Annotated in this window: 40 protein-coding genes and 1 pseudogene (1 of these 41 running past the window's edge); 23 read left to right on the top strand and 18 right to left on the bottom strand. The window is 44.6% G+C overall.

From position 1 onward, the window contains the following. Positions 1-375 precede the first annotated feature (375 nt). Together QUB61_RS11245 and QUB61_RS11250 are read right to left on the bottom strand one after the other, a co-directional pair. Positions 376-912, bottom strand: coding sequence for a GNAT family N-acetyltransferase (locus QUB61_RS11245; RefSeq protein WP_333133401.1), 537 nt, complete (start codon positions 910-912; stop codon positions 376-378). Between the two features lie 4 nt (positions 913-916). Continuing rightward, positions 917-1120: a hypothetical protein gene (locus tag QUB61_RS11250; RefSeq protein WP_333133402.1), complete on the bottom strand. Its 204-nt coding sequence runs from the start codon at positions 1118-1120 to the stop codon at positions 917-919. Between the two features lie 133 nt (positions 1121-1253). Between QUB61_RS11250 and QUB61_RS11255 the strand changes: the two genes are divergently transcribed. Next, the gene (locus QUB61_RS11255; RefSeq protein WP_333133403.1) at positions 1254-2615 is read left to right on the top strand and encodes a calcium-binding protein; all 1362 of its coding nucleotides are present in this window, start codon (positions 1254-1256) and stop codon (positions 2613-2615) included. 213 nt (positions 2616-2828) lie between these two features. After that, complete coding sequence (locus QUB61_RS11260) at positions 2829-4187, top strand: Mbeg1-like protein (RefSeq protein ID WP_333133404.1); 1359 nt, start codon at positions 2829-2831, stop codon at positions 4185-4187. Between the two features lie 342 nt (positions 4188-4529). Here QUB61_RS11260 and QUB61_RS11265 read toward each other — a convergent pair whose 3' ends face one another. Both QUB61_RS11265 and QUB61_RS11270 read right to left on the bottom strand, forming a co-directional pair. Further along, positions 4530-5894 carry an MFS transporter gene (locus QUB61_RS11265; protein WP_333133405.1) on the bottom strand — a complete coding sequence of 455 codons (1365 nt, stop codon included), beginning with the start codon at positions 5892-5894 and terminating at the stop codon, positions 4530-4532. Between the two features lie 134 nt (positions 5895-6028). Next, the gene (locus tag QUB61_RS11270) at positions 6029-8092 is read right to left on the bottom strand and encodes an Eco57I restriction-modification methylase domain-containing protein (RefSeq protein ID WP_333133406.1); all 2064 of its coding nucleotides are present in this window, start codon (positions 8090-8092) and stop codon (positions 6029-6031) included. A gap of 223 nt (positions 8093-8315) precedes the next feature. Here QUB61_RS11270 and QUB61_RS11275 point away from each other — a divergent pair, with 223 nt between their 5' ends. From QUB61_RS11275 to QUB61_RS11285, 3 genes are all read left to right on the top strand, one after another. After that, positions 8316-8456 (top strand): hypothetical protein, encoded by a 141-nt coding sequence (locus QUB61_RS11275; protein WP_333133407.1) that lies wholly within the window; start codon positions 8316-8318, stop codon positions 8454-8456. 245 nt (positions 8457-8701) lie between these two features. Then, positions 8702-10339: a family 10 glycosylhydrolase gene (locus QUB61_RS11280; RefSeq protein WP_333133408.1), complete on the top strand. Its 1638-nt coding sequence runs from the start codon at positions 8702-8704 to the stop codon at positions 10337-10339. 167 nt (positions 10340-10506) lie between these two features. Continuing rightward, positions 10507-11091, top strand: a complete 585-nt coding sequence (locus QUB61_RS11285) for a Uma2 family endonuclease (RefSeq protein WP_333133409.1) — start codon at positions 10507-10509, stop codon at positions 11089-11091. 155 nt (positions 11092-11246) lie between these two features. On the opposite strand, the gene argF is transcribed toward QUB61_RS11285, so the two are convergent. Both argF and dusB read right to left on the bottom strand, forming a co-directional pair. Continuing rightward, complete coding sequence (gene argF / locus QUB61_RS11290) at positions 11247-12167, bottom strand: ornithine carbamoyltransferase (protein ID WP_333133410.1); 921 nt, start codon at positions 12165-12167, stop codon at positions 11247-11249. A gap of 196 nt (positions 12168-12363) precedes the next feature. Next, on the bottom strand, positions 12364-13377 hold the full coding sequence (gene dusB, locus QUB61_RS11295) for a tRNA dihydrouridine synthase DusB (protein ID WP_333133411.1): 1014 nt from the start codon (positions 13375-13377) through the stop codon (positions 12364-12366). Between the two features lie 475 nt (positions 13378-13852). Between dusB and QUB61_RS11300 the strand changes: the two genes are divergently transcribed. From QUB61_RS11300 to QUB61_RS11310, 3 genes are all read left to right on the top strand, one after another. After that, complete coding sequence (locus QUB61_RS11300) at positions 13853-15445, top strand: glucose-6-phosphate isomerase (protein WP_333133412.1); 1593 nt, start codon at positions 13853-13855, stop codon at positions 15443-15445. 72 nt (positions 15446-15517) lie between these two features. Further along, a complete protein-coding gene (locus QUB61_RS11305) occupies positions 15518-16252 on the top strand; it encodes a response regulator transcription factor (RefSeq protein WP_333133413.1) in 735 nt (244 codons plus the stop codon). 313 nt (positions 16253-16565) lie between these two features. Then, positions 16566-17456 (top strand): RRXRR domain-containing protein, encoded by an 891-nt coding sequence (locus QUB61_RS11310; RefSeq protein WP_333133414.1) that lies wholly within the window; start codon positions 16566-16568, stop codon positions 17454-17456. Between the two features lie 697 nt (positions 17457-18153). On the opposite strand, the gene QUB61_RS11315 is transcribed toward QUB61_RS11310, so the two are convergent. The 5 genes from QUB61_RS11315 to murC form a co-directional block, all read right to left on the bottom strand. Next, entirely contained in the window at positions 18154-18345 is a 192-nt protein-coding gene (locus QUB61_RS11315) for a hypothetical protein (RefSeq protein ID WP_333130409.1), read from the bottom strand. Positions 18346-18445: 100 nt separating this feature from the next. Beyond that, the gene (locus tag QUB61_RS11320) at positions 18446-18949 is read right to left on the bottom strand and encodes a low molecular weight protein-tyrosine-phosphatase (protein WP_333130406.1); all 504 of its coding nucleotides are present in this window, start codon (positions 18947-18949) and stop codon (positions 18446-18448) included. A gap of 200 nt (positions 18950-19149) precedes the next feature. Then, positions 19150-19500 (bottom strand): YbaB/EbfC family nucleoid-associated protein, encoded by a 351-nt coding sequence (locus tag QUB61_RS11325; RefSeq protein WP_333130404.1) that lies wholly within the window; start codon positions 19498-19500, stop codon positions 19150-19152. Positions 19501-19562: 62 nt separating this feature from the next. After that, entirely contained in the window at positions 19563-20519 is a 957-nt protein-coding gene (murB, locus tag QUB61_RS11330) for a UDP-N-acetylmuramate dehydrogenase (RefSeq protein ID WP_333130401.1), read from the bottom strand. Between the two features lie 157 nt (positions 20520-20676). Next, positions 20677-22233, bottom strand: a complete 1557-nt coding sequence (murC, locus tag QUB61_RS11335) for a UDP-N-acetylmuramate--L-alanine ligase (RefSeq protein WP_333130399.1) — start codon at positions 22231-22233, stop codon at positions 20677-20679. 1386 nt (positions 22234-23619) lie between these two features. Between murC and nadD the strand changes: the two genes are divergently transcribed. The 4 genes from nadD to QUB61_RS11355 all read left to right on the top strand — a co-directional run bounded on the left by nadD (position 23620) and on the right by QUB61_RS11355 (position 34517). Beyond that, the gene (nadD, locus tag QUB61_RS11340; RefSeq protein ID WP_333130395.1) at positions 23620-24333 is read left to right on the top strand and encodes a nicotinate (nicotinamide) nucleotide adenylyltransferase; all 714 of its coding nucleotides are present in this window, start codon (positions 23620-23622) and stop codon (positions 24331-24333) included. A 192-nt stretch (positions 24334-24525) separates the two neighbouring features. Next, entirely contained in the window at positions 24526-25545 is a 1020-nt protein-coding gene (locus QUB61_RS11345; RefSeq protein ID WP_333130393.1) for a type I glyceraldehyde-3-phosphate dehydrogenase, read from the top strand. Positions 25546-25975: 430 nt separating this feature from the next. After that, positions 25976-26929 carry a GDP-mannose 4,6-dehydratase gene (locus tag QUB61_RS11350; RefSeq protein ID WP_333130391.1) on the top strand — a complete coding sequence of 318 codons (954 nt, stop codon included), beginning with the start codon at positions 25976-25978 and terminating at the stop codon, positions 26927-26929. Positions 26930-27395: 466 nt separating this feature from the next. Beyond that, positions 27396-34517: an FkbM family methyltransferase gene (locus tag QUB61_RS11355; RefSeq protein WP_333130389.1), complete on the top strand. Its 7122-nt coding sequence runs from the start codon at positions 27396-27398 to the stop codon at positions 34515-34517. Between the two features lie 28 nt (positions 34518-34545). On the opposite strand, the gene QUB61_RS11360 is transcribed toward QUB61_RS11355, so the two are convergent. Beyond that, complete coding sequence (locus tag QUB61_RS11360; RefSeq protein WP_333130387.1) at positions 34546-35541, bottom strand: methyltransferase domain-containing protein; 996 nt, start codon at positions 35539-35541, stop codon at positions 34546-34548. A 125-nt stretch (positions 35542-35666) separates the two neighbouring features. After that, entirely contained in the window at positions 35667-36362 is a 696-nt protein-coding gene (locus tag QUB61_RS11365; protein WP_333130385.1) for a methyltransferase domain-containing protein, read from the bottom strand. A gap of 466 nt (positions 36363-36828) precedes the next feature. Here QUB61_RS11365 and rfbF point away from each other — a divergent pair, with 466 nt between their 5' ends. The 11 genes and pseudogenes from rfbF to QUB61_RS11420 all read left to right on the top strand — a co-directional run bounded on the left by rfbF (position 36829) and on the right by QUB61_RS11420 (position 48106). Next, complete coding sequence (gene rfbF / locus QUB61_RS11370; protein WP_333130382.1) at positions 36829-37605, top strand: glucose-1-phosphate cytidylyltransferase; 777 nt, start codon at positions 36829-36831, stop codon at positions 37603-37605. After that, positions 37602-38600 (top strand): annotated as a pseudogene (locus QUB61_RS11375) (GDP-mannose 4,6-dehydratase). Before rfbF ends, QUB61_RS11375 begins: the two are co-directional and overlap by 4 nt. A gap of 70 nt (positions 38601-38670) precedes the next feature. After that, on the top strand, positions 38671-39903 hold the full coding sequence (locus QUB61_RS11380; RefSeq protein ID WP_333130380.1) for a class I SAM-dependent methyltransferase: 1233 nt from the start codon (positions 38671-38673) through the stop codon (positions 39901-39903). Then, a complete protein-coding gene (gene rfbC, locus QUB61_RS11385; RefSeq protein WP_333130377.1) occupies positions 39900-40433 on the top strand; it encodes a dTDP-4-dehydrorhamnose 3,5-epimerase in 534 nt (177 codons plus the stop codon). Before QUB61_RS11380 ends, rfbC begins: the two co-directional genes overlap by 4 nt. Continuing rightward, entirely contained in the window at positions 40430-41341 is a 912-nt protein-coding gene (locus QUB61_RS11390) for an NAD(P)-dependent oxidoreductase (RefSeq protein ID WP_333130374.1), read from the top strand. Before rfbC ends, QUB61_RS11390 begins: the two co-directional genes overlap by 4 nt. Positions 41342-41394: 53 nt before the next feature. Continuing rightward, on the top strand, positions 41395-42159 hold the full coding sequence (locus QUB61_RS11395; protein ID WP_333130371.1) for a CmcI family methyltransferase: 765 nt from the start codon (positions 41395-41397) through the stop codon (positions 42157-42159). Between the two features lie 225 nt (positions 42160-42384). Then, the gene (locus QUB61_RS11400) at positions 42385-42585 is read left to right on the top strand and encodes a hypothetical protein (protein WP_333130369.1); all 201 of its coding nucleotides are present in this window, start codon (positions 42385-42387) and stop codon (positions 42583-42585) included. A gap of 451 nt (positions 42586-43036) precedes the next feature. Then, positions 43037-44032, top strand: a complete 996-nt coding sequence (locus tag QUB61_RS11405; protein ID WP_333130366.1) for a tetratricopeptide repeat protein — start codon at positions 43037-43039, stop codon at positions 44030-44032. A 58-nt stretch (positions 44033-44090) separates the two neighbouring features. Then, positions 44091-46247: a hypothetical protein gene (locus QUB61_RS11410; RefSeq protein ID WP_333130363.1), complete on the top strand. Its 2157-nt coding sequence runs from the start codon at positions 44091-44093 to the stop codon at positions 46245-46247. A 23-nt stretch (positions 46248-46270) separates the two neighbouring features. Next, positions 46271-46657: a hypothetical protein gene (locus tag QUB61_RS11415; protein ID WP_333130360.1), complete on the top strand. Its 387-nt coding sequence runs from the start codon at positions 46271-46273 to the stop codon at positions 46655-46657. Between the two features lie 75 nt (positions 46658-46732). Continuing rightward, positions 46733-48106: a glycosyltransferase gene (locus QUB61_RS11420; protein WP_333130358.1), complete on the top strand. Its 1374-nt coding sequence runs from the start codon at positions 46733-46735 to the stop codon at positions 48104-48106. A gap of 117 nt (positions 48107-48223) precedes the next feature. On the opposite strand, the gene QUB61_RS11425 is transcribed toward QUB61_RS11420, so the two are convergent. From QUB61_RS11425 to QUB61_RS11445, 5 genes are all read right to left on the bottom strand, one after another. Continuing rightward, complete coding sequence (locus QUB61_RS11425; protein ID WP_333130355.1) at positions 48224-50656, bottom strand: glycosyltransferase; 2433 nt, start codon at positions 50654-50656, stop codon at positions 48224-48226. Positions 50657-50670: 14 nt separating this feature from the next. Next, positions 50671-52383 carry a DUF4214 domain-containing protein gene (locus tag QUB61_RS11430; RefSeq protein ID WP_333130352.1) on the bottom strand — a complete coding sequence of 571 codons (1713 nt, stop codon included), beginning with the start codon at positions 52381-52383 and terminating at the stop codon, positions 50671-50673. A 30-nt stretch (positions 52384-52413) separates the two neighbouring features. Beyond that, positions 52414-53934, bottom strand: coding sequence for a methyltransferase domain-containing protein (locus QUB61_RS11435; protein ID WP_333130349.1), 1521 nt, complete (start codon positions 53932-53934; stop codon positions 52414-52416). A 129-nt stretch (positions 53935-54063) separates the two neighbouring features. Next, positions 54064-55710, bottom strand: coding sequence for a tetratricopeptide repeat protein (locus tag QUB61_RS11440; RefSeq protein ID WP_333130346.1), 1647 nt, complete (start codon positions 55708-55710; stop codon positions 54064-54066). 251 nt (positions 55711-55961) lie between these two features. Continuing rightward, a protein-coding gene (locus QUB61_RS11445) for a tetratricopeptide repeat protein (protein WP_333130343.1) crosses the window boundary here: on the bottom strand, positions 55962-57671 show its 3' portion. The gene runs 2910 nt beyond the window's last position; only the last 1710 of its 4620 coding nucleotides appear in the window; the start codon falls outside the window, past its right edge — the gene reads right to left on this strand; it ends in the stop codon at positions 55962-55964.

Consider the following 57671-nt stretch of genomic DNA (forward strand, 5'->3'; position numbering starts at 1 on the left):
TTCCACAAAAGATAAATTTTCTTGTGGAACAGGCATCTTGCCTGTTCATAAAAGGTTAATTGACAATGGTGCAACATATGAGGTTAAAGGAACTGTGTTAAGCCCCTAGCTGTTTAGTTTTCGCCGCTATGAGTCCCCCGTTTACGCGCCAAAGTGTGTCGTTAACTGTTTTTATGCACTCCGGGCGCAGGAGTTTAACCTTGACTACTCTAGTATACTAGCAATTTCCTGACTTTTAGTCAGGGATTTAAGAAATTAAAGCCGTCCTAGAAGGACAGGGTTTTAGACCCAATTTCCTTGATAAAGCCACGAATTTTTCAGCTTCTTTCTGTATCAGGACTCTTCCTCCTTACTACAAACAGTACCTTTTATTTTTCAAAGAAACTTGAGCATCGAGAGGGAATGACTTTGATAGCCTAATTTTTGATAGAGATTCACCGCAGGCTGATTGCTGAGAAATACTTGCAAACCAATTTGCCGATCGCCCCTTTCCCGCGCCCAATTTTCAGCATGAATAACTAAAGCTGCACCGACTCCTTGACGGCGATGTTCCGGTGCTACGTACAGCAAAAAAATGTGAGCGTAACGTTCTCCGGTGGTTTGGTCGATCGCATTTCCCAACCACAAACATCCGACAACCGATTGGAGATTTTGGACTTGAGATTGGGGATTGAGATACTGCGAGGGAAGCACCGGCAAAATTTCTGCCTCTTCCTGGCTGTTTTTCTGGCACTCTACCCACCAAACCGGCGTCTGGTTAGAAAAATACTGCTCGACAGTTTGAGCCAAATGTCCCAATTCCCCATCCGGGTAAAGCTCTCGGTATGTCCGGTGCATAAACTTTACCAGTTTTGCTCGATCGAGTCCCGATCCCGAGCGCAGCCCGTAGCCCGGTATTAGTTGAGCAGACATCAGATCACCGGACACTGAGAGCCCAATAATTTAGCCCCAAGAAAATTGGATTCACTACTGCCGCTTGCTTTTGGGGGATCGCTTCCTCAATCGGTGCCGGGGCAGCCATGTCAGCCGGCAAAAAGATGCGAGCGCTGACTGCTACCAGAGCCGCAAAAAATACTAATATCGCTATGAATGGAGCAATGTATTGACGAAGGATAGCCATAACCGCAAAAACTTGATTCTTGAGTTGATATTATCAAGTGTACCATACAAATCTTGTCAGCTATAATGGCTGATTGGACACTTAGCTCAAGCTTGAGCGATCGCCAATACCAACATACACAAAATATAATATTATGAGTGCCTCGCCTGCTGTTTATGAAGCTCTGGCTAAGTCAATTGTTTTTTTGAATCAAAAACCGAACGCGCAAAATGAAGTTGCGCGTTTCCTGGAGACTAATGCCTACTATATCGATCGCATATTCGACGACCCAGAAACCGGCTTTTATGCGATCGGCTTCGGTTCATCCGACCCCCAAAAACCGCCAGTCCTCGTATTCCGAGGTACAGATTTCATCGACGGCGAAGCTATATTTTCCGACTCCCGGGACATTGGTTTACCCGAATTTGAAAAGAACAAAGATAACATCCAAAACTGGCTGACACAAATCGGTCAAGATACTGGTAAAAACCCCAGCAAGTTATTGCCCGATGTCATCGGTCACAGTTGGGGCGGAGCTGTCGCTCAAATTGTAGCGACCGAATACACATCTATTACCGGCGATATCTTTACTTTCAACTCTCCGGGAGTGTCAGCGAGTACCTTCAACACTTTTCGGAGAAATCTCACCAGAGTCGGCAACAAAAATGTCAATCACTACATTGTCAGCGGAGATTTCGTCACCTTGTTTGGCGAAGCATTTCTGCCGGGAAAAGTATTTCTCCAAAGTTTTACAGACCCTAGTATTAATCCCTTAACTGTTTTGGCAAAACATCGAACTGAAAATTTGTTAACTAATCCGCCAGCGGATTTTTTCCAGAGGCAAATTTCTGTAGAACAATTAAACAGTCCCGAGTTTGCTTATAACAACGACTCAGATTTTAACGAGTTTATCGCTGCGATGAATTTTGCCCTGCCCAATGTGTCAATACCCATCAGAACCAGAGCGGGTGCAGAGAGTTTGAGAACAGCACCCGAATTTTCTTTTGTGCAGTTAATCAGACAAATGCAATTCGGTTTAGCTCCCTTGCAACCGAATTATTTATCAGGCGACGCTCGCAACAATACTGCTACCGGGGGCCCTGGAGAGGATACAGTTATCGGCAACGGCGGTAACGATACTCTCAGAGGCAATCGAGGTAATGACAGCATCACCGGTGGTGATGGCGACGACTTCTTGTACGGCGGCAGAGATAACGATTATTTCGAGGGCGGCAACGGAAACGATTTGATTTCCGGCGAGTTTGGCAACGATTTTTTAATTGGCGGCGCGGGGCGCGATCGCTTTGTATTGGAATCCGGCGGCGGAGCAGATGTGATTGTAGATTTTCAAGATAGTGAAGATTTAATTGCACTGTCGCGGGGTCTAACTTTTCCTCAAATTAGAGTAACCCAAGGTGTTGACGGAGCTTTAATTACTATCCCGATTACTGGGGAAATTCTGGCTACTCTCAGAGGCGTAGTGGCAAGCAATATTACGCGGGTAGATATTGTATAGCTTTAGTGCGAGAAAAGTTTCTAGTTTGGGTGGCGCGAAACCGAGGCGGGTTTGGTACCGAGATTGTTTTTCCTCAAATTTTTTTGGCTAAATTTCTCCCTAAAAAGCAACGGAATATGACCAATTAATATGGTTAATAAACGTAGTTTACAGTAAACTTAATTAAGTAGCTTAAACACTAATTCCCAATCTAACGACAGGAAATAAAAAAATATGCCCTCCTCCCCCGCCGCTTACGAAAATATAGCCAAACAAGCTGTTTACGTAGATAACAACCCCCTGTTTCAAACTTTAGTTCAAACGGGTTTGAGCGCTGCTGGCTACCTAATCGATCGCACCTTTGACGATCCCGGGACTGGATTTCACGCGATCGGCTTAATTTCCACCACCCCAGACAAACCGCCCGTTTTAGTATTTCGCGGCACCGACTCGCTCATAGACGAAGTTGGCAACGCAGACAAGCGCGGCGTCGGTTTCAACCAATTTGAAGCCAACAAACAGGCATTAGGAAATTGGCTGACACAAATCAGTCAAGATACAGCAAAAAACCCCCGCCGCTTGCCCCCCGATCTTCTCGGACACAGCTTGGGCGGTGCTTTAACGCAACTAGCCGCCACCGAATTTACCTCTACTATCGGAGATATTGTCACCTTCAATTCTCCCGGAGTTGCTCAAAGCACAGTCAATACATTTAAGCAGAAAGCCGGCGCCGGAAAAAATGTAACTCACTACATAGTTAGCGGCGATTTTGTTAGTTTGGGAGGAGAAGCTTTTCTCCCCGGAAAAGTAGTTCTTCAAACATATACAAACCCGATTATTAACCCGCTACTTGTCTTGGAAAAGCACGTCCAAAGCGGTTTTTTAACTGCTCCTCCTCCCGGTTTGACTCAGACAGAAATCTCTGTAGACCAGTTGAACCGCCCTGATTTCACTTTCACAGATTCTGATTATTTAGAGCTGTTAGGTGGCTTAGACTTTGCACTGTCGGCCTTGGGAACATCGCTGCGATCGCGCAGCAGTTTAGAGCAATTCAGAACCGCTCCGGGAAGCTCCTTTTTAGGAACCGTTGGTGCAATAACAACTGCTCTCGATCCATCGCAAGCTAACCAATTACTAGGCGACGATGCCAACAATACAGCCTCAGGTTTTGCAGGGGAGGATATTATCATTGGTAATGGGGGAAACGACACTCTCACCGGCAATAAAAACAACGATATTATCAGCGGTGGTGTCGGCAACGACCAGCTATTCGGTGGCAAAGGGGATGATAATTTGAGCGGTGGAGAAGGAGACGATACGCTCGTTGGCGGAGTGGGTGCGGATCTCTTAATTAGTGGCGCTGGACGCGACGTGTTGGTGTTAGGAGTAGGCGCCGGTACAGATACATTTATAGACTTTCAAAAGGGTCAAGATTTAATCGGTTTGAGCGGAGGTTTGAGGTACAACCAACTGAAAGTTACTCCAGGCGATTTTATAACGACGATTGAAATTGCCAGTAACGGCGAAGTTCTTGCCAGTATTACTGGCATTCCAAGTAGTCCGCTAACAGGTAGTGATTTTATTGCGATTTAGTTGGCGGCTGGCAATACAGATATTCGGTAGGGACATAACAATGTTGTGTCCTGATTTTATCTTAGGAACGCCACACAGAATTTATACTCATTCGATGATTAAAAACATCAATATTCCTGCTGGGGCGGGTTCACCGAAATCTAGGAAAAGTAGTGCAGACATTGGTAAACCGGCGTTGCATAATTGCGGGATGATTTTGATTGTTTTGTGGGATGGGCGTCCCGCCCGAAGGCGTGTATTTTCACAGCAGGCGGGACACCCCACAAGAATCATCCTCAAATTGTGCAGCGCGGGTAAACCCGCCCCACCCGGATCTTATAATTATAGCGACCGGACTTGATATTAATCGAAATCGTCCAGTCCAGGCCTGGGCATGGATGCTAATTTTTTCTCATCTTCTAGGGGCAGAAAGAAAATGGTCAGCATACCGGGAATCACTGCCAGCGCGCTCATCAAAAAATAATTTTGATAGCCGAGATCCGCCTGCAAGTAGCCGCTAAAAACGCCCGGAATCAGCACTCCTGCGGCCATAAAAGCCGTTGTAATTGCATAGTGAGATGCTTCGTATTCAGGGCGGACAGTCCGCATCAAGAACACTGTATAGGCAGCTACGCCAAGTCCGTAAGTAAATTGCTCGATCGAATTTACGGCATAAGCCCATTCAATCCCCGGTTGATTGATTGCCAACAGCCAATACAGCACGTTAGTTGAATTTTGCAGAATTGCCGTCGGCCACATCCATTTTTTCAATCCTTGTTTTGCAATTAAATAGCCGCCCAGCAAACCTCCAATTAACAGAAACATTACCCCGATCGTACCCGATAACAGACCCATGTCCGATGTGGAAACTGCTAATCCTCCTTTCTCCACTTTATCCATTAAAAATGGCGGAGCCATTTTAAAAGTCAAGGCATCGCCTAACCTAAAAATCAAGACATAAGTAACAATCCAACCAATTTTATCTTGCTGAAAATAAGTTTTAAAGGCTTCGATAAAGCTTGTTGTTTGTTGGGGGGTGTCGGATTCCAGATCGTAATTTCGAGGATAGGGAAGATACCACCGCTGAAAGAGATATATCAGCACAAATATAATCGCACAAATGCCAAAGGCTGTCGCCCATCCGTAGTTAAGCGCAGACACGCTAAAATCCGAACCGAAAAGTGACAGCGGAATGTCTTGATATATTTTGGTGTCGCCTGTATTTCCGGTGACTAAATGCTGTTCGGCCAGTTTCCCGGCTAAGAACACCAATACACCGCTACCTGCAATGACAGCACCTCTATAAGCCGTGTTGCGAACCCCGACAAACAAGGCTTGCTGGTCTTTATTGAGAGTGTTTAAATAAAATCCGTCAATGGCGATGTCGTGAGTAGCTGACACAAAGGCGATCGCCGTAAAGATAACAAGCGATATAATAATCGGTGCCGGCGTTAATACGCCAAAAGCTAGGAAAGCAAACAGAAAAGCACAAATGATTTCGGTTGCTAAAATCCATTTGCGTTTGGTGGAATACAAATCAACAACTGGCCCCCACAAACCTTTTAATACCCAGGGAAAAGACAAAAGACTTGTCAAGCCGATGAGCTCGTTGCTGGTTCCCATACCTTTCAAAAAAATCACCGACATTAAATTAACGACGGTGTAAGGGAGACCTTGAGCGAAATACAATACTGATACCCACAATCCAGCGTTATGCTTTTTTTTCATTGCAAAGATATTTTGGCGAGTTATTTATCTAATTTACTGAGTGCGATCGACAATTCCGGTCAACTAAACCGCTTGCATCACAGTATATGTCATTCCGATGCCAGCGGCAGCCATATAAATAGTGTATTTTAGCATCATTCAGACTCACAAATATTTGAATTTTTGGAATAAGCCTGCAATAATTTTTCTCCGTTAAAATGAACGAGGTAAGCGCGAACATTCTTTTCCCAGTCAGAAGTGTCATAAGTTCGCAGCAGTTCCAAAGCACTTTCTTGTATCTGATATGCAGTTTTTGGACTATTCACCGGACGTTCGGGACTGTCAGGATTAACAACAATTAAACCTGCATCTAGAAACTGATGCACAGTCTGGCGGCGCACAGTTTCCCGCGTATGTGGCGCATACTTTTTACCGTATTGCTGCTCCATAAATTCCATAATTGGTGTGATTCCCCGAAGTGGAGATTTCGCCGATTCCCAAGCATCCTTTGGCTTGAGGTCAAGCAAAGCCAGAAGGGTTAAGGCGGAACGTTCGTTAAGCTGACCTTTTGGAAAACCCAGCGCTGCAAGTATTTCTAGAGATTCATCAATACGGTTCTTGATTGTCATCGGGCTATTTTCTAACGGATTGGTCGCGTTAAGCAGTTGTCTCTCGACAAGTCGATCGATCTCCCGCTGTGTAGGAAATATGTCTCCAATTTCACTACCAAGTAAAAGTAATTGCTCTACATTAGGATACTTCAAATTGCGTAAATCCGTAGCATTAACTTGAGTGTGTCCGTTGAACAGTCGGAAAAACGCATCTACCAAACTCGAATTTAGATAAACTGCCAATCCCCGCGCCAGGGTGAGGTCTAACCCGCGTCCCTGTTGGTGAAAGTAATTCAAATGGTTCTCAAAACCCACGCTACAACTATTAATTTTATTGGCATCCCAGACAACTGCAACAATTCGCTTTTTCTCTTCCTTTGACGAGAAGCGCTTGCTCAAAACATAATGTTCGTTAGGTACGAGGAGTGCAGCAGTTTTTTCCGTGACAGCTAAAGCTTGATGCTTTCTCGTTGCTGTGGGATATTCAACACCGCCAGCCGAGAAGTGTGCGGGATAAATCAGCGGAACTGTACCGTTCTCAGGTTTTAGTCGCAAGTCAGAGCGAACACGAAAATCTACCACTTTTCCGGTAGAAACTGTTAAGCTTAATTCCTCTAGGGTGCAAGTAAATTGAGCTATTTGCTCGACTACTTTCTGGCTGACAGAATCCGGTAAAATCCGAATAAATTGCTCGGAATCTTTGGGATTAATTAAGGCGGTATAGGGCAGTTGGTGAGACAAAACCAGGTCGTCGCCCGCGCTGCTGCTTGAGGTAATTAGTACAGTATCTGGCTGTTCTATTTGTTTGGTGGCGCGCACAATAATAGTTTCTTGCAGCACCGCATCATCGCGAAATGGCAACTGTCGGGATTCAAAGATGTGTACTTGGCGCAAAGCCATCATTTGAAGGAATACTTTGCGGAAATCTCGAAAGTATAAACCGTTGCAAAAGCTGCGGGGAGTAATCGATACTAATTCACCGTTTGGTTTGAGCAGGTGAGCGGCAGCAACTGTGAAGCCAGCGTAGAGATTGCTGGTTTCTAGTCCTATAGAACGCAGCAAGGTTCGGGCTTGGGATTTAGCGTCTATCTTGGCATAGGGAGGATTGATAATTGCATGGGTAAATTCCCGTTTTACTGGTTTTGTGAATAGATTGGGCTGCAACATATCGGCGCTGTCTTGAATAAAATCTATTTCGCGAACCTCACAGTTAAAAGATAGCCCAAAATGCTGACATTCAATACTGCACAATTCTAAAGTTTGCTTGAGGTATTCAATCAAAATAAGGTCGATTTCATAAGCTGTAACGTGCAGGCTACGCGGTCTGTTTGGGCGCTGACAAAGCTCGCAAACAACTGCTGCTAACAGGGAACCAATTCCTGCACCGGCATCTAAAAGCGATATATCGGGACAGTTAAATTCAAACATTGCCGCCATCAAACTTGCGACTGAGGAAGGTGTTAAAAATTGTCCCTTTTCTCCTCTCTGGCTTTGCTGCAACTTTCGGGTTGCTTCTTGGCGCCAGCCATCTACTCGATCGAGTAAATTGCTTGCAGTTGAGTAGCTGTTACCCGCAAGGGCTAGCGTTTGAAAGTGCGGTACTATCATTTGTTCAAAAAGTGCGTTAGCGAAGCCCTCGAAGAGGATCGCGAGTTCAGTTTATTTTCGCGAAAATAGGAATCTATACGCTATCATAGTACCAGTTTACTCTCTTCCCATAACAGAAAAGGGCAGCCATGAGTCAAGAAAGTTTTACATTTCTCCTTGATGGCGAAAAAAAGAGGCGCTGAAGGCGATCGCTACTGTCACCGATCGCAATTTAACTTATGTTTTGAACGAAGCGATCGCTTTTTACCTGGATATCTATCAAGGGCTGCTTGATGAGATTAATAAAGGGGTCGCCGAGGCGGAAGCTGGAGAATTTGCCAGCGATGATGAAGTTCAAGCAGTTTTTGTTAAATTGACTAAATAGGGTTAGTATTATTGAACCGCGAAGACGCGAAGGACACGAAGGAAGAAGAAAGAAGAAGAAGGAAGAAGATAATTTTATACCGAGAAGGGTGTAAGAGGCCCGATCGACTTTTTCTGCAAGCGTGTGTTTTGCAATACCTATTTTACTTATTTGCCCACTTAATGTACCATTGTGCGAAAATGTCAAGCGGACGCTCAAACCAAAAGTCTGTAAAGGACTGTTAAACGCTCTCTCACACATTTCTGATGCGAAATACCAAAACATTCTTTTTGTCAAGCTTGTTCCTGATTGGCTTAACAATTAGTTTTCTGCTGACTCCTGGTTGGTTCTCCAACTTCCCATCCCGCGCTAGCGCAACTATGCCCCCGCAAACCCAAACCGCCGAATTTCGCGCCTTCTGGGTGGACGCCTTCAACCCCGGCTTCAAAACCCCTCAAGAAGTCACAAAATTGATCGCAGACGCGCAGCGGGCAAATGCCAACGCGATCGTCGCCCAAGTCCGCCGCCGCGGCGATGCTTTTTACACGAGTGCGATCGAACCCCGCACCCTCGATCCTAACGTTCCGGCGGGTTTCGATCCCCTGCAAGATTTGATTGACAAAGCCCACGCCGCAGGCATTGAAGTACACGCTTGGATGGTGACGCTGCCGGTGGTTTCGGGCAGCAAACTTCCCGCCGGTCACGTTTGGCAGCAACACGGGCCTTCTGCCCCAGGAAACGACAATTGGGCGATGCTGACTTACGGGGGGGAAGCACCCGGTTTCCTCGATCCCGGCCATCCAGACGCCCTAGATTATACTGTTTCCGTCTATTTGGACTTGCTGAAGCGCTACGATGTGGACGGCGTACAGTTGGATTATGTGCGCTACGGCGGGCCGACTTGGGGCTACAATCCGACTGCGATCGCCCGTTTCAATCAGCAAACAGGTCGATCGGGCAAACCCTCACCCACGGATCCCGCGTGGATGCAGTGGCGGCGCGAACAGGTGACAAATTTAGTCCGGAAGCTTTATGTAGAAAGCCTTGCGATTAAACCGCGCGTTAAAATTACCGCCGCCACGATCGCCTGGGGAGACGGCCCCACAAATGATGCAGGGTGGTATCAAACGCAGCCTTACAAAGAAGTATTGCAAGATTGGCGCGCTTGGCTGGAAGAAGGGATCGTAGACATGGCGATGCCGATGACTTACCAGCGCGAGTACAAACGATCGCAAAAACTCGCTTATGACCGCTGGATCGAGTACGCCAAAGACCACCAGTACAACCGCCAAATTGCGATCGGCCCCGGCAATTACCTCAACTACATCGAAGACACCCTAGCGCAGGTTCGCCGCGCCGAAGATCCCTCTGCAAAAGGAAATCACGTAGCCGGTACGGTGCTGTATTCCTACGCTAGCAGCAACGTCTACACGAATGTGGAACTGCGATCGGGCGGTAGCGGTGATTTGCCCCGCCAGCCTTGGAAATACGTTCCCCAAAGCAACGATTTGTTTTACAGGGCGCTTTCTGTGCCGAGTCAATACGTTGATGCTGCGACGGGCAAAACCTATGAAACTCAGCCTGTGTGGGCGACAGCAGCAGCGGTTCCCGATATGCCTTGGAAGTCGCGGCCGACTACAGGTGCGATCGCCGGAAATTTGCAGCGGTGCGATTCCCTACGGGATAGCTTCGCCGCGCGTACTTGCGACGGTGCCAGCTTGACATTGCAGTCGATCGATGCTGCTGCCAAGGTGCGTCAACTGCGCGCCGATGGTAAAGGATGGTTTGGGGCGATCGAGCTTTCTCCGGGAACTTATCAGTTGAAAGTTGACGGAAGTCAAATTCAACAAACAGTTAATGTTGTCGCCGGTGAAGTCACCAAAATCAATCTCGGAGCATCTTAACCGGTCTACTCGTTACCAGGCTCTACCTGGTAACGCATATCCGGAGGCTCTGCCTCCAATTTCGATAAAAGCTTGCGAGGCAGAGCCTCTAGATATCGGTTCCCAGGCTCTGCCTGGAAACCAGTTAAAATCATCCCACATCAAATTATAAATTTATCAATCGAGATATGCTAACAACTGAAGCCCCTTTCACGCTCCGTAAATGGACAGTTAAAGAGTATCACAAGCTGGGAGAAATCGGAATTTTTAATCCAGAAGAACGACTCGAATTAATTGAAGGAAATATTATAAAAATAAGTTCAAAAGGAACTGTTCACGCTTCCGCCACTAGACGCACTGCTAACCTGCTGAACAATCTTTTGGGAAATCAGGCTGCTGTTTATACCCAAGATCCGATCGCACTCGATGACAATTCTGAACCCGAACCAGATATCGCCGCAGTCAGAATCGATCCGTTTGACTGTGCGACTCACCATCCCACTCCCTCAGAAGTATATCTCATTATCGAACTGGCAGACAGCAGCTTAACTTTCGATCGCGAAATTAAAGCCAAAGCTTACGCGCGATCGGGAATTGCCGATTATTGGGTGCTAAATGTGAATGAGCGACAACTGCACGTTTTTCGAGAACCTACTGAAAATGGGTATCAAAGCGAAGTAATTCTTGCGGAAACTGCGAGCATTTCACCGATCGAATTTCCCGCTTTCTCTATCGCCATTCAGGCAATGTTGCCCCCTCTGGTATCAAATTGAAAACGGCTGTATCAATTCTCTTCATTTGTGAATTATGTTTTTTTTGTTAACCGCAGAGGGCGCAGAGGGCGCAGAGAAAGAGAATAGAAGAGATAGAGAGAATGGCTTTTCTCTTGTTCTTCAGTCGGGCGATTCTTCTCTTCCCTTCTCTATTCCTAATCGCTTTCTAGAATGCTTGCGAGCAAAGCTTGCTGAGCGTGCATCCGATTTTCTGCCTGATCCCAAACGCGCGATTGACTGCCTTCCATCACTGCATCGGTAATCTCTTCATCCCGGTGTGCGGGCAAACAGTGCAGTACAATTGCATTCTTATCTGCTAACTTCAGCAATTGTTCATTTACCTGATAGGGTTCAAACAAAGGAATCCTGATTTTTGCTTCCTCTTCCTGTCCCATACTCGCCCAAACATCAGTATAAATCACTTGAGAATTCTTAGCAGCCGCTTCCGCATCAGCAGTTACAGTAACTTCTGTTTTTCCCTGAGCAATTGCCTTAGCTTTTTCCACAATCTCAATATTCGGGCCGAAATCTTCAGGACAAGCAATTCTGACATTTATCCCGGTCATTGCACAGCCCAACATCAGCGAATTTGCCATGTTGTTACCGTCGCCAAAATAAGTCAGGGTCAATCCTTCTAGCTTGCCAAAACACTCTTTTACTGTCATTAAATCCGCCAGCACTTGACATGGGTGTTCGTCATCTGTCAGCGCATTAATCACAGGAATTTTCGCATAATTGGCAAAAGTTGCTAAGTCCTTTTGCTCGAAAGTCCGAATCGCCAAAATGTCTAAATATCTGTCTAAAACCCTGGCTGTATCTACCAAAGGTTCGCCGCGGCTGACTTGTGTAACGTTGGGATTGAGGTCAATCACTTGCCCTCCCAATTTATACATTGCTACCGTAAAACTTACCCGCGTTCGCGTTGAAGCTTTGGAAAATAACAAGCCGAGAACTTTATTGCGTTTCAGCTTGACCATTCCGGATTTTAAACTGGCTGCTAGATCCAGCAAATAATTTAATTCGTCAATGCTTAAATCTGCCAGACTTAATAAATCTCGCCCTTTTAATGAGTCCATGCTTTCCCCCACACACAAATTTTTAACTTTGTCTTAAATCTTAGCCCCCAGAGGTGGGTTTTGTTTATTTTAGCTTGCACCATTCTCAAGAACAGGCAAGATGCCTGTTCCACAAAGATTAGATTTTATTGTGGGGTGGGCAGGAGAGCCCGCCCGTGAAAGGCTTATTAACAATGGTGCAATATCTAAGTTTATTTCAACTTGCGGGCAATTGCTCGATCGCGCGATCGATCGAATCGCAACCTTGTTCAACCGTTTCTACCACAGCCAACACGCCCCGCAATTCCCCAGCGCCCGGGAAACCCTTAGCATACCAGGTTAAGTGCTTGCGCGCTTGGCAGACACCGCTTTCACCTTTATATTCCCACAAAGCTCGCAAATGTTCCTTAGCACATTCGAGGCGTTCAATTGGTGTCGGAGCTATCTTTTCTTCACCTGTTTTCAAGAAATAATCAACTTCTCCCACCAAAAAAGGATAGCCCAAAGTTCCCCGCGAACACATTACTCCATCCGCGCCGGTTTCTTCCAGACATCGCATCGCTGCTTCCACAGAAAAAATATCCCCGTTAGCAATAACTGGAATCGATAAAACTTCTTTCACTCGGCGAATCCACTCCCATTTTGCCGGGCCGGTGTAACCTTGCGATCGAGTGCGGCCGTGCACGGTAATCATTTTTGCTCCCGCATCTTCCATCCGCTTCGCAAATTCCAAAATATTAATTTCTTTGTCAGTCCAACCAATCCTAGTTTTAACAGTGACAGGAACATCTACCGCTTCCACAACAGCCCGCACAATTGCCTCGGCCGTTTTCGGGTCGCGCAGCAGGGAAGAACCGCCGCCGTTTTTAGTAATTTTGTTAACCGGACAGCCCATATTAATATCAACAGTATCCGCTCCTTCTGCCACTGCTTTCTGGGCCGCTTCTGCCAAGAAATCCGGCCGGCAGTCAAACAATTGAATGCTAATCGGGCGCTCGTTCGGGTCAACTTCCATAATTCTCGGCAGTTGCTTCACGTAGTGCAAACCCGTAGCGTTTACCATTTCCGTGTACATCATCGAATCCGGCGCGTAGCGGCGCACCAGGCGGCGAAATACCAAATCGGTAACGCCGGATAAGGGCGATTGCAGGACGCGGCTTTTAACTTCAAAATCGCCGATTTTGAGCGGAGTTGCTAACCTTTCTTTTAATTCGGGAGATAGAGCAAGCATAGTCGATCGCACTTTAATTCTAATATCTGTATATTATACTACACTTCAGATAGTTGACCGTTGTTAACTATATTTTTAGCCGATTATTGAGTGACAGCTAAAAGTATATTTAACCTGACTGCAATGCCTATTTTACAGATCCCGATCGCCCGAATTTGAATATTGTTAAACCAGGGCCCAAAGCCCAACCTCGACCACATTTAAAACTCTGTGCCGCTGCTGCTTGACTTTCGATCTATCTATGGGGTGTTGCCATCAATCGGGGATCTACCTAGCAAGAGTGTTGCCCAAGTCATATTTTTCTTGTTTAATTCTGCCGAATGGTTTGGCTGCCTTCGGCTCCGGCTGCCTTCAGACGACTAATGCTTAAATTTATTGGGATTCTGCAAAAGCCGTACATCAGATCGTTTTAAACTACAATTGGTGGATTCCTGACGACCCCGATCGAACATTAAAAAAATTGTAGAGAATTCCTATGGACGCCGCAGCACTCTGGCAACGCTATCAAGACTGGCTTTACTATCACGAGGGATTGGGACTTTACCTCGATATCAGCCGCATGGGATTCGACGACGCTTTCGCAGCAGCACTGAAGCCCAAATTTGACAAAGCTTTCAAAGACATGGCAGCTTTGGAAGCAGGTGCGATCGCCAATCCCGACGAAAACCGCATGGTGGGCCACTACTGGCTGCGAAACCCCGATTTAGCTCCCACTCCAGAATTAAAACAAGAAATAGTCGAAGGTATATCACAAGTCGAAACATTTGTCAAAAAAGTTCAAAACCGCGATATTAAACCGCCCTTTGCTCCGCAATTTACCGACATAATTTCGATCGGCATCGGTGGTTCCGCCCTAGGCCCCCAATTTGTCGCCGAAGCTTTATCCCCAGACATTCCGCCCCTAGCAATTCATTTTATCGACAACACTGACCCAGCCGGGATCGATCGAATTCTCAACAAAATCAAAGACAAACTCGCCAGCACCCTAGTAATTACAATCTCCAAATCCGGCGGCACCCCCGAACCCCGCAACGGCATGATAGAAGTTCAAAAAGCCTTCGCCGCCCAAAAACTCGACTTCGCCAAACAGGCAGTTGCCATCACTGGATGTGACAGCAAACTAGACAAATTAGCCAAATCCGAAGGCTGGATTGGCAGCTTCCCGATGGCCGACTGGGTGGGAGGGCGCACTTCGGAACTGTCAGCAGTAGGACTTTTGCCCGCAGCTTTGCAAGGCATCGACATTCAGGCGATGCTCGACGGCGCTAAAGTGATGGACGAAGCTACAAGAATTCCCGACATTAAAAACAATCCTGCCGCCCTGTTAGCCATGAGTTGGTATTTTGCTTGCAACGGACGCGGCGAAAAAGACATGGTAGTTTTGCCTTACAAAGACTCCCTGCTATTGTTCAGCCGATATTTGCAGCAATTAGTCATGGAATCTCTAGGCAAACAGCAAGATTTAGACGGCAACACAGTTCATCAAGGAATCGCAGTTTACGGCAACAAAGGCAGCACAGACCAACACGCCTACGTCCAGCAACTGCGAGACGGCGTGCCGAATTTCTTCCTAACATTTATCGAAGTTTTGCAAGACAGGCAAGGCATTTCCCCAGAAGTAGAAACCGGCGTCACTTCGGGAGATTATTTGTCTGGTTTGTTGCAGGGAACTCGACAAGCTTTGTACGAAAATCACCGAGATTCGATTACTGTCACAATTCCCCAAGTCAACCCTCGGGAAGTAGGAGCATTAATCGCCCTCTACGAAAGAGCCGTAGGTTTTTACGGTTCCTTGGTGAATGTCAATGCCTATCACCAACCGGGCGTCGAAGCAGGCAAAAAAGCGGCCGCGGCTGTATTGGACTTGCAGCAACGGGTACTGCAAGTGCTCAAAGACGCCCAAAAACCTCTGTCTGTCTCAGAAATAGCCAAAAAAGCAGGAAAGCCAGAGCAAATCGAGACAATTTACAAAACTCTGCGGCATTTGGCAGCAAACGGGCGCGGCGTAGCTTTGGAGGGAACATTAGGGCAGCCTGCTACTTTAACAGCAAGTTATAAACAGAATTAAACAGTAGAATTAAAAATTAAAAGTGAAATTAGTCACTTTTAATTTTTAAGGTTTAATTTTTAAATTCCCCTCATGCCCTTGACGATTCTGGTTGCTGACGACGATTTCGCGACTCGCTTGTCGATTACCGATTATCTGGAAATTACCGGATACTCTGTAATCCCTGCTGAGAATGGCAAAGAAGCTTTAGGTTTGGTAGAGGAATTTCAGCCCCACTTGATTGTTACCGACATTACAATGCCCGAGATGGATGGCTACGAATTCGTGCGGCGAGTTCGGACTCGTCCCGCTTTCCGCTTGCTGCCGGTGATTTTTTTGACGGAACGCACGAGCACGCAGGAACGGATTCGCGGCTATCAGATGGGGTGCGACAATTATCTGGCTAAGCCTTTTGAACTCCAAGAATTGGGGGCGGTAATTCGCTCTTTGCTCGATCGCTACGCTCTAATCGCTCAGGCACCGTCTCATTCCCCAAAACCAGAACCGACGCCAACAGAGGCACGCAGCAGAGCCCACGGCCAGCCAGAATCGGATTTTTTTACTCAAAAGTCAGAAACCGACGATTCCCTACGGGATAGCTCCGCTTCACGCGCATACACAAGCCAAAATGCTCCGAGTTTGACTCAGCGAGAGCGAGAAGTGCTAGATTTGCTGACAGAAGGTCTTTCTAATATTCAAATAGGCGATCGGCTCCACCTCAGCCCTCGAACTGTCGAAAAGCACGTCAGCAGCTTGTTCAGAAAAACCGAAAGCAACAACCGAGCAGAACTCGTTCGCTTTGCGATGGAACACCATTTAGTCAGATAACCGCAAACGCTTGCTCGCCCAATAAAATCACCAGCAATTGTCACACAAACGTCACTAACCCCACCCTAAAGGGATGGGGCTTGTAAGGAAGCCAAGCCATAGGTGGAAAACAAGCGCAAGTAGGACTAGACAACGGTTGAGAAACCAATTTGAACTAACTCTTATGTGGCACTTTCATTGGACGTTACAGGCGCTCGAACTAACCCGTAACCACGACCTTAGTCAAAGTCGAAGGAAATTAAACAGTTAGGCTTACCGCTAAACCAACCCCATCCAATATGTTCCCGTAGTCGATCGAGCTCAGCGTCCTTTAATGCCAACAACACCCGCAAGAGCAGAGCGTTGGATTAAATCTAAAAAAGCAACACCGTTTTTCCGTAAAGGGATATTTTGTGTTCGCTTAAACGTTGAACCTTCAAATCGTCATACTCAACCCGTAGCAGTTGGAATCGATCCGGGTTCTAAACGTGAGGGTTACACAGTCAAATCAAAAGCTCACACCTACTTAAATCAGCAATTTCATGCTGTTGATTGGGTCAAGGAGTCTGAAGAGACAAGTACAAATGCCAGACGTGCGAGGCGCTATCGTAAAACACCTTGCCGCAAACCCCGTCAAAACCGCAAGCGGGGCCCGATTCCTCCCAGCACTAAAGCTCGCTGGCAGTTCAAAATCCGAGTAGTTAAAGTCTTTGATGCCTTATTTCCTATCTCAAACATTGGAATTGAGGATATAAAAGCAGTAGCCAAAAAAGGTTCTCGTAAATGGAACAAGTCATTTTCGACCTTAGAAGTCGGCAAAAATTGGTGTTATTCCCAATTAGAAAGAATTGCACCCGTCACCAAGTTTGATAGCTATACCGACACTTACTCAACTCGTCAAAAATGGGGTTTGAAAAAATCCAAAGCAAAGTTGTCTAATGGTTTTGACGCCCATTGTGTCGATTCCTGGGTACTAGCTTACTTGTTGGTAGGTGGTCATACATCACCAGAAAACACATTGGTAATGGAATGTAAGCCCATCCGCATTTATCGCAGGCAATTACACGTCTTCAATCCTGGGAAAAACGGATATCGCCGTCCTTATGGTGGCTCCATGTCACAAGGATTAAAGCGTGGGGGAATTGTCAAGCATCCGAAATACGGCAAGTGTTATGTAGGTGGCGAAGATATTCAGAAATCTCGCTGTCTTCCTGCACAACCTTGATACAGGAAAACGCCTGTGCCAAAACGCAAAGCCCACGGATTGTAAGTTTTTGGCTTACAACTCTTGGCGAACCGTAAAGCCGTCCTAAAAGGACGGGGTTTCCACCCTCCGCTACGCTCCGCCCATTTTTTTGATGAATAACAGCATAATCAACAATTACTTAAAAAATCATAAAATTCTATATGCGGCCGCACTAAGCTGTGTTGCATCTAGATTGCCTATGGTATTAGAGAGGGAGAGGGGGTGAAGGGGAGAGGGGGAGAGGATTTGACGATTTTTGATCGGGACTCGAAATATACAATTTAAATGCACAACAGCTTAGCAGCTTCCCTGGTTTACTGTATTGCTATGACATCAATGCGAATCACCAAGTTTTACAGAGCGTTTTATATCAATTCCGGCCGGACTGCCGGAATGATATCAAATCCGCGCTTCGAAAGTCGGGCGTAAAGTAGAATCCCGAGGGCAACAAATAATTCGCGCAATTTTCATTTTTTTGACTCACAGTCAACAGTCAACAATCATTCACTCAATGCTTACTGGATTTGGCGATTACTCAAAAATTCCGACACAGCCTGAACACAATGGCATATTTAGTCAATCCCATGGTATTGAACGAGCACATAGTTAATGCTCACCTTGACGTTTTGCTGGCTAATACATTGATTGTTTTAATAGGATGTCTTTATTCCGACCGCTATGTTTGCTGCCTTTTAGCAATTTGGGTAGGATTTCTAGTAACAACCTTACCTATTATTTGGCTGCCTTTAGTTTTCGCTTTCCTATTCAATCCGCGCCGGGGGAGAGATTTAGCAGCAGGATTCCTACTTTCTTTATTAAGAATCACAGTCATAACTTCTAAATTTTTACCAACAGTTGCAGCTTGCAAAAGTTTGTTAAATCCCCGAGTAGTCTTGGGTACAGCACAAGAGAGAAAATATAGTGTCCCATCGCATCGAGAGTTTACAGTAGCTGTCGATCGCAATTTTCTAACTTTCCTTCTGGCCACCAACCCTTAAGCCTTCCTGACTGACAACGTACTCCAACAAACCCTCGCAGGCATCTAACAGTAAATCAATTACTCGATCGAATCCCTCCGGCCCACCATAATAAGGATCTGGCACTTCTTTCAGGTCATATTTATGGCAAAAGTCGCACATCAACCGCACTTTTTTTTTATATCTTCCAGGATTATCAAGAGCAAGAATATTCCCATAATTTTCCCGATCCATCGCCAGAATCAAATCAAAATTCTCGAAATCTTGCCTTTTAAATTGGCGGGCTTCGCCTAACAATTCAATTTCTCGCTTCCTCGCCGCCAATGCCATCCGCCTGTCAGGGGGGCTGCCAATGTGATAGCTAGCAGTTCCGGCAGAATCGCACGTGATACGATCGCTCAAACCAGCTTGTTCAATTAAGTGATTCATAATATTTTCTGCTGAGGGCGATCTGCAGATATTTCCGAGACAGACAAACAATAATTTATAAGACATTAAATTAGTAATTGGTATTGAGTAATTGGTAATTGGTAATTAGTAATTGGAAGGAAGAGGAAAGAAGATTTTTCCTTCCAATTACCAATGTTTCCTGCTTCATACCAATCAACCAGTCATTAGCTATCAAGCCGTTATTAAACATCCATCACCAATGACTAATGACTAATGACTGATGACTAATGACTGATGACTAATGACTAACCAAAACCGGGGAGATTCAGTCCGCCAGTGAGTTCTTCCATTTTCTCGCGCATCGTCATCGTAGACTTAGCGTAAGCATCCTGCATCGCCACCGTGACGAGTTCAGAAACCACATCAGCACCTTCACCGAGGGCATCCGGCGAAATTTCCACGCGGCGGGGTTCTTGGTTGCCGCTGAGAAAAACCTTGACCAAGCCGCCGCCTGCTGTTCCCTCAATTTCCATGACATCCAACTCTTCTTGGAGCTTTTTAGCTCCTTCTTGAACCTGCTGAGCTTTTTTGAAAGCTTCAGTCAGTTCTTTCATTTTGCCCAAGCCGAAGCCAAATCCCGATCCTGATTTTGTCATAACTACTTTTTGATTGTGTGTAGGCTGGCAGTCTGCCGTTTCCGTATTACTTCAATGATGCCTTAGAAGGGAAACTCTCCCAGTATTCTAACTTCTGGCTCCAACAACAGCGACCACCGCTGCTCGACTTGCTGTTGAACGTGGCGGATCACTTGAAAAATATCATTGGCCGTTGCCGACCCGCAGTTAAGAATAAAATTAGCATGGCGCTGAGCTACTTGCGCCCCGCCGATCTGGTATCCCTTCAGTCCCGATTGTTCGATGAACCAACCTGCCGTCTTGGGGCCGGGGTTGCGGAAGACTGAGCCACAGCTCGGTAAGTGGTAAGGTTGAGTTGTCCGCCGCTGGCTGAAATGGCTATTAGTTTCTGCCATTACTTGCGATCGTTCGAATCCCGGCTGCAACTGGAAAGTCGCTTCTGTTACTAGCCGATCGCCCCCTTGCAGCACCGAAGTCCGGTAGCGGTACTCCAACTCTTGGGGAGTCAGAATTTCCACCTTGCCACCAGGAGATAGGACGCGAGCGTTGACCAGAATATCAGCAGTACAGCCTCTGTGAGCGCCTGCATTCATCACCACAGCCCCTCCCACGGTGCCCGGTATGCCGACTGCCCATTCGAGACCTTTCCAGCCGCGTTTAGCCGCCAACCAAGCAAGGCGGGGAATTGACTCCCCCGCCCCGGCTGTAAGTTGACCTATTTCTGGATTAAAATTCACCTGTTTGAGGTAGCGAGTGGCGACGACCAAACCGGACAAACCCCGATCGCTCACCAACAAATTAGAACCCGCACCCAGCAGAGTCACCGGCACTCCTTCATCGTGTGCCCAGGCAAAACTCGCTTGCAAAGCCTCCATACTGCGGGGAGCAACGTACCACTCGGCAGGGCCGCCGACTCGGAACGAAGTCAGGCCCGCCAGCGAAACTTGGGAGTTAATCTTGCAATCAGTTCCCCGCAAAGAAATAGGAGAATACACTCGCCGATTGTCCTTAACAGAGGAGTCATTCGAGATAGTCACCATCTTGAAAATCCTTAAAAATACCTGCTTCGAGAAGACGTGGTTGAAAATTCCTTTACGTAACTTATGCCGCCCTTTTGAGCGAGCCGTTCTTTCAGCAGTGTCGGTACAACCTGCACCGCAGAGGCTGTCGATCGACTCGAAGGGGCCGGCGATCGAGCTAATCCGGGCGATCGGCTTGTTGATAAAAAGCCATAACCTCTGGAATAATCTGATTCAGATTGCCAGCACCCAAAAACAGAGCCAAATCCCCCGGTTGCAGATTTTCGGTTAAAAACTTACTTACCGACTCCAGGGAAGACTGAAACTCAACCTCTCGGCCTTCTTTAGCAATCAAATCAGCAACCTGCTGCCCGCTAATCTCTCCTAAATTCGCTTCTCCAGCACTATAAATATCGCAAGCCACAACCAAATCAGCATCCCCAAAAGATTGAGCAAATTCTGGCAAAAAAGTCAGAGTCCGGCTGTAACGGTGGGGTTGAAAAATGGCAACCACTCTTCGGGATTTGGGATTCTTTTCGCTACCTTCAATGCGCAAGCGAGCCGCCGCCAAGGTGACACGAATTTCGCTGGGGTGGTGGGCGTAGTCGTCCACAAACAGGATGTCATTGTGAAAACCCCGCACCTCAAAACGGCGGCGAGCGCCTTCAAACCCGGCAATCGCTGTGGCAATCGCCGAAAACTCTAACCCCAACAATCGACCCACTGCTACCGCAGCTAGTGCATTGCTGAGATTGTGTGTGCCTAGCAACTTCAACTCCATTTCCCCTAGCAAAGCTCCTCGCTCCCAAATGCGGGCCTTGGTGCTTTCGGCTCCGTACTCAACGCCCGAAGCCGTGTAGTCAGCACCGCTTTCCGGCTGCAAGCTATAACTGACATGAGGCCCAAGGCAGTCTTTGACGATTTGGTCGTCTATGCAGCCCACCAAGGTTTGACAGTTTTGGGCAAACACCTTAAATGTGTCTATTACCTGGTCGAGGGTCTCGTAATGGTCTGGATGATCCAGTTCCACATTCGTCACTATGCCAATTTTGGCTACCAGCTTGACGAGAGAACCGTCGGATTCATCAGCCTCGGCAACTAAGTAGGGGCCTTCCCCCAAACGGGCATTGCCTTCCCAAGCATTTACCTCGCCTCCTACCACGATCGTCGGGTCTAGACCCGCAGCCATCAGCATGAAGCCGATTAAGCTGCTAGTAGTAGTTTTGCCGTGAGTCCCCGCTACGGCTATGCTTTGGTAATCTTGAATTAACGCTGCCAACACATCCGAGCGATGAAAAATCGGACAGCCCAAATCTAAAGCAGCTCGATATTCGGCATTTGCCGGGTGAATTGCCGTCGAACATACTACTTGAGGTAATCCCGGAATTGCTTGGGCGCTTGAACCGTTGCCGTTCAATTGCAGAGCTTCGGCTGTCGCGACAGAAGCCCCTACCGTACCAGCGACTGCCGAGAATACGGCCCTTTCCTGTGGCCCGCGGTCGGGACTGCTACCGTTAAGGGCCGTTTGAAATAATTCAAAATTGTTGGCGTCTTGACTCCAAAAAATATGAGCTCCCATTCCTTGCAAGCGCTCGGTTATGTGACTCGATTTAATGTCGGAGCCGTACACAGGCAACTTGCGTTTAGCTAGAATGTAGGCAAGGGCTGACATCCCAATCCCACCAATGCCGATAAAATGAAATGGTCTACCGCTGAAATCAACAGAACTCGGCATCTTCGCTCCTCACACACCACACCACGCCAATAACACGCGATATCATATCAAGAATTGTTTTTTCAGGATACAGTTCGCTAGAGATTTTGTACAAAATTCTCTGCGCGTCCCTAGATTTGCGGGACTTGTAGAGATGTTTCTCTTGTATCCTATATGACTTAGTACCGAGTAGTTTTCCGGAACAGTCACAGCTCGAAAATTGCAGGTAACAGAAAACGGGATCTGGGGTCTGGGCCAATAGACTAATTTTGGGTGGTTGCATACTCCTGCATTCTTTCTATTTCTATCCGCCTGCTGTGCTCGGATACGGCAGCAAAATCCCCACAACTTTTTTACCAAGATTGAGGGAAAACCCATAAGGATTTACAAACACTACCACGTATGACAAAATTTCGCTCATTTTATAGTCATAAATCTACTTTTACGGTCATTTTCTCGCCCAAGTCAGAGATTGACACGATCTCCGCTATAGTATATATTTTTACGGGACTGTATATATACAAGTTATGCAGTTAGTCGAAAAGCCATTGAGCAAACCAGATCGTTGGTTGGATTGAGAAGCCGATGGATGCTCTTGGCAGACCTTAAAATTTTTACCACTGCGCTAAGTATATCTACGGTCAAAACTTTTTCGCCCGCCAACAAACGAATGCTCAGGCGATCGATCGCGCACTCAAAACAAGTTGGGATTAATAGTGGCCAGGTTAATCATCCAGTCCTAGACGCACTCCGACACTCGGAAATCGGTTGTTTAACTCGGATTGAAGGTTTGAACGAAGTAAGGGGGTTAAAAAACCAGGTTTCAGCGTCCAGGACGATCGTCAAAACTAGGGTCGTCCAGGAGTTTGTCCCCGATGTGAAGCGAGGGTTTTATAATAAACGAGCTTATGGTTAACTATCAGCCGATTCGTCCCAGGCGTTTATTTAGAGGGGAGTTAATCGATTTTCGATTTGCGATTTTCGATTAAAGAATTGAAGAAAGCGACCCCACAGATAAATCCGGGGGATAGCGATCGGGATTCGGAGCTTTTTTCTGGCTCGACCAATGAATCCGGGGGCTTGTACCCAGGCTGCTTTCGGCTAAAGGAGGCCTTATAAGCCTCCGTACCCCGAATCCACGCCTCTCGATCTCTCGGGGTGGCTGTCCTTTGTTGGCGATCGGGCCAATTATATTTCGGGAGAATGCTGATTTTCAATGTACTTTTTGGCACGTTGAAACAGTAATGAAGAAAGTGGCGGTGCTTATGGGTCACTCAAAAAAGCCCTTGCCTTGAGGGAAAAAGAAGCCTGCGGTCTAACGGTACTCGGTTGACCGTCAGGTTTGCTCACAAGCGTAAAAACATAAAATTTACGCCATGTCTGTATTAATCCTGATTTTTGGGAAATATGCGGAAAATAGCGATTTTTGGGGGGACTTTTGACCCGGTTCACTGGGGTCATGTGTTGGTGGCAGAGACGGCTGCAAGTCAATTTGGTCTCGATCGAGTCATTTGGGTACCAGATCGCTCTCCTCCTCACAAAGGGCGCCCGGATTTGGCAAGTTTCGAGCAGCGGCGGGCAATGCTCGCTCTCGCGATCGGCGATCGCCCAGACTTCCTACTTTCGCCGCCGGAGGCAAATCCCAGAGGCAGTTCTTTTGCGATCGAGACCCTGCTGTATTTGCAAAAATTGTATCCAGGCTCGCGCTGGTACTGGATTATTGGTAGCGACGCACTGCTTACTCTCCCCAAATGGCACCGGTGCGGCGAAATTGGCGGGTTGTGCGACTGGTTGGTGGCCCCGCGTCCGAGTCAGGGAGATGGGGAAACAGGAGAAACCGTGGAGATTGGGGGAGTGTCCGAGTGGGGAGATTATCCGGGTGGAAAGCCCCTCGATTCCGGGGGGGACAGGATGCAGGTTCAGGCAAATGCTGTTGGCCGGCGAGTTGCCGAACAAATGGCTCTTTTGGACGTGGAAATTCGCTGGGAGGTGCTGTCCATGCCTGCGATCGAGATTTCGTCGAGCCACATCCGCCGCTGCTGTGCCGAAAAGATCGACCTGCGCTACTTAGTCCCGGAAGTTGTCCGGGCTTATATTGCGGCCCATCAGCTTTACCAGTAACAAGCCGCCCAAAGACGAATGCCTTCTGGCTTGCGATTTCTGCCTTCTTGCAAAAGTTCCAGCTTTTTTGATAAACACAAAAAGTTAGAAAGGATCGACCTTTGCGATATGATCTTCTCTCATAAGTCAATTCTTAAATTTTTCCAAAATTTAAGCCGCTCGCTAGGGGCTGCTATCGTTAGGAGGTACAAGGTGATTAGAGTCGCGATCAATGGTTTTGGGCGTATCGGCCGCAGTTTTGCACGCTGCTGGCTGGGCAGAAAAGATAGCCAGCTCGAACTGGTAGCTATTAATGACACTTCCGATCCCAAAACAAATGCCCACTTGCTGAGATACGATTCCATGATGGGAACGTTGAAGGATGTGGACATCAGTACGGATGAAAATTCGATTATTCTCAACGGCAAGACAGTTAAATGCGTGAGCGATCGCAATCCGCTTAACCTGCCTTGGAAAGATTGGGGTATTGATCTGATTATTGAAGCAACCGGCGTCTTCGTTGACCAGGCTGGTGCATCGAAGCATATCACGGCCGGCGCTAAAAAGGTGCTGATTACAGCTCCCGGCAAGGGACCTGAGGTCGGCACTTACGTGATGGGAGTCAACCACCACAACTACAAGCACAGTGACTACACGGTGATCAGCAATGCTAGCTGTACCACTAACTGTCTAGCTCCCGTGCTGAAGGTGCTTCACGAAAATTTTGGCATCATCAAAGGCATGATGACCACTACCCACAGCTATACTGGCGACCAGCGCTTGCTGGATGCCAGCCACCGAGATTTGCGCCGGGCCCGCGCTGCTGCGATGAATATTGTGCCGACTTCTACCGGAGCGGCCCAAGCTGTGGCTTTGGTCATTCCAGAATTGAAGGGTAAGTTAAATGGCATCGCCATGCGCGTCCCGACTCCTAATGTGTCGGTAGTTGATTTTGTGGCTCAGGTAGAGAAAAAGACTTTTAGCGAGCAGGTAAATCAAGTTTTCAAGGAAGCAGCCGAAGGCCCGCTGAAGGGGATTTTGGAGTACAACGATTTGCCTCTTGTTTCTTGCGATTATCGCGGAAACGATGCTTCTTCGATCCTGGATTCCAGCTTGACGCTAGTTATGGACGGCGACATGGTGAAGCTGTTGGCTTGGTACGACAATGAGTGGGGCTACAGTCAGCGGGTGGTTGACTTGGCTGAATTGGTCGCCCAAAGGTGGGAAGCCTAGTATCCGAAGGCAGAAGGTATTAGTCATTCGACCGAAGGTAAAAATGCTGACCTGTTTGTACTTTTGAGTCGATTTCTAGCTGACTGGTTATTTCTGTTTTCGAGCGGTAGAGACTTTTGGCAGTTGATAGTTGGCGAGTAGAAGATGATATATCCTAGGGACACGGCAGTGCCGTGTCCTGCGCCCGATATCCGTATGCTGCTACTCCCAGCTATCGATCGAACTTTTTGCAATCATACTTCGATCGGGCTTTCGGGTCTGCTTGATGATAAATTTGTTGTTTGTATGGAGTAAGGGCTTAAACTTGCTCTGGTAAGTCCTCGGAAAATCCCAAACCAAATATTAAAAAGAATAAAAATTACGAGTATAAAAGTTAAACAACTGGAAAAATAGCAACAGCTACGGTAGAGTTTTGAAAGCAAAATGTGGTATGAAAAAAGCGTTAATTAGCGGTATATCAGGTCAGGACGGAGCTTATTTAGCTAAACTGTTGCTCGATCGAGGTTATGAAGTTTGTGGCACCTCCAGGGACGCCCAAATGTCCGGTTTCGGAAACCTGGTCCGTTTGGGCATCCGAGACAGAGTAAAACTAGAATCCATGTCTCTCAACGATTTTCGCAGCGTCTTGCAGGTACTAGCGAAAATTCAGCCCGACGAAGTGTACAATCTAGCAGGTCAAAGTTCCGTCGGTCTGTCTTTTGAACAACCCGTAGAAACCCTCGAAAGCATTGCCACAGGCACATTAAATCTGTTAGAAGCAATTCGGTTCACAGGTGGCAAAATTAAACTTTACAATGCCAGTTCCAGCGAATGTTTTGGGGATACCGGAGGCAGTCCAGCCGATGAAAATACGCCTTTTCGCCCCAGAAGTCCTTACGCCGTGGCAAAAGCAACAGCATTTTGGGAAGTAGCGAATTATCGGGAAGCGTACAATTTGTTTGCGTGTTCTGGTATTCTGTTCAATCACGAGTCGCCGCTGCGGCCCGAGAGGTTTGTTACCCAAAAAATTGTATCTGTTGTCTGCCGAATTGCTGCGGGTAGTTCCGAAAAACTGCATTTGGGAAATATTTCAGTGCAGCGGGACTGGGGTTGGGCGCCGGAATATGTGGAGGCGATGTATTTGATGTTGCAGCAGGAAGAACCGGACGATTATGTAATTGCAACGGGTGTAAGTTATCCTTTGGAGGAGTTTGTGCATACAGCGTTTGTTTCTGCGGGTTTGGATTGGCAGGAACATTTAGTAAACGATGCGAGTCTTTACAGACCGACGGAGATTGCTGTAGGGAGGGGAAATCCGGGTAAGGCGAAGCAAAAGCTGGGATGGGAGGCGAAGTATAAGATGCCCGATGTGGTGCAGATGATGGTGGAAGCGAGGATGGTTTGAGGGAAAAGTATCGGGTGAAAATATGGAGGCATAATATCCAACCGCTAATGAGTGGTATAAGGCTAATCGCCGAGAGTTGAAAAAATATCGAGGTGAAGGGATAGCTTATAATCATCAAGGGGTGATAAGTCACGCTCGCAATTATGACAAAATGAAGGAGGGTGTCGCTCCAAGCCGATCGAGCTTAGATTATGTAATTGAGCGTATATTTGAAAGCGAGTTTGTAGAACCTATCCGGTTTTATCCTGTGAGAATATACAATTCAAACAGGCTGAGAAAATGATTATTTTTAAGTGCCGTAGGCAGCAGTCATCGGATTGAAAAGTTGGTGCACAAGAAAGGTACAATTTGTTTGCCTGTGCGGGTATTATGTTCTCTGACGAACGTATTTACCATTGGAAAGCATAGATAAATCATTTTCGCAATTCTAATTTATAACAAAAACTCCAAAAGGAATGTCGGTAAAATGCAAACAAGCGAATTAGTTGAACTAAAAAAGTCAATTCACGAAGAAAGTTGGAAGCCTGCCTACAAATTCATACCAGAGCTGATACAGAAATTCAATTTAAAAGTAGGTGCAGAGATCGGTGTGGCGTTTGGAGGTCATTCAGAAGCTATACTCAGCAATACAAATCTTGAACTACTGTACGGGATTGACAGCTATCAACACAGTGACTCTTACGACGATCCCATGAACCTCCCCCAGGCAGATTTTGACATACTCTGTGAAACAACGAAAAATCGCCTAGCTGTCTTTGGAGATAGATTTAGGCTGATTCGTTCAAATTCACAGCAGGCTATTGGGCAAATTGATGGCTTGCTTGATTTTGTCTACATAGATGCAGAGCATTCCTACCAAGGCGTTTGGCAAGACCTCTGCACTTGGTATAACAAAATTAGAGTGGGGGGTTTAATTAGCGGTCATGATTATGAACACATTGCTTTTCCGGGCGTAAAACAAGCTATTGATGAGTTTTTTAGAAGGTTAGACTGGCAAGTTCACCTTGAGGGCGAAGGAGTTTGGTGGGTAGAAAAGCAAGCTGTGAATATCAGCTTTTTCATCCCCGCTTACAACTGTGAAAAAACTATCGAAGAGGCGGTTGATTCGATATTAAAGGGAAATTTTGAACAGGGCGATGAGTTAATTATTGTTAATGATGGCTCTGCAGATAATACGGCAGGCATACTGGAACGCCTCAAAACAAATTATCCATTTATTAAGATTGGCCGCCACGAAACTAACAAAGGGGGCGGAGCAGCGAGAAATACCGCTGTCCAAAATGCCAGCCATCCTTTGCTGTTCTGCTTAGATTCAGATAATATTTTAGTTCCTGGAAGCATCCAAAAATTAAAAGAATTTTTGGTTAATTCCGGTGCAGATGTAGCTGCATTCCAAGAAATTCATTTCTTTGAAGGACGCAAGGAAAATATTATTAATAAATGGATTTATCAAGACCAAATTACTTTAGCGGACTTTTTCTCTCGGCACGAGGTGCCGGGAGCGAGTGGCAACTATTTGTTTACCAAAGAAAGCTGGGTGAGAGCAGGAGGTTATTCTGAGTCTTCTGGTGCGTTAGACACTCACACCTTTGGTTTCCGGCAGTTAGCGACTGGTTCTAAAATGTTGACGCTCCCGAATACTTATTATTGCCACAGACAAGGCATTGAATCTTATTTCGTGAGATTTTCAAGAACTAATAACTGGTCGTTAACCTTGGCAGACATTATCGCTCCCTTTGCTCATCTGATTGCTTATGCAGATTGGCAATATATGTGCGGGGAAGGTAAAGATAAGTGGTACGAAAATATTAATCAACGTCCTATTTATTTAAGCAATGAAGTAAAGAGTATGCAAACAGAAACAGAGTTGCAGCTTGTGGCGGTTTTGCCGAATCATCAGGAAGAAAATAAGCAATCAAGAAATAGTGTTATAAGCGACGGTGAGAGCCAAGCGATCGCTAGATTTATTAATAACGCAGGTAAAGTGGTTTTTGATGTAGGTGCTAATGCTGGGGATTGGACGGCAGAAGTGTTGAGCCAAGGACCTGACGTAGAAATTCACCTGTTTGAACCAATTCCTCATGTTTACAAAAAGCTGATTCAGAACATAGATAAAAAAGTAATTTCCAATAATTTAGCTGTAGGGCAGAAGGAAGAAGTCAAGACATTTTATTATTATGAAGCTAATCCACTATTGAGCAGTTTTTACCGCCGATTCGATGTGGAAAAAGAAGGGTGGGTGAATCCGCCTAAAGAAATACCAGTTTTGACGACAACTATCGACAATTACTGTCAGCGCCACGGCATTAAAAGAATTAATTTTATCAAAATAGATGTTGAGGGCGGCGAATTAGATGTTCTCTATGGAGCTAAATATTTTCTAGAAACAAGCAGGGTAGATTATCTGCAATTTGAATATGGTGGAACTTATATCGATTCAAAAACAACGTTAAAAGAAGCATTTGAGTATTTGCAAAAATTCCGGTATTCAATTTTTAAGATTTTGCCGGATCGGTTAGAATACAAGCCCACCTTTTTGCCAGAGGATGAAAACTTTGAGTTCAGCAATTTCTTGGCTGTCAATGAGCGATTCCGCTCCAATGTTTTGGGTGAAGTAACCGACGGAAAGCTCAACATAGAGGAACTTTGTCGGCAGTATGCCATCGCGCCGCGTGGCGTGATTCATGTTGGGGCTCATGAAGGCACAGAAATCACCGCATATCAACAAATGGGCGCGCAAAAAGTGCTGTTCGTAGAAGCCAACCCAGCGGTATTTGAACGCTTGCAAGCCAATCTAACGGGGATGCCAAATGTCCGATCGGTCAACTGTGCGATCGGCGATCGCAATGGTAGTGTGGATTTGCACGTTACTTCTTTCGATCAAAGCAGTTCTATTTTGCAATTGAAGCGCCATCAAGAGATTTATCCCCACATCACGGAAACTCATCAAATAACAGTACAGTCGAAAACACTCGATACTCTGCTGCAAGAACAGGAATTAAATCCCTCAGACTTTAATATCTTAAATATAGATATCCAAGGTGCAGAACTCTTGGCTTTGCAAGGAGCCACCAATTGGTTGAAATGTGTTGAGTTAATCAACACAGAAGTTAATTACGAAGAACTGTATGAAGGCTGCGCGTTAATTGATCAGTTGGACGAATTTCTCGAAGGACACGGTTTTCAGCGGGTAGCAACCACAACACCAATTCACCCATCTTGGGGAGATGCAATCTATGTGAAAAAACCAGCGATTACCTCATCCGTACTCGGCATGGAGAATATGGGTCGGTTGGGAAATCAAATATTTCTGTATGCGTTTTTGAGAACTTACGCAAGGGAACACAATCTCAGGGTAGAAACACCAGCTTGGATCGGTCAGTATCTATTCGGTCACCATGATGCGCCTATTTCTAAGCCTTTACCTCTAGTTGGAGAACAAGCGCAGCCTTACAAACTTTCCGAGTCGGCAATTCTCAATGCACCGGAACCGTTGAAAAATGTAGACTTCCAGGGCTATTTTCAGTTTCACACTCAATATCACGCCCAACATAAAGAATATTTCCAATCTTTATTCAAACCTCTGCCAGAAGTCGCAGCGAAGGTGATAGAAGCTCTCGATCGCTTGCATTCCAAAGGTAAAACAGTTGTTGGATTGCATTTGCGGCGCGGTGATTACAGAAGCGTTCATACTGTTGTGCCGTATCTGACCGTTGCTCCGAGTGGATGGTACAAGGAATGGCTGGACGGTTTGTGGGAAACTCTGGACGAACCCGTCTTGTTTATAGCTAGCGATGAAATCGAAACGGTTGTCGGGGATTTTGCGGATTACAACCCGATAACAGTCAAAGATTTGGGTGTAGAAATGCCAGAAGCACCTTTCTATCCTGATTTTTACATTTTGAGCCAATGTGATGTCTTGGCAATTTCCAATAGCACATTCTCATTTGCCGCATCGATGCTGAACGAACGGTGCAAATTTTTCTTCCGTCCCCACTTGCAAAAACAAAAACTGATTCCCTACGATCCCTGGAACAGCGAACCCTTGTTACGGGACAATCCTAATGATTGGCCAGCAACAGGATATCAAAAACCCATAAAAATTTTGAATATTCAAGAGGTGTCATTAATCTCTCCTGAAGATCCGGAGTTACTGTGGGGATTTAGTATAGATTCTCCGACGTTCGGAACTCACGCAACTGCCAGTAATATTTTGATTGGGGGTTGGGTGATAGGTAAAAAGTCCCCGGCTGTTAAGGTTGAGTTGATTCGCGACGGTGAAGTTATCAGCAACATTCCTGTAAATCAGCACCGCCCAGATGTAGCAGCAGTTTTTCCAGGAGTACCATTAGCAGAAAATAGCGGTTATGCGATTGAATGGGAAATAATGGGAACGTTGCCTGAATGCGAGATATCCATCCAAGCTGTATTAGCAGATGATACTCGTGTCAGTATTGGATTTGTTCGGTTGCAAGAAATTATCTATTCGACTCCCAAAGACAGTCTCAGAGCAAAGTGCAAACTAAGCGTGTGTGCAATTATGAAAGATGAGGCTCCGTATCTTATAGAGTGGTTGGAGTTTCATAAAATAGTTGGTGTTGAAAGGTTTTATTTATATAATAACAACAGCACAGATAATACTCTGGACATTGTTGAACCCTACGTTCAATCCGGTGAAGTGGTTTTGCACGACTGGCCATTTAGCTATAAACAACAAGGTTCGGCATATGAGCATTGCCTCGCATCATACAAACAAGAATCTGAGTTGATTGCTTTTATCGATTTGGATGAGTTCTTGTTTCCCACTGAAAAAGAAAACTTACTAGAAGTATTAGAGGAATTTGATTCGTGCCCAGCGGTGGTAGTAAATATGTTGAATTTTGGATCTTCTGGCCATGAAATAAGACCGGAAGGCTTACAAATAGAAAATTTTACTAAACGAGCCGAAGACAATTTTGAAGAAAATATGTATGTAAAGAGTATTGTTCGTCCCGAACAGATTCTGCGTCCTAACTGTACTCACTTTTTCATACCTATTAATCAAGAATCTTTTTCGGTAACAGAAAATAAAGAACCGTTAGGATCTTCGATATCTGAAAGACTTTCTGTGCAAAAGCTACGGATAAATCATTACTTTACTAGGTCTAAACAGGAAGCCAAACAAAAAGTTATGCGGGGGGATGCTTTTTTTCCGTGGCAGAAAGCTTTGTGGGTGATGGAACATAGGGATCGTAATGAAGTAGAAGATTTAACGATTCAGCGTTTTGTTCCCAGACTAAGGCAGGCTGTTGATGCAGTGATTTCTAAATCTCGAATAGCACAGATTCTAACAGAACAGTGGCGATCGCAATCTAAGCTTTACGAGATGCAAATACAATTAGAGGAATTTCAGGCTGAGCTTGCTCAGACTCAAAAGAACTTGGCTTTTTCCGAATCTCAACTGCATCAGACTGAACAACAACTCAAACAAAGTAACTATCGGGTTCAGCAGTTTGACGTAGACTTACAAAGAATTTCAAAAGTTAAGGAATCAAATCCCCTACAACGAAAAATTTTGGCTGTTGTGGATGTTACACCGGCTTACCCTGAAGCTCTGGAATGGCTGCGTGGATTTAATCTAGATTCGCCTACTGTCGGTAAAGTAGATAACAATGAAATTTTGATCTCTGGTTGGGTATTGGGTAAGAGCGATCGAGCTGTGGCAGTTGAGTTTATTTATAATGACGAAACGGTTTTTACAACGACCGTTAGCGGGTATCGATCGGATGTGGTTAGTGCTTATCCAGAATTACCGCTAGCAGAAAATAGCGCTTACGAAGCTAGGCTGCATATTGCAGCAAAGCAGCCGGAATCTGAGGTGCTAATCCAAGCAGTTTTAGCCAATGAAACTCGCGTGAAGTTGGGAGTAGTTCGATTGCAGGAAGTTGAGTATAAGTTTCCTCTAGGTAATCAGAAACAAAAGTACCGGATGAAATGGTTTTTTGCAATTAATGAAGCTAGTCCTGGTTTTGAAATTTATTCGCAAATGATTAAAGTAGCAGTTTATACTGCTCAGCAAAATACATCGCTAGAACCATATTGCATTTATGATGGCGAAGATAATGAATTCACAGATTGGCTACAAAAAAATGGTGTTAAGATTATCTACCACAGAATACCTCATTACGAGAAACTGCAAACTCAATATCCTTTGTATGCGACCGTAGCTTTTGGTGCATTTTTGAGAATTGAGATTCCCAAAATTGTAGAGATTTATGAGCTCCTGGATGAGTATGTTTTATATACTGACTGTGATGTCATGTTTTTTCATGATGTCGTTGACTATTTGCAGGGTGTAACCTGTGAGTATTTGGCCGCAACACCAGAACACGATCCTAACAACTGGGAATATTTTAATAGTGGTGTGTTGTACATGAATGTCAAAAATCTTCAAAAGACACAAAAAGAATTTGACGATTTTATTGACCAAAACTTGGAGCAAATATTACACCTAGCTTATGACCAAGGAGCTTATAACTTATTCTTCAAAGACAAGTGGGAGAGATTGGATATCCAGCTAAATTGGAAATCCTACTGGCATTTTAGTCCTGAAGCAAAAATCATCCATTTTCACGGACCAAAACCCACTCAAGCAGAAGAGATAAAAAATCAAATAGCACCTGCGAGTTCTATGTTGCTTGCTAATGGTTTTTATTGGCTGAACACGGGAATTTGGCAATTCATTTACGAAAAAATTGAAGAGCTAGATGCAGGAATTTTGGTAAAATCAACAGAATGCGAACAGATAGAGCCTCAGTTAGAGGAGGCTCCCAAAGAATTAGAGGAATCTCAGACAAAACTCCACCAAAATGCAGGGGGATTTGAGCAATTTACAACTAAACTGCAACAAGTTAAAGAAGAACTGCAACCAATTAAAGAAGAGCTTGAACTCCGGCAGGTTCAATACCAAAAAACTCAGGAAGAACTCGCACAAACTAAGTCTCAGCTCATCGAAGTTCAGGCTCAACTGCAACAAATGGAGAGTGCTGCGGCTCCGTTAAATCAACTGGCAGAGTTGTATTTAGTTCAAGGAAAGTTAGAAGATGCGATCGCAGTTTGCGAGCAAGTATTAAAGATTAAACCCAAATTTGCTCCGGCGTACAAGACTTTGGGCAACGTCTTGCAAGCTCAGGGTAAACTGGATGAGGCAAAGAGTTGGTACATTCGCGCTCTGGAAGTTCAACCTGATTTTGCTCCAGCTTTAGCCAACCTGGGGACTATTCACGCACAGCAGCAACAGTGGCAAGAGGCGATCGCATCCTACCAAAAAGCTATCGCGATTCAACCCAATTTCGCTGGTGTTTACCGCAACTTGGCTAGGGTTTTTTCGCAAATTGGCAAGCCTGATGAAGCTGTCGAGTGTTCTTATTCAGCCGTGATTTTGGAACCTGAAACAACGGCAGAGGAATACTTTAACCTTGGCAATACTCTGTTAGAGCAAGGGAAGCAAGAGCGGGCGATCGTGTGTTACCGCAGGGCAGTTTATTTAAACCCAAATTTTTCTGAAGCTCATGATAAGTTAGACGAACTGATGGCGGTGGGAGAGTAAGAGCGATCGCGCGCCGTGTCCAAAACATCTAAGTTTGAGGTTTGGGGTAATGGCTTTCTGCGCTAACAACGTCCTCTAGGGTGACATCCCATCTAAATTTATCAGGATTCACCTCAGCCACTTTTCTAGCCAGGATGGCAACACCACCAAATCCTGGCTGACTTGCTAATGTCTCTTGACCTGGAATAAAAGTATCTAAATGCATTCGCAAAGGAACATAAAGGCTCGATTTGATAACTTCAAATCCCAAAGCAGGGGAAAATAAAACCTTAAGACCTTCGTCAGAAAAACGCCAGAAGTCCCAGGGGCTTTCGTGAAGAGGCCAAGAAAAGTGCGTGCTCTGAAAGGTGATTCCACCTACCTCTAGTAACTTATTAATTTCCATCGCCACTACCCAAGGCATGGCTAAGTGTTCAAAGACTGACAGGGAAAAAATAGCCTCAAACCGCTGATTAGCAAAGTATTGAGACAGTTTGTGAGCGTCCCCTACCACATCTGTGTTGGCGTCTGGATAATAGTCAAATCCCGTGTAGGAGGATGCACCAGGAAACAAAGACCTTTTGCTAACGCTTCCTGGACTGACTATCCGCGAACCTATTTCTAGAACTCGTAAATGACCGTCATTCACCTGCTTGATAAAATCAACAAACAAACCTGTATCATCATTTGTAAAAGTAGCTGAATCATAAACTCCTGGTTTCCCTCCAGCAAAGGTCACAATTTTATGATGTATTTCCCTTTTTGTTTTCGCCTTAAAGGTGACTTGATGCTGGGCGACTCTCGGCAGATATGCTATGAAACCGCAGTTATGATTGTGGTTGTATTGTGGGTAAGCTGCTACCACATCTGGGCGCGAATGCCACGATATAATTGGCACGCAATTATCTTCTACACAAATTTCTACTCCTTCAAGTACCCCTTCCTTCTTGCCTAAAATCCATCCTTGGAGTCCGAGTCCGCAGTCATTCGACCAGGAGTAATCGATCGCCAATATTAAGTTTTCGTCTTGTTCTAAGATTGCCATAAAATTTAGTGATAACCTTACTTTCCAGGCTGTTTTTTTGAGCGGCAGCGCTAAAAATATAAAACTTAGCTAATCCTGCATATTCCCTGAACCTAAAGATGATTACTCTGATGTTAAACTGGCTTTCAATTGGCTATTTTCCTGAGAATCATAACAATTTCTATAGAATTTTCTTGGAATAATTCTATAGTAAAACCAAAGCCTAGCTGTTTCTGACAGTAGAATAGCCACTCAGAGAAAGTCTCTGATGTCCAGACGTGAAAATGGATGCTGTAATCTATGTTTATTAAAGCTTGCTGGCGCGCCAACACCTGTTCTTCAGGAAATTTCTCTACCAGTCTCACGTACTCATGGTAATGAGATACCTTAGACCATTCCGGCCCCTCTTTGTAGTCCCGAATTAAATGGTCGAGGGAAGTCATCGGGCGATCGACATCAAAGATATAGCGCTTGTCCGGTACGCCCATGTAAACGATTCCTCCGGGTTTGACAACTCTCAAAAAGTTTTCTAGAGTGCCGATCGGGTTTTGACAGTGTTCTATCATGTGATTGGCAATGACAAAATCCCAAGAATTATCAGCTATGGATGACAGAGTTTCGCCATTATCTACAATGTCTGCTTCTATGAGATTGGTTCCATTTAATTCTGGGTATTGTTTTCTCAGTTCACTAACCGACATTCGATCGACGTAATAAACCTTTACAGTATCTGGAACTTCCAGAGGAGCATGAAGAGCTCCCACCTCTATTCCCTTCCCGCTTAGGTATTTAAAAGCTATATCTCTCCGTACTTGCATGAGCGCTGTAAGATCCACAGTCATCCTCTCCTTAAAAAATTGCTCAATCTCGATCGACTTTAATTTAATTTTTTGTGTGCCGAGTCCAGTGCTTCACTCTGATTCAGAAGTTGGGCTTTGAGTCAATGGCACGCGGGTAGAGCGCGATCGACGTTTCTAGTTTACCCGATCGCGGGTGTTGCTTGATCGATTGAGTGCGATCGTCTTCCTGTGTTGGTTTTTGGGGTAATATCTATTGTTAAGCTCGATGGCTTAGGGCAAGGGGGCGATCGCCTGTCTATAATACCTGGTGCGTGCGGGAACATCCTTAGAGGGCTGAAGTCTGATATCTTTGGAAGGCAACGGCTTGAGTTCATTTGGAGTTCATTGGGGGCGATCTGCAAAAAATCCCCCAAAGTTGTGGTAGACTCCTCAAAAAGATTTGTGGCAGTCGTTTGTGTCTGGGCAACTAGGAACTGAAAATTATTTACTATTTTAAAAATGTCAAACAATGCAAGTAGTTATATTAGCCGGCGGTTTGGGGACACGTCTGCGAGAAGAAACAGAATTTCGTCCCAAGCCCCTAGTAGATGTCGGCGGGCGTCCGATTATCTGGCACATTATGAAGACATATGCCCACTACGGATTCCTGGACTTTATTGTGTGTTTGGGCTATCGCGGCAACATGATTAAGGAGTATTTCCTGAATTATGAAGCTATGAATAATGATTTTACTATTTGCTTGGGTCGCCAGAATTGCATTACTTATCACGAGGATCATAAAGAGCAAGATTTTAAGGTGACGCTGGCTGAAACTGGCTCGGACACTATGACTGGGGGGCGGGTGAAACCTGTGGAGAAATACATTACTGATGATACCTTTATGGTGACATACGGTGATGGAGTTGCTGATATCGATATTGGGGCGCTGCTCGATTTTCATAAGTCTCACGGTAAGCTAGCAACTGTTAGTACAGTGCGTCCGATATCTCGATATGGCATTTTAGAGGTGGACAACCAAGGCAAAGTTCTGGAATTCACCGAAAAACCTCAAATAGATGGCTGGGCTAGTGCGGGATTTTTGGTACTTCACCGCAGCATATTTGAGGATTTGAGCGGGGATGATTGTTTTTTGGAGCGAGAGCCACTAGAGCGGTTAGCGGCGGAAGGACAATTGATGGCGTACCGCCACAAAGGTTTCTTCTTTGCGATGGATACTTACAGCGAGTATAAATATTTGAATGAACTTTGGGATAATGGAGAGGCTCCTTGGAGAGTGTGGGAATGAGTGAATTTTGGCGCGATCTATCGGTATTGGTGACAGGTTGCACCGGCCTTTTGGGTAACTGGTTAGTGGCTGATTTGCTGGAAAGAGGAGCCTTGGTAACGGGATTAGCCCGTGACTTGGTGCCGCAATCCCGACTTTATGCTGGAGAGTGGTATCGGCAGATTAATATTGTTCGGGGTTGTGTCGAAGATTTGTCAACGGTAGAACGAACGATTAATGAGTAGGAAGTAGATACGGTGTTTCACTTAGCAGCTCAGACAATTGTGGGAGTTGCAAATAGAGAGCCGTTAGCAACTTTTGAAACGAATATTAAAGGCACTTGGAATATTCTAGAAGCGTGTCGCCGCGTTGGAGGTGTGAGTCGAATTGTCATAGCATCCAGCGATAAAGCCTATGGAGACCAGCTTGTGTTGCCTTATAGCGAAACAACTCCGCTGCAAGGAGAACACCCTTACGATGTTTCTAAAAGCTGTGCTGATTAAATCAGTCGGGCTTACTATGTCAGTTACGGTTTACCAGTGTGCATTACTCGCTGCGGCAACTTTTACGGCGGGGGAGACTTGAATTTTAATCGCATCGTTCCGTGTACAATTCGAGCGGCATTACGAGACAAGCCAGTAGTAATCCGCAGTGATGGCACTTTTATCCGGGACTATTTTTATGCGAAGGATGGGGTCTTAGCTTATCTGCATTTGGCAGAGCAAATGGACAGGAAAGAAGTTTTGGGAGAGGCGTTTAATTTCAGCAACGAGTTGCAAATTTCTGTGCGGGGCATGGTAGATAAGGTTTTGGAATTGATGGACAAGACTCATTTAGAGCCTGTCGTATTGAATCGGGCTAAGAATGAAATCAAACATCAGTATCTCTCGGCAGATAAGGCGCGAAAAATGCTCGGCTGGGAGTCTAAGTATCCTCTAGAAGAAGGGTTGAAAGAAACAATTGAATGGTATAAAAACTTTTTTAAGGAGGAAAATACCTGTGTCATCAGCGTGTGATTGAGGATTTCTGTGACTCGGATTTTAATTATTGTATTTCTCTTATTTGATAGTTAAGGGGTCTAATTCTGTGCCATCTAAATGTCGTTTTTGCAGTCACACATTGGAGCATACTTTTGTAAATCTGGGGATGTCGCCGCTGGCGAATGCTTTTCTATCTCAAGAGCATCTGAATTGTGCAGAGAAATTTTATCCGCTTCATACTTATGTCTGTGCTAATTGTTTTTTAGTGCAGTTAGAAGAGTTTGAATCCCCCGATAGCATCTTTAGCGATTATGCTTATTTTTCTTCCTATTCAGACTCTTGGTTGCGTCATGCTCAGAAATACACTGATTTGATGGTGGAGCGCTTTGGATTTGACGAAACCAGTCACGTAATTGAACTCGCTAGCAATGATGGCTACTTACTCCAGTATTTTCAGCAGAAAGGAATTCCCGTATTGGGGATTGAACCTGCTGCAAATGTAGCTAAGGTGGCTGAGGAAAAAGGGGTTCCCACTTTAGTCAAGTTTTTTGGCGTGGAAACGGCTAAAGAGTTGGTTTCACAAGGCAAACAGGCAGATTTGTTGCTGGGCAATAATGTGTTGGCTCATGTGCCTGACTTGAACGATTTTGTGGCGGGGATGAAAATTCTCCTAAAACCAAACGGGGTCTTGACAATGGAGTTTCCTCATGTATTGCAATTAATTCAACACAATCTGTTTGACACGATTTACCACGAGCATTTCTCTTATTTTTCGCTGTTGACGGTTGAGAAAGTTTTTGCAAGTCACGGTTTAACTTTGTTTGATGTGGAGGAATTACCGACGCACGGCGGTTCTCTGCGGATTTACGGGAGGCATGAGGATTTTGAGAGTATAGCAGTTGGCGATCGCATTTCCCAACTGAAAGCTAAGGAAGTGCAAGCAGGGCTAAATCAGATTGAAATTTATGTAGGATTTGGCGAACAGGTTAAGTCTACCAAGCGCCAAATGCTCAGTTTCCTAATTGATGCCAAAAACCAGGGCAAATCAATTGCGGGCTACGGTGCGCCGGCGAAGGCTAATACGCTGCTGAACTATTGCGGTATCCGCACGGATTTGATTGATTATACGGTGGATTTAAGCCCGCACAAGCAGGGTTTGTTTTTGCCGGGAACTCAGATTCCGATATATCATCCAGACAAAATTCGGGAGGCTAAACCGGATTATTTGGCTATCTTACCTTGGAACATCAAGGATGAGATAGTAAGTCAGATGGATTATATCCGCGAGTGGGGAGGTAAGTTTGTGGTGTTGATTCCTCAAGTGCAGGTAATCTCGTGAAATTTACTGAAACAAAGCTTAAGGGAGCTTATGTTATTGAGGTAGAGCCCCTAGCAGATGAGAGGGGATTTTTTGCCCGCAGTTGGTGCCAAAAGGAGTTTGCAGAACATGGTTTGAATCCTAACCTAGTGCAGTGCAATATTTCTTTTAACCTCAAGAAAGGTACTTTGCGGGGGATGCACTACCAGGCTAAACCTCACGAAGAAGCGAAGTTGGTTAGATGTATTCAAGGGGGAATTTATGATGTAATTATAGATTTACGTCCCGATTCTCCTACTTTTAAAGACTGGTTTGGAGTAGAGCTAAACTCGGAAAATCGCCAGATGATATATATTCCTGAAGGTATGGCTCACGGCTGTCAAACTTTGGCAGATAATACGGAAGTTTTTTACCAGATGTCGGAATTTTATTATTCTGAATTAGCAAGGGGAGTGCGGTGGGATGATGCGATTTTTAGTATTGATTGGCCGGAGATATCTCAGCGCGTAATTTCTGAAAAAGATCGCAATTTCCCCGATTTTGTGCTATGAAAAAAGTGCTGGTTACGGGTGCGGGAGGTTTTGTTGGCAGACACTCGCTCAAGACGCTGGTGGAACGCGGGTTTGAGGTTCATGCTGTCGCTTCTAAGACTTTGCCGACTTTAAGTTCTGACTGTACGTGGCATCTGGCAAATTTGTTAGATCGTACATCCATTAAAGAGCTAGTTTGTCAAGTAAAGCCAACACATTTGTTGCACTTTGCCTGGTGTTATACTGTACCCGGTCAATATTGGAAATCTGAAGATAACTTTTTGTGGGTTCAGGCAAGTTTGGAATTATTGAGGCAATTTCGAGAGCAAGGTGGCGAGAGATTAGTGATGGGCGGAACCTGCGCCGAGTATGATTGGAAGTATGGTTATTGCTCGGAATTTGTCACGCCGAGAAATCCAGATACTCCCTACGGTATTTGTAAAAAAGCTTTGCAGGAGATAGTGAATTCCTATTCCGAGACGACAAACCTCAGCAGTGCTTGGGGACGTATTTTCTTTCCCTACGGTGCTTACGAGTATCCAAATCGGCTGGTTTCTTCAGTAATTCTTTCTCTGTTAAAGGGAGAGCCTGCTCGCTGCTCTCACGGTAATCAAATCCGGGATTTTCTGTATGTACAGGATGTAGCTGATGCTTTTGTGGCTCTTTTGGAGAGTGAGGTGAGGGGAGCTGTTAATATTGGCTCGGGACAGCCGATCGCGATTAAAGATGTTGTCTATAAAATAGCGGATGTAATTGGGCGATCGGATTTAGTGCAGTTAGGTGCTATTGCGTCTGCCGCGAAAGAAGCGCCTTTGTTAGTGGCTGATGTGACCCGTTTATCTAATGAGGTGGGTTGGCTACCAAAGTTTAATTTGGAAATCGGATTAAGACAAGCTATAATCTGGTGGGAAAAGCAGCTTTTGTCCTAAAAAACTGGTGTCTAAGATTCGTTACCTAAATACAATTATAACTAGGACAAATCATGAAATTAACGCTAGATACAGATGCCCAAAAATTGATTCAAGAAATAGACGGTGAGTGTCAAACTATCCCGCTCTATTCTAAGGAAGCTTTTGAACTCATTTCTCACTACTGGCTGAAATTAGGCTGGAATCAAAAATATACCTATACATTTAGCTGGCTGGGACGGCCAATCATTCAACTCCCTGAAGACATGATTCGCATTCAGGAAGTTATCTATCAGGTTAAACCTGATGTAATTATTGAAAGCGGGGTGGCTCACGGCGGTTCGCTGATTTATTACGCTAGCCTGTTTAAAGCAATGGGCAAGGGTAGGGTTGTAGGAATTGATATTGAAATTCGCCCCCACAACCGCAAGGCTATAGAGGAACACGAACTGTCATCGTTCATTACTTTAGTGGAAGGCAGTTCTACAGATACCAGTATTGTAGAGCAAGTTAAAAAACTGGTCAATCCAGGGGAGACTGTCTTGGTGAGTCTTGACTCGTGTCACACAAAACAGCACGTTGCTGACGAGTTAGAGGCTTATTGCAGTTTGGTGACACCAGGCTCCTATATAATTGCCACCGATGGGATTATGAAGGATTTGGATGATGTGCCGCGCGGAAATCCTGAATGGAAGTGGGATCATCCTACTGCGGCGGCGGCTGAGTTTGCCGATCGGCATCCTGAGTTTGTGTTGGAGCAACCTAAATGGCCGTTTAGTGAGAGCGATTTGACGGAGAATGTGACTCATTGGCCAGGGGCTTGGTTAAAGCGAAAATAACAAACTCAATGAATTTAAGCTAATTTTTGCGATGCACGAACATAGTTATCTACGGTGATACATAAGTTAGGCTTTGAGTCAATGGCATGGGGATACGATCGACCTTTCTAGTTTACCCGATCGCGCTTGTTGGTCGATCGATTGAGTGCGATCGCAGGGGTGGGTGCGATCGCAGTTGCTGCCGTGAACTATGCCATTGCTCTACCATAACATGACTCTTGTTCGATGCCTAGCCACACTCTAGGAAGAAGCTTGACTCGTGCAACAGTAGTACCTGAGTTTGTCACAAAGCATCCAGAATTTGTGCCTCAGGAACTGATATGGTATTTTGATGAGAGGGAGCCGATCGCCAGCGTGATTCATCAGTCAGGAGCCTACTTGAGACAATTGTTGAGACTGCTCAGATCCGAATTGTTCGGCATATAATTGTAATCTTTAACAGCTTGAAGAAACAATTGGCAGTCTTTATAAGTCTATACAAACAGATGTGAGTCATCCTTGGCAAAAGCAATCGAGTTAAGTTAATAGTTTTTAAGAGGTTGGTATTATTGTGGTTGAACTAATTTCTGTTCACGTTCCCAAAACAGCAGGAACAACATTTGTGGATATTTTAAACCAAATTTATGGAAAAGAGAATATTTACTTTGATTATATACCACCTAAATTTGTAAAACATGAACCGTCAGACCTCCCCCAAAATTTTAGAGTAATCCACGGTCATTTTAATATTTTAAAATATGACTATTTGCCTGCTCAGGGTAAAAAAATAATCTGGTTGAGGCATCCAATACATATAGTGATATCTCTATATTTTTATTGGTTGCATGTGCCACTAGGCAATATATACCAATATCCCAACATAGTTAGAGATGTCAAAATGTTGAAAATAAACTTAGATGAATTCGTAGAACACGGCGCAGCAAAAAATTTAATTACCCAACAGATATCCGACCATAAAATAAATAATTTTGATTTTGTAGGAGTTCAAGAATTTTTCCTGGAAGACTTAGCAGATTTGCAAAAAATGTTAAACTGGTCAGATTTTAGGATCGATGAAAAAAACACAAATCCTAATCCTAAATACCAGGAGGACTTGGAAAGTATTTTTTCCAACACAAAAATAATAGAAAAAATCATAAGAAATAATCAAGAAGATTTAGAAATTTATCAGGAAGCATTGAGGTTAAGAGCGGAGCGCAGAAAAGAATCACTTGTAATCCAACCAATTATGGCTGAATGGAATCGCTCGCAGCATCGAGTGAGGGCAGCGTTAAAAGATGTACGGCAACAGACAGAAGTTGAATTGGCAAAAGCTCGATCGGAATTGTGGCAGGTGAAAGCTGAATTGTTTTTAGAAAAAAATGAGCTAGATGAGGCGCTGACTGCTTGCGAACAAGCTCTAAAAATTAAGCCTGAATTTGCTCTGGCTTGCCTGACGATGGGGAATATTTGGCTCGCTAAGGGGCAAGCCAACAAAGCAAAGAATTGGTACGATCGGGCAGTGTCAATTCAACCAACTCTTGTGGAAGCACTCGAAAATCTGGGAAATATTTGCCGGGAACAGCAACTGTGGTCAGAGGCGATCGCCTGCTATCAAAAACTACTGGTCGTACAACCCAGTGTAGCGGGTGTTTATCGTAATTTAGCTACCGCTCTTTACAACGAAAATAAGCTAGAGGAATCTGCTGATTGTATGTATATAGCATTAACGTTGGAAGCAGAAAAATCTACAGCATTAGATTACTTTAACTTGGGTAATAGCTTTTTAAATCAAAATCGGGTGGAAAGAGCAATTATCTGTTACCGCAGAGCTGTTTACTTAAATCCAAGTTTTTCTGAGGCTCATCGCATTTTAGGGGCAGTTATGACTTAAAATAGAATTTGCCTAGTACACAAACAGAGTCTAGATAGAAAAAAGCGAGAGGTTGATTATGACGGAATGGCAAAGAAGTTTCTTTTTTAAGGGTAAAGAGCTAGGCTATAATCGGATTAGATATAACAATCCCACTGAGAGGTGTGTGGAAATTCCGATCGCCTTTGATTTTTTGGCAAATCTTCAAAAGCGAGAGCGCATCCTGGAAGTGGGAAACGTCCTCTCTTATTATGAAAACACGCTGAGTGAATCAGTGGGAATCTTTCACAGAAAAATTGTAGACAAGTTTGAGCAGGATCTAGGAGTAGATAATCAAGATTTAATGGATCTGCCATCAACAGAAAAATATGACGCGATACTTTCTATTTCTACTGTAGAACATATAGGGCAAGCAGTAGAACCTTCAGGCACTTATGGCGAACCTACCGAGAAGCGGGATCTAGAAGCTCCACTCAAGGCGATCGCCAAAATATACGACTTACTGGATGTTGAGGGCAAAGCTTTCATTACAGTTCCTTTTGGAACACTGACAGATGGAGATTGGCAAATTCAGTTCAGCGGACAATACTTAAGTCTGTTAACAAAATATGGGATTCCTAAAGAAGCAATATCCAGTCATTTTTTAAAGCTGATTGACAGACACCCTGTCTGGGAAAAAGCTCAGATGATTTGGACAGAAGCCGATGGTTTAGAGGTCAGCGATGCGGAGTACAACTATCCTTTGCCTTTTGCTAACGCGATCGCCGCGATCGAGCTGACAAAGCTTTCAAACGACTTTCGCTTCAACTTAAATGTCGAGCCTACCCCTCTGTTTTACCATCCACCACATGATAATCGGAGACAATGGGAGCAATACAAGGTTCAACTACATCAGACCCAGGCACAGTTGGAGCAGTCTCAAGCGCACCTGCATCAAGCTCAAGTCGATTTGGAGCAGTCTCAAGTTCAAGGAAATCAAACTCAGGTCGAGTTGGAGCAGTCTCAAGCGCAACTGCATCAAGCTCAAGTCGAGTTGGAGCAGTCTCAAACGCAACTGCATCAAGCTCAAGTCGAGTTGGAGCAGTCTCAAGCGCAACTGTTTCAGACTCAAAGGGAATTTGAGCAATCTCAGGCAGAATTAGCCCAATCAGAGTCTCAATTGCACCAAACTCAGGCAGAGTTAGAACAGTCCCAGTCTCAATTGCACCAGACTCAAAGGGAATTTGAGCAATCTCAGGCAGAACTCCATCAAACCCAGGCAGGATTGGAACAGTCTCAGTCTCAATTGCACCAAACTCAGGCAGAATTGGAAGAGTCTCAGTCTCAATTGCGCCACACTCAAAGGGAATTTGAGCAATCTCAGTCTCAATTGCACCGGACTCAGGCAGAATTGGAACAATCTGAGTCTCAATTGCATCAGACTCAGGCAGAATTGGAACAGTCTGAGTCTCAATTACAGCGAACTCAGACAGAATTAGCCCAATCTCAATCTCAATTACAGCGAACTCAGACAGAATTAGCCCAATCTCAATCTCAACTACAGCGAACTCAGACAGAGTTGGCGCAATCCCAGTCGCAACAGCGTCAGACTCAAGGGGAATTGTCTACAAACAAGTCAGTGTTGCACAAGACCACCAGAGAATTGAAGCAGTCCCAATCTCTTCTGTACCAGACTCAAGAAGAATTGGAGCAATCTCAGACACAACTGCATCAGGCTCAAGAAGAATTGGAGCAATCTCAGACACAACTGCATCAGGCTCAAGAAGAATTGAAGCAATCTCAGACACAACTGTATCAGACTGAGGAAGCACTGCAACAGTCTCAGACGCAACTGTATGAAATTCAAACGGAATGGGAGCAATCTCAGATCCAACTGCATCAGACTCAAGAGGCAATGGAGCGATCGCGATTGCAGCAAGCTATAGCCCATCGGAAAAATGAACCTCTGGAGATACAGTATCCACTCTTAGTGTGCGAAGCTTGGTATGCTTATCAAAATGGTGATTTGATTAAAATGAGAGAGTCATTACAGGAATCTTTGAAATGCACGCAGTTGTCACGAACAGAAACAGTCAATAATTGGTTAGAGAGTTTTAGCAATTTTGGCTCAGAAAAAGGACAGCAACTCGATACCTATTCTCTGACAAATTCCGAAGAATGGAAACAATTGATGCGTCAGGTACTGGCAGTTAAGCCAATGTCATTGGCAAGCGGAAAAGGCAAAGGTTCTAGCTAGCTATCGTTAAAGAGATAAAAGCAATGCAGCAAATCCAGACACAACCAACCCAAACCGAGGATATTTTGCACCAGACTCAGGGGCAACCGAGACAATCGAGTGACTTAATTCTTCTCGTCTCAACCCTTGCTGCTCAATTGCACCAGACTCGTGAAGAATTAGACGAAGCTCACGAGTTACTGCATTTGATGCGGGAGAAATTGAAGCAATTGGAACCAGTAAATGTTTTACTGTACGAGACTCAGATAGAATTGGAGCGATCGCAAGCTGCAGCCCAACAGTTTCAAGCAGAAAAAGAGTGGTTAGAATCTAAGCACCAAGCTTTGAGACAGACTGCACAGCAATTGCAAAATGAATTGAAGCTAGTACAGACTCAGGCACATCAAACTCAGAATGTTCCCCTGAAGTAGATGTGCTATGTTAACCGCGTTTTGCTTTCATGGCAATCCGCAGCCTGACCAATTATGAATGCAACCTAATTGATTATGAACAAGGAAACACTAAACTCTTCTTTTGGTATTAATGTTGCAGGTTTTGTGAAAGGAGAGTTTGGTATCGGGGAAGGAATGCGTGCCAATCTTAGATCGCTTGAAGCTGCTAGGATTCCTTTTGCGATTAATAATTTTCACATAGATTGGCATCGCAACTTAGATGCAACCTATCAAGAACAAGACTTAGCAAAACATAATCCCTATCCGGTCAATCTCGTAAATTTTAACCCTGACGGTATAGCTACATTTCTTGAAGGTTGGGGTTCTCAATATTTAGAAAACCGATATAATATAGGATTTTGGGCTTGGGAACTACCGAACTTTCCTCCTGAGTTACAGTTTGGTTTTAATTACTTTGATGAAATATGGACTTTTAGCAATCATGCCGTAGAAGCCATATCAGCCGTATCGCCGATTCCAGTTATCAAGGTAATGCCTAGCCTTGTTTTTCCTCCCGTATTCTTGGGCCGAGAAGCCTTGGGATTGCCGAAAGACAAATTTATTTTTCTCTTCATGTTCGACTCTCTCAGCACATTTGAGCGCAAAAATCCTCGGGCAGTTGTTGAAGCCTTTATTCAGGCTTTTGGTAAATCCAATCAAGATGTTTGTTTAGTAATTAAGTTTTCTAATTCACAACATTATCCCCGCCAGCGAGATGAATTTAAGGTACTGGCAGCGCAATATCCATCGATTCACCTCATAGAAGGGCATTTGATGAGAGAGGAAGTGAATGCCTTGGTTTACAATTGCGACTGCTATGTATCGCTGCACCGCGCTGAAGGTTTTGGCTTGACAATGGCTGAAGCGATGTACTGGGGTAAGCCGACGATCGCGACTGCTTACTCGTCTAATATAGAATTTATGAATGTAGGTAATAGTTTCTTAGTCAAATACGATTTAGTAAGTATTTCGGAAGATATCGGACCTTATAAAAAGGGCAATATTTGGGCCGCTCCGGATATTGAACACGCAGCAGCACTGATGCACTACGTATTCCACAACTACGAGCAAGCAAAACTTGTAGGAGCAAGAGCTGCTCGTGAAACTCAGTCTTTATTGAGTCCTCACGCTATTGGCAAAAGGATTAGAACTCGGTTGGAAAATATTATTGCAACCAAGATGAAGAGCCAAGATGATTTACGGCGAGAACAAGATGATTTACGGCGAGAAATAGATGATATGCGGCGAGAAAGAGATGATCTACGGCGAGAAATAGATGGGCAGGAATGCCAAGCTCAAGCCTGGAAGAACACTGCACAAGCAGTTCAAATGGAAGTGGAGAAGATGAAGTCTAAACTGAAAAAATCTGATGCGGAGATTGACCATTTGAAATCTTTAATTGAACGAAAAGAAGGCTTGCGAGTCTAAATAGCGGAATACAAAAATCATGCTAGGATACTCATCAACCTACCATGATATAATTAATCTTTGTGCGACGATTGCACTTTTTGCCAGAACAAATGCTCGCTAGCTGCTTTTAGCTAATTACAATATTTGCATTGTTTCTATTTGATTGATAAACGTCTTAGCGATGACGGCCCAATCAAACTTTTGTTCGACATATTGCCTAGCATTCTCTACACGTATACTCTTGATTGTACTATTTTCATCTCTGAGACGCGCGATCGCCTCAGCAAATAGCTCAATCTCTGCAATGATACAGTGCTGTTGGTGTTGCAGCCCCAAACCCCTCGATCCAGTGGGAGTAGAAATGACTGGAATACCTGCAGCCAGATAGTCCAGCATTTTTAGATTTGTACCTCCCCCAGACAGCATAGGATTCAAAGCCACGTCAGCAATTCCCAAAATCGCACTTTTAGTTTCGTCATCTACAAATCCCATCGCACTGACGTTTGCCGGCGCCCGGTGAGGTTCCGCACCTAAACCTACGCTTCCGAAAGTCAGAAATTTAACATCAGGAAGCTGTCTAGCCATTTCAAATATACAGCGCACAGCATCTACATTCGGAGGATGCCCACTGCCAGCAAAGACTGCTAAGAAATTTTTGGAAAACCCCAACTTTTCTTTTTTCAAGAGTCGCTGAGTCAATGGAACGTAGCTGACACTCTCTAAATCTCCACCGTTAGGAACGAAAACAAATTTATTGATATCTACATTATATATTTCGCTCATGAGCTGTGCTTCTCCAGGAGAACACGCCATAATCAAGCTACTAACTTGACAGCATTCTTTCTCAACCTTGCGAGTTAATTCTAATAATTCCCTACCTCCTGAATTATCGGGAAGAATACCTTTTTTAAGTTCAAATTCTACATTGTGAGCTTCATACCAAATCGGCTTATCAGTCACTTCTTGAATAGCTGGAAGAAGATAAGGATGGGAAGCAACTACAAAATCTGAATTTGCTGTAGCCTCTCTTAAAGCCAACATATAATCTGGCGTCATATGATAAATTTTAGGCATTACTACATCGCCAATACCAAATGGCGTTCCTATCTCTCGTTGAATATTCTGCTCCGCTTCTTGATGTTGAAAAGACCTAGGAATCCTCGTTTCGCACAGTCCGGGAGAAATTTCACCTCTAAATACCCCATCGTTAGCATCAGTCAAAGTAACTAACTCTATATCAAATTTGTTAGTTAAATGCCGATAAAAGTGAAATACGCGAAACTGCCCGCCGTATCTAGGAGGAAAAACTGGAAAGGGTGGAACTACAGTGATTTTTTTTCGCTTTTGTATCCTCTTGTGGCGTTGTATCGTTGTAGTTAAAGGTATTGGGGTAGTTACAGGAGATTGAACAGTTTCATCTAGCAATCGGGCAACTGTATTTGCCCATGTAATTTCTTTAACCTGCTTTTGACCAGCAAGCCCCATCTGCTTTGCTCGATCGCGATGTTCGCAGAGCTCATCAATGCGTTCGGCGATCGCCTGCGGGTTTGGTGGAACTGAAAACCCTGTTTCTCCATGCCTGACAAACTCATTAGTCCCCCCCGAGTCAGTAGCAGTAATCACAGGCTTACCGCTCATCATTGCCTCTACGGTAATCAATCCGTAATCCTCATCGTAAGGAATATAAAGAACAGCCAAAGCATCTGCGTAAAGATTTACTAGCTCGCGATCGTTAACAAAACCAAGAAAAGTAATTCTTTCATCATCACCCGCAATTTGTTTGAGACCTTCAAGCTCGCCACCAGTTCCAGCTATTTTAAACTGTATGTTCGACTTGACATATCTCATAGCTTCAATCAAGTGAGCGATACGTTTGCTGCCGTATTCAAGACGACTGGCAGTAAATAAATAATCATCTTTCCCGATCCGAAACCCTGTTTGAATTGGTGGCGGATAAACCACTTCTATCTGGCTGTTAACCGGGAAATAATCCGGGCGTTTTATTACATTATGTGATAAGGAAGCATACTTCTTAATTGCAGTGGGAGCTAATGCTATACCATCTAAGAAGTGAACTATTTGACGGGTGAGCGGCCCTGGGTATTGAAAAGCATCTGCTGATATGTATTCGATATTTGAACGAATTTTATTCAGCCTTTCATAAAACTCTTTTAACGCAGTTCGAGCGCCTTGATTCCGATACATGAACTCCTGCAATGCACAAATTTCTTGATTGTTGGTAGTGTAGATTTTTGGATAATTTGGTGGATACAAATCATATAAACCGCGTGATGTGTGAAACATATAGCAGATATGATGTTGATGGTGTACCATCCAGGCCGGATACTTGCAGGAAATAACTGCATCAAAGTGACTTAAATCAAGTTGGGAAAATCGCCAATAGTTATCCATTAAATCCCAGAAGTTAATTTCTGGGCTAGGCAATTTTATTAAATCAGCCTGATGTGCAGTATGCTGATTGATGTGATGCAGCAGCCCCCACCAAACATTTTCTGCACCACCAATCCGAAATGGTATTCCACTGGGGGATACTATCGCTATTTTCATGACTATTTCCTAACTTAATCCCTGATTTTTTCAGCATTAACTTCAAACAACCAATCAGCTATAACTTGAAATTCAATGTTTCCCAAACCTGCTTCCTCTAAATAATTAGTGAGCAAAACTTCAGTAAATCCAGTTAAATGCCAATCTCCCTCACACGCTTGCGTTCCATATAAAAATTGAACTAACAGCTTTTGACCTTCTATGGATTGATATTTTTCAGATTTAAAAAGCTCAAGTAAATGTATTAAACTTGGCACTCTTAGTCTTAATATACCTCCCTTTTTCAACAAACGAGCCCATCCTTTTAATGCTGGTGCTGTATCGCACCTAGGCATATGTTCTAGACAGTCCTGAGCAATGATTTCTTCATAATAACCTGATGGCAGCAAATCTAAATGTCGGATGTCCGCTACTAAGTCCTGCTTGCCAGAGTCGTGAAGATCTACATTCACATAACCCTCTTTAATATCCCAACCGCAGCCAAGATTTAAGCGTTGGGGGTATTGAGAGTAGTCAAATCCTTTTAACTTAAACTTCAATTCCTGCGCTTTAAACTCTGCCGATTCCCGAATATTCGAGATTACCTGCTGGCGCGTACATTTTCTCTCAGTAAGTACGGTAAAGAAATGATGGTAGCCCTGCACGTCAGCATTTCTTAGCATATAGGTGCGATAAACTGCTTGCACAAAATCTTCGTGACTGAGGTGAGCAGTTTCTTGCAAAAATGTCGCGTCATTTATTTGACTTGGCTGAATTAAATAGTCGTTCACAATTGCAATATGCTCCTGGTCGCGGTGGTTATTTGTTTGCAAAAACACTTGGTTGTCGAGCGGTATAGGAGGCTTTGAATTTTCCTCCATCATGGTACTCTTTTCCTTCTCAGATTCACCGATTTTCTCGCAATCTTCATTGGCTAGCTTGCGCTGCATCCAAAAACTACCGCCATGCTTATAGACGCGAGCAAATTTTTCATCAGCCGACCATAAAGGAGATAGGATGCTGGATAGTTCTGGATCAAAACTAGCATAATAAACTGGCAATACTATTTCGTAATCATTTAAGCCATTAGCTAGTAAAGCGCCTAATAGGTATTGCTCATTATAATATCTTTCTTCCCAAGATTCAGGGTAGTCTAATGGCCAGAATATATCATGCAATTGCAGATATACACCAATATCAAGTCGCGGCATGATGTCAAGGAAGCAAATGGTGACATCAGAATTCATAAAACATCTGTGAGAATTATCAATGAAAACAATATCGTTTTTCTGGAGATTCTCAAATATAGTTAGATCGATTTCCTCTACGGGCTGACGAATAACCCGATCGCATATATCATCAATTTCAGCTCTTGGATAAGGATCGATCGAGATAATCTGGGTCTTCAAATTATTGTCTATAATTGCTCTTCTTGCAAACTTAGTCGAATTGCCAGAACCAACTTCTATGTAGATATTTGGTTTTAACTCAGCAATCAAACAATAAAGAGAAATGCTATCAAATGCTGGGAAGTATGGATTAATGTACAAGGGTTCCCTTGCATCTTCATTGCTATCTACATCTATATTTACCAACTTCTCAAAATACTTCGGAAACTTCTGCAAAACTCTCCGATACACTTCATGATTAGATGCCAGCGCTTGACTAATATACTTATTAGGCTGGTTTTTGGTATAGCGCGGTTTGTTACTACTACTGGTGGGATATTCTAACTCAATTTTAAACACTTTTGCCTCCTTCAATTTCTAGGTTCTCTTTCAGGTTATGATGCCTGATGCTGTGAGAGCATGAGCATAATGTTCTGCATTCTTAAGTGGCTCCACCGGACTGACCTTTGTGATTAATGCTGCAAATTGTACATAGCACGACGGATCGACCTGTTTAGCATTTGTTATGCTGTAGATTTTGATTTTCATGCCATTTAAGTTCTGGCATACTCGGCTAAAAACACGCTCAGGGTCGTAAAATCGGCCGTGACGCTTCCCCCACCCGTAGGCGCAGTAGACTGTAGCATCATCGTCAAATTTGACTCCTTGCGGTATGGAAACAGCCGGATCGGTTTGAATTGCATATTCATCAAATAAATAGAAGGGGGTAATACATACGGCACCACCCGGCTTAAGTATGCGCGACACTTCTTGAATAAAACCCCGATCTGAACCATTTTCAAAATGTTCAAATGAGCTGTGGAGGGCCATTTTAGTTGCAAACCCATCCGGTACTGGCATATTCGCTGCGTCCCCTCCGATTTTATTGCCATTCAATCCATGAGGGTAATCAAGGTCTTGCAAATATGCTTTCACACCAAACAGGCGATGATAAATTTCTGGTGTGGGGCTGTGCTGGCTGGCAATATCGATGTAGATGTCTTTGTCGTTAAGTTGTAAAAGTTTGGCTGCTATGTAGTGTTCTAGAGTTTTTTCCGGCAGATTAAAAGAGTAATAGTCAGGGAAGTCCTGTACATATCGTGCATCCTGAAAGTATTGGCGATACTCTTGCAAGTCAACTTCATAATTTTCTACATCAATTCCTAGATTAACAAGACCCTGAAATACTTTTTCTTGCGAGTCAGGGCCGTGCATGACACCACCTAGTTTCTGGGGATTAGGTATTTCAGGATGATAGTAATTCAAATCAGATTTTGGCTTAGTTACTACTGCCATCGGCTTTTCAATATCAATTGTCTTCAATTCCCTAAATATAGGGTTTTCTTCTTCCTTCTTGGTTATGTAAAACTCTCTTTGAATCACTCTCTTTAAGGTTAAGCTTACTGATCTTCCCGTCAATAATTCCTCTTCAGAAACTGCACATACTTGACCATACTCGTCTATTTTTGACATCCCAAATCCCATTGTTAATAAGTTATAAGCAAAAGACTTGGGATTAAATCCAGCATTTTGAATGCGGGAGCTATTAAAGCTCATATAAATAGTAGCATGGGGATTTTTATAGAGTAAATTCTGCATCCCATTCAAAATAATAGGAGCCACACCTTGAGCTTCTATACTAATCGCATCTATTCTGGGTGTCTCCACAAAAACTTCATCCAGTGAATATGTTTCAAATTCATTCAATCGAGCGTCTACTCGCAAAGGAAAAGTATTTCTGTTGGCGTAGACCTCTTGAATGGATACTTTTATTTTTGTTTTTGCTTCTTCTGCTACAACATGAAGTACCGTAATTTTTTGTTGATGGTGCTTTACCTTTAGCTCTTTTTTGAGTCCTGCGTATTCAAAAAGGCGATTCTGTATTTCTCCAACAGTAAGTAAGTCTGACATAATTTTACAATGATATGTTGTTGAATTCACTCCTCTGAAAAAACACTGGCGTTTTTTTGCTATCGATCATTTTGTCAATTGAATTTAGATGTATTTGCCCTAATCCTGGCTAAGTTATTATTATCAAACTCATAGATTTCGGGTCTCAAGTTCAATGGCACGGCGGTAAGCATGACTGGCCTCATCTACTTTACCTGTTTTAGCTAAGGCATCTCCTAAATTGTTGTGTGTTGCAGAGCAATCTGGGTTTAATTTTATAGCTTTGCGGTATGCAGCGAGCGCCTCATCCAGATTTCCTTGGGTCATAAAAGCTTCCCCCATATGCTGATAAGACGAACTAGAATCGGGGTTGATTTTAATGGCACGGCGGTAAGAAGCGATCGCATTTACCCAATGCCCTTGCTTTGCTAGAGCTTCGCCTAAGTAGTGATTAGCTTCCCAGGAATTGGGTTCTATCTCAATAACCTGACGAAAAGAGGCGAGCGCTTGATCTAACTGATTTTGTTGTACCAGAGCTTTGCCTAATTGTAAATAGAGTGCAGGGTCATCTGACTTAATCTCTAGCATCTTTTGGCGAGCGCTCAGTACATTGTTCGGATTCAGTTCAATTGCCTTGTAATAACAGTTCAACGCTTCATCTAAATCCGACTTAGCTTCTTTCGCGATAGGTTGGACGCGCGAGCGCTGTCTGAGAGCATCCCCTAAATGGTGAAGTACCACATCCGAGTTAGGCGCAATTTCCAGAGCTTTCCGATACGCAGAAATTGCCTCATCCCACCGCCCAAGCTGGTATAGAGCAAATCCCAAATGATCCTGAGCCTCCAGCGAGTTAGATTCCATCTTAACAGACTTGCGGTAACTGCCCACAGCTTTCTCCCACTTTTGCTGTGTTGCCAGCGCATCCCCTAAATGTTGGTATACTATAGCCGCATTCGGGACAAGCTCAAGCGCTTTCTGGTAAGATTCGATCGCCTCATCCCAGCGCTGCACGATCGACAAAGTATGCCCCAAATAGTGGTGGACGATCGCCGAACCCGGTTCCAACTCAGCGGCTTTCGAGTAAGCCGCGATCGCCTCCTCCCATTGACCCTGTGCCGCTAAAGCCGTTCCCAATTTATAGTAAATCCAATGGAAATCAGGTTTTAACTGAATCGCCTTTCGGTAATAACCCACTGCTTCTGCTAATTCATTCTTACCTTGCAAAGCCTCTGCCAACTTCAGGTACAATTCCCCATCACCAGGATTTAGCTCGATCGCCCTTCGCAAGCACTCAATCCCTTCATCAACCCGTCCCTGTCTTGCCAAAGCCTCCCACAAATTTTGGTAAGGCAAAGCCGATTCCGAGTCCAGATCGATCGCTCTTCGCAAACAACTTATAGATTCATCCAGTTGACCTTGCAAACACAAAGCCTTCCCTAAACTATTGTGAAACTCGTAGAAATCAGGATATATTTCCACAGCTTTGCGGTACGCAGCAACGGCTTCATCTAGATTGCCCTGCTGTTCCAAAACCTCTCCTAAATTGTGCCAAGACCAAGCCGAATTCGGGTTAAGTTCGCAGGCCCTGCGGTAACTTTTCTCCGCCCCATCCCGCTGCCCCAATTTCGCCAAAACTTCACCCAAATTGTGGTGATACCAGGAAAAATCCGGGTTGAGTTCTGTACAGCGCTGGTAGGCGGCGGCGGCTTCCTCTAATTTACCCGACTGTTTCAGGAGGTTGCCTCTATGAAAATAATTAGAAGCAGTCTCTTCATGCACTTGTAATGAGCTATTCATAATTTTGTACCGTAGATTTCTTTTTTTTTTTCTTGGTCGATCGGGGTTTCTAACTATCTCGAATCTGACATTTTGCACCGTCCATAAATGAATTTCGCGCGGAGTGGGGCGGGTTTATTTAACCTCTCTGCACCCTTTCAAGCTATTGGTGAACCCGCCCCTACAGGTTCTTGATATTGGTGCAAGATGTAAGCGGGGACTCAGGACAGATTTTAGACTTAAGTTGACACTTTAAACTCATGGGCATATTCCTAATGACTCGGCCGCCAATTCTTGTCCTCCAATCTGATACCGCTGTCTTGACAAGCTCTGGTTAAATGCGGGCTGTAGTAAGGGTCATTCTCAATATATTTTTGCCACCGGCTTTCGATCAGCTTCGATTCCTTCCTCAGCCGCTCTTTCTTTGCAGGCGAGTCTTCGTAACCCCGGCTTTTAGATTCGTGGTGGTAGAGAACTACATGAGGCAGGTAAATATTTCGGTACCCTTTCTCTAGCATTTTCAAACACAAATCCACATCATTGTACGCCACTGTTAGTTCTTCGTCAAACCCCCCAACACTTTCAAATACTTCGCGGCGACACATTAAACACGCAGCAGTTACGGCTGAAACATTATTCATGCCTACCACATTCCCGAAATACCCTGGTATGGAGCGAGGCATATGGTAATAGCTGTGACCGGCAACTCCGCCGCCGAGTCCCATCACCACTCCCGCGTGCTGGATTTTGTTATCTGAGTATATCAACAAATTGCCCACCGCCCCGATCGAGCTTCTCTGAGCTTGTTCAACCATTGCGTCAATCCAATCGGGAGTAATTACCTCTGTATCGTTATTCAAGAACAGCAAGTAATCTCCCTCGGCTTTGCTAGCAGCGTAGTTGTTAATCTTAGAGAAATTGAACGGAATATCTAGGCGATAACTTTTAAACCTCGCTGATTCCTTAGCCGTCCATTTAGCCAGAATTTCCGCCGTGTGTTGCTCTTGACTGCCGTTGTCGATGACAATAACTTCGTAGTTGGGGTAGACGCTCTTAGTAAAGATAGACTCCAAGCAATTGTCCAAAACATCGCCTAAATCCCGCGTCGGAATAATGATGCTGACCCGCTTGTAATCCGCAATTTTGTAGCGTGCAATAAAGTGTCCCAAAAAGTCGGGAACGCCTACAATTTTCCCCGGTTCGCCCCTGCGTTCGATCGCCTCTTGCAAAGCTTTTTGCCCTGCGTCATAGGCATAGGGTTTAGCCTCTACACCGCCAGCCGCCGAACCTGCGTGCATTCTCCAGTGGTAAAGAATTTTAGGGATGTGAAATATTTTGTCAGTTTTTTCTGTCAACCTCAAAACCAAATCGTAATCCTGAGCTCCTTCAAAGCCCGGTCTAAAACCGCCGATTTCATTGATTAGCGATCGCCTGTAAGTTCCCAAATGGCAAGTGTACATCCGAGATAAAAATGAATCCGGACTCCATTCTGGCTTGAAGAAAGGATTTATCAGTTCTCGATCCTGATAAATCTTGTCTTCATCTGAATAAATCATGTCCGCTTCCGGGTGGCGGTTCAGCAGCAGCACCACTTCATACAAAGCCTCTGGTGTCAGCGTATCGTCGTGGTCTAGCAATGACACAAATTCACCCGTCGCCAACTCCAAAGCCGAATTGGAACAGTGAGAAATGTGACCATTTTTGGTGCGATAAACTACTTTAATTCGGCTATCTTTAGCTGCATATTCTTGTAAAATCTGCTTGACATGAGTCGCGGTTGATGCGTCGTCCGCAATGCACAATTCCCAATAAGGATATATCTGATTGAGAACTGATTCTATTGCCTCCTTTAAATAATTTTCTGGCGTATTGTAAGCCGGCATGACGATGCTAATCAGCGGCTTGTAGTTAAAGATTTCTAATGTTTCAGCCATCTTCCGCAAGTCAGCTTCTCTGGGGCTGTTCTTAGCGCGCCACTTCGT

Source organism: Microcoleus sp. C2D2, assembly GCF_036702495.1.
Lineage (GTDB): Bacteria > Cyanobacteriota > Cyanobacteriia > Cyanobacteriales > Microcoleaceae > Microcoleus.

What these genes read in the sequence shown, in the direction of transcription:
- QUB61_RS11410 (WP_333130363.1), top strand. Translation starts at nt 44,091, where the DNA reads ATGACGGAATGGCAAAGAAGTTTCTTTTTTAAGGGTAAAGAGCTAGGC.
- QUB61_RS11260 (WP_333133404.1), top strand. Translation starts at nt 2,829, where the DNA reads ATGCCCTCCTCCCCCGCCGCTTACGAAAATATAGCCAAACAAGCTGTT.
- dusB (WP_333133411.1), bottom strand. Translation starts at nt 13,377, where the DNA reads ATGCTTGCTCTATCTCCCGAATTAAAAGAAAGGTTAGCAACTCCGCTC.
- QUB61_RS11360 (WP_333130387.1), bottom strand. Translation starts at nt 35,541, where the DNA reads ATGGCAATCTTAGAACAAGACGAAAACTTAATATTGGCGATCGATTAC.
- QUB61_RS11310 (WP_333133414.1), top strand. Translation starts at nt 16,566, where the DNA reads ATGCCAACAACACCCGCAAGAGCAGAGCGTTGGATTAAATCTAAAAAA.
- rfbF (WP_333130382.1), top strand. Translation starts at nt 36,829, where the DNA reads ATGCAAGTAGTTATATTAGCCGGCGGTTTGGGGACACGTCTGCGAGAA.
- nadD (WP_333130395.1), top strand. Translation starts at nt 23,620, where the DNA reads ATGCGGAAAATAGCGATTTTTGGGGGGACTTTTGACCCGGTTCACTGG.
- QUB61_RS11355 (WP_333130389.1), top strand. Translation starts at nt 27,396, where the DNA reads ATGCAAACAAGCGAATTAGTTGAACTAAAAAAGTCAATTCACGAAGAA.
- QUB61_RS11425 (WP_333130355.1), bottom strand. Translation starts at nt 50,656, where the DNA reads ATGAAAATAGCGATAGTATCCCCCAGTGGAATACCATTTCGGATTGGT.
- QUB61_RS11250 (WP_333133402.1), bottom strand. Translation starts at nt 1,120, where the DNA reads ATGGCTATCCTTCGTCAATACATTGCTCCATTCATAGCGATATTAGTA.
- QUB61_RS11420 (WP_333130358.1), top strand. Translation starts at nt 46,733, where the DNA reads ATGAACAAGGAAACACTAAACTCTTCTTTTGGTATTAATGTTGCAGGT.
- QUB61_RS11395 (WP_333130371.1), top strand. Translation starts at nt 41,395, where the DNA reads ATGAAATTAACGCTAGATACAGATGCCCAAAAATTGATTCAAGAAATA.
- QUB61_RS11365 (WP_333130385.1), bottom strand. Translation starts at nt 36,362, where the DNA reads ATGACTGTGGATCTTACAGCGCTCATGCAAGTACGGAGAGATATAGCT.
- QUB61_RS11320 (WP_333130406.1), bottom strand. Translation starts at nt 18,949, where the DNA reads ATGTCTTATAAATTATTGTTTGTCTGTCTCGGAAATATCTGCAGATCG.
- QUB61_RS11305 (WP_333133413.1), top strand. Translation starts at nt 15,518, where the DNA reads ATGCCCTTGACGATTCTGGTTGCTGACGACGATTTCGCGACTCGCTTG.
- QUB61_RS11325 (WP_333130404.1), bottom strand. Translation starts at nt 19,500, where the DNA reads ATGACAAAATCAGGATCGGGATTTGGCTTCGGCTTGGGCAAAATGAAA.
- murC (WP_333130399.1), bottom strand. Translation starts at nt 22,233, where the DNA reads ATGCCGAGTTCTGTTGATTTCAGCGGTAGACCATTTCATTTTATCGGC.
- QUB61_RS11400 (WP_333130369.1), top strand. Translation starts at nt 42,385, where the DNA reads ATGCCTAGCCACACTCTAGGAAGAAGCTTGACTCGTGCAACAGTAGTA.
- QUB61_RS11405 (WP_333130366.1), top strand. Translation starts at nt 43,037, where the DNA reads ATGTTGAAAATAAACTTAGATGAATTCGTAGAACACGGCGCAGCAAAA.
- QUB61_RS11280 (WP_333133408.1), top strand. Translation starts at nt 8,702, where the DNA reads ATGCGAAATACCAAAACATTCTTTTTGTCAAGCTTGTTCCTGATTGGC.
- murB (WP_333130401.1), bottom strand. Translation starts at nt 20,519, where the DNA reads ATGGTGACTATCTCGAATGACTCCTCTGTTAAGGACAATCGGCGAGTG.
- QUB61_RS11265 (WP_333133405.1), bottom strand. Translation starts at nt 5,894, where the DNA reads ATGAAAAAAAAGCATAACGCTGGATTGTGGGTATCAGTATTGTATTTC.
- QUB61_RS11415 (WP_333130360.1), top strand. Translation starts at nt 46,271, where the DNA reads ATGCAGCAAATCCAGACACAACCAACCCAAACCGAGGATATTTTGCAC.
- QUB61_RS11390 (WP_333130374.1), top strand. Translation starts at nt 40,430, where the DNA reads ATGAAAAAAGTGCTGGTTACGGGTGCGGGAGGTTTTGTTGGCAGACAC.
- QUB61_RS11245 (WP_333133401.1), bottom strand. Translation starts at nt 912, where the DNA reads ATGTCTGCTCAACTAATACCGGGCTACGGGCTGCGCTCGGGATCGGGA.
- QUB61_RS11350 (WP_333130391.1), top strand. Translation starts at nt 25,976, where the DNA reads ATGAAAAAAGCGTTAATTAGCGGTATATCAGGTCAGGACGGAGCTTAT.
- QUB61_RS11440 (WP_333130346.1), bottom strand. Translation starts at nt 55,710, where the DNA reads ATGAATAGCTCATTACAAGTGCATGAAGAGACTGCTTCTAATTATTTT.
- QUB61_RS11300 (WP_333133412.1), top strand. Translation starts at nt 13,853, where the DNA reads ATGGACGCCGCAGCACTCTGGCAACGCTATCAAGACTGGCTTTACTAT.
- QUB61_RS11435 (WP_333130349.1), bottom strand. Translation starts at nt 53,934, where the DNA reads ATGTCAGACTTACTTACTGTTGGAGAAATACAGAATCGCCTTTTTGAA.
- QUB61_RS11270 (WP_333133406.1), bottom strand. Translation starts at nt 8,092, where the DNA reads ATGATAGTACCGCACTTTCAAACGCTAGCCCTTGCGGGTAACAGCTAC.
- QUB61_RS11255 (WP_333133403.1), top strand. Translation starts at nt 1,254, where the DNA reads ATGAGTGCCTCGCCTGCTGTTTATGAAGCTCTGGCTAAGTCAATTGTT.
- QUB61_RS11285 (WP_333133409.1), top strand. Translation starts at nt 10,507, where the DNA reads ATGCTAACAACTGAAGCCCCTTTCACGCTCCGTAAATGGACAGTTAAA.
- argF (WP_333133410.1), bottom strand. Translation starts at nt 12,167, where the DNA reads ATGGACTCATTAAAAGGGCGAGATTTATTAAGTCTGGCAGATTTAAGC.